Source organism: Bartonella sp. W8167 (genome assembly GCF_016100335.1).
Classification (GTDB): domain Bacteria; phylum Pseudomonadota; class Alphaproteobacteria; order Rhizobiales; family Rhizobiaceae; genus Bartonella; species Bartonella apis.
This window is the reverse complement of sequence record NZ_JACFSQ010000001.1, coordinates 519,044-576,714: the sequence shown is the minus strand read 5'-3', so window position 1 is coordinate 576,714 and position 57,671 is coordinate 519,044. Positions and strand designations below refer to the sequence as shown.

52 protein-coding genes (2 of these 52 running past the window's edge) are annotated in these 57,671 nt (G+C 46.2%); 9 read left to right on the top strand and 43 right to left on the bottom strand.

From position 1 onward, the window contains the following. Both H3V12_RS02260 and H3V12_RS02255 read left to right on the top strand, forming a co-directional pair. Positions 1 to 1,075: the 3' portion of a cobalt-precorrin-5B (C(1))-methyltransferase gene (locus H3V12_RS02260; protein ID WP_198212493.1), read on the top strand. The gene continues 29 nt to the left of window position 1, outside the view; only the last 1,075 of its 1,104 coding nucleotides appear in the window; its start codon lies beyond the left edge, outside the window; it ends in the stop codon at positions 1,073 to 1,075. Next, entirely contained in the window at positions 1,062 to 1,841 is a 780-nt protein-coding gene (locus H3V12_RS02255) for a cobalt-precorrin-6A reductase (RefSeq protein WP_198212491.1), read from the top strand. The genes H3V12_RS02260 and H3V12_RS02255 overlap by 14 nt, the downstream gene beginning before the upstream one ends. Here the strand turns inward: H3V12_RS02255 and cobM are convergent. The 3 genes from cobM to H3V12_RS02240 are packed head-to-tail and all read right to left on the bottom strand — an operon-like array spanning position 1,774 to position 3,376. Further along, complete coding sequence (cobM, locus tag H3V12_RS02250; protein WP_198212488.1) at positions 1,774 to 2,541, bottom strand: precorrin-4 C(11)-methyltransferase; 768 nt, start codon at positions 2,539 to 2,541, stop codon at positions 1,774 to 1,776. The two genes, H3V12_RS02255 and cobM, sit on opposite strands and share 68 nt — an antisense overlap. After that, positions 2,538 to 2,924, bottom strand: a complete 387-nt coding sequence (locus H3V12_RS02245; protein WP_198212487.1) for a cobalamin biosynthesis protein — start codon at positions 2,922 to 2,924, stop codon at positions 2,538 to 2,540. The genes cobM and H3V12_RS02245 overlap by 4 nt, the downstream gene beginning before the upstream one ends. A gap of 14 nt (positions 2,925 to 2,938) precedes the next feature. Then, positions 2,939 to 3,376 carry a TerB family tellurite resistance protein gene (locus H3V12_RS02240; RefSeq protein ID WP_075870528.1) on the bottom strand — a complete coding sequence of 146 codons (438 nt, stop codon included), beginning with the start codon at positions 3,374 to 3,376 and terminating at the stop codon, positions 2,939 to 2,941. A gap of 159 nt (positions 3,377 to 3,535) precedes the next feature. Here H3V12_RS02240 and H3V12_RS02235 point away from each other — a divergent pair, with 159 nt between their 5' ends. Next, the gene (locus H3V12_RS02235) at positions 3,536 to 4,324 is read left to right on the top strand and encodes a TSUP family transporter (protein ID WP_198212484.1); all 789 of its coding nucleotides are present in this window, start codon (positions 3,536 to 3,538) and stop codon (positions 4,322 to 4,324) included. Between the two features lie 102 nt (positions 4,325 to 4,426). Here the strand turns inward: H3V12_RS02235 and H3V12_RS02230 are convergent, their stop codons facing one another. The 13 genes from H3V12_RS02230 to gyrA form a co-directional block, all read right to left on the bottom strand. Continuing rightward, positions 4,427 to 4,855, bottom strand: coding sequence for an EamA family transporter (locus H3V12_RS02230; RefSeq protein WP_075870526.1), 429 nt, complete (start codon positions 4,853 to 4,855; stop codon positions 4,427 to 4,429). Further along, the gene (gene cobO / locus H3V12_RS02225) at positions 4,855 to 5,481 is read right to left on the bottom strand and encodes a cob(I)yrinic acid a,c-diamide adenosyltransferase (RefSeq protein WP_198212482.1); all 627 of its coding nucleotides are present in this window, start codon (positions 5,479 to 5,481) and stop codon (positions 4,855 to 4,857) included. Before cobO ends, H3V12_RS02230 begins: the two co-directional genes overlap by 1 nt. Continuing rightward, positions 5,460 to 9,209 carry a cobaltochelatase subunit CobN gene (gene cobN / locus H3V12_RS02220; RefSeq protein ID WP_198212480.1) on the bottom strand — a complete coding sequence of 1,250 codons (3,750 nt, stop codon included), beginning with the start codon at positions 9,207 to 9,209 and terminating at the stop codon, positions 5,460 to 5,462. The genes cobO and cobN overlap by 22 nt, the downstream gene beginning before the upstream one ends. After that, positions 9,209 to 10,276, bottom strand: a complete 1,068-nt coding sequence (gene cobW, locus H3V12_RS02215; RefSeq protein ID WP_198212478.1) for a cobalamin biosynthesis protein CobW — start codon at positions 10,274 to 10,276, stop codon at positions 9,209 to 9,211. The genes cobN and cobW overlap by 1 nt, the downstream gene beginning before the upstream one ends. 5 nt (positions 10,277 to 10,281) lie before the next feature. Beyond that, positions 10,282 to 10,794 carry a bifunctional adenosylcobinamide kinase/adenosylcobinamide-phosphate guanylyltransferase gene (cobU, locus tag H3V12_RS02210; RefSeq protein WP_198212476.1) on the bottom strand — a complete coding sequence of 171 codons (513 nt, stop codon included), beginning with the start codon at positions 10,792 to 10,794 and terminating at the stop codon, positions 10,282 to 10,284. A 265-nt stretch (positions 10,795 to 11,059) separates the two neighbouring features. After that, the gene (locus tag H3V12_RS02205) at positions 11,060 to 12,514 is read right to left on the bottom strand and encodes a cobyric acid synthase (protein ID WP_198212474.1); all 1,455 of its coding nucleotides are present in this window, start codon (positions 12,512 to 12,514) and stop codon (positions 11,060 to 11,062) included. Between the two features lie 506 nt (positions 12,515 to 13,020). After that, positions 13,021 to 14,007 carry an LLM class flavin-dependent oxidoreductase gene (locus H3V12_RS02200; RefSeq protein WP_198212472.1) on the bottom strand — a complete coding sequence of 329 codons (987 nt, stop codon included), beginning with the start codon at positions 14,005 to 14,007 and terminating at the stop codon, positions 13,021 to 13,023. 68 nt (positions 14,008 to 14,075) lie between these two features. Beyond that, the gene (gene tgt / locus H3V12_RS02195; RefSeq protein ID WP_198212470.1) at positions 14,076 to 15,203 is read right to left on the bottom strand and encodes a tRNA guanosine(34) transglycosylase Tgt; all 1,128 of its coding nucleotides are present in this window, start codon (positions 15,201 to 15,203) and stop codon (positions 14,076 to 14,078) included. Positions 15,204 to 15,208: 5 nt separating this feature from the next. Next, positions 15,209 to 16,285: a tRNA preQ1(34) S-adenosylmethionine ribosyltransferase-isomerase QueA gene (gene queA, locus H3V12_RS02190; protein ID WP_198212468.1), complete on the bottom strand. Its 1,077-nt coding sequence runs from the start codon at positions 16,283 to 16,285 to the stop codon at positions 15,209 to 15,211. A gap of 908 nt (positions 16,286 to 17,193) precedes the next feature. Next, positions 17,194 to 17,706, bottom strand: coding sequence for a peptidylprolyl isomerase (locus H3V12_RS02185; RefSeq protein ID WP_198212466.1), 513 nt, complete (start codon positions 17,704 to 17,706; stop codon positions 17,194 to 17,196). 10 nt (positions 17,707 to 17,716) lie between these two features. Further along, positions 17,717 to 18,298, bottom strand: coding sequence for a peptidylprolyl isomerase (locus tag H3V12_RS02180; RefSeq protein ID WP_246787466.1), 582 nt, complete (start codon positions 18,296 to 18,298; stop codon positions 17,717 to 17,719). Positions 18,299 to 18,311: 13 nt separating this feature from the next. After that, the gene (gene coaD / locus H3V12_RS02175; RefSeq protein WP_198212464.1) at positions 18,312 to 18,806 is read right to left on the bottom strand and encodes a pantetheine-phosphate adenylyltransferase; all 495 of its coding nucleotides are present in this window, start codon (positions 18,804 to 18,806) and stop codon (positions 18,312 to 18,314) included. A 40-nt stretch (positions 18,807 to 18,846) separates the two neighbouring features. After that, positions 18,847 to 21,564, bottom strand: a complete 2,718-nt coding sequence (gene gyrA / locus H3V12_RS02170) for a DNA gyrase subunit A (RefSeq protein WP_198213736.1) — start codon at positions 21,562 to 21,564, stop codon at positions 18,847 to 18,849. 314 nt (positions 21,565 to 21,878) lie between these two features. Between gyrA and H3V12_RS02165 the strand changes: the two genes are divergently transcribed. Beyond that, positions 21,879 to 22,511, top strand: a complete 633-nt coding sequence (locus tag H3V12_RS02165) for a MarC family protein (protein ID WP_198212462.1) — start codon at positions 21,879 to 21,881, stop codon at positions 22,509 to 22,511. 448 nt (positions 22,512 to 22,959) lie between these two features. Here H3V12_RS02165 and H3V12_RS02160 read toward each other — a convergent pair whose 3' ends face one another. Continuing rightward, positions 22,960 to 23,457 (bottom strand): single-stranded DNA-binding protein, encoded by a 498-nt coding sequence (locus H3V12_RS02160; RefSeq protein WP_198212460.1) that lies wholly within the window; start codon positions 23,455 to 23,457, stop codon positions 22,960 to 22,962. A 236-nt stretch (positions 23,458 to 23,693) separates the two neighbouring features. Here H3V12_RS02160 and uvrA point away from each other — a divergent pair, with 236 nt between their 5' ends. Then, complete coding sequence (gene uvrA / locus H3V12_RS02155; protein WP_198212458.1) at positions 23,694 to 26,609, top strand: excinuclease ABC subunit UvrA; 2,916 nt, start codon at positions 23,694 to 23,696, stop codon at positions 26,607 to 26,609. A gap of 587 nt (positions 26,610 to 27,196) precedes the next feature. Here uvrA and H3V12_RS02150 read toward each other — a convergent pair. Both H3V12_RS02150 and H3V12_RS02145 read right to left on the bottom strand, forming a co-directional pair. After that, positions 27,197 to 28,438 carry a porin gene (locus tag H3V12_RS02150; RefSeq protein WP_198212456.1) on the bottom strand — a complete coding sequence of 414 codons (1,242 nt, stop codon included), beginning with the start codon at positions 28,436 to 28,438 and terminating at the stop codon, positions 27,197 to 27,199. A gap of 131 nt (positions 28,439 to 28,569) precedes the next feature. Next, complete coding sequence (locus H3V12_RS02145; RefSeq protein WP_246787465.1) at positions 28,570 to 30,099, bottom strand: NAD(P)H-hydrate dehydratase; 1,530 nt, start codon at positions 30,097 to 30,099, stop codon at positions 28,570 to 28,572. Between the two features lie 236 nt (positions 30,100 to 30,335). Here H3V12_RS02145 and H3V12_RS02140 point away from each other — a divergent pair, with 236 nt between their 5' ends. From H3V12_RS02140 to H3V12_RS02130, 3 genes are all read left to right on the top strand, one after another. After that, positions 30,336 to 30,674, top strand: coding sequence for a P-II family nitrogen regulator (locus H3V12_RS02140; protein ID WP_075870859.1), 339 nt, complete (start codon positions 30,336 to 30,338; stop codon positions 30,672 to 30,674). A 78-nt stretch (positions 30,675 to 30,752) separates the two neighbouring features. Next, the gene (glnA, locus tag H3V12_RS02135) at positions 30,753 to 32,162 is read left to right on the top strand and encodes a type I glutamate--ammonia ligase (RefSeq protein WP_198212452.1); all 1,410 of its coding nucleotides are present in this window, start codon (positions 30,753 to 30,755) and stop codon (positions 32,160 to 32,162) included. 115 nt (positions 32,163 to 32,277) lie between these two features. Then, entirely contained in the window at positions 32,278 to 32,853 is a 576-nt protein-coding gene (locus H3V12_RS02130; protein ID WP_198212450.1) for a hypothetical protein, read from the top strand. A 635-nt stretch (positions 32,854 to 33,488) separates the two neighbouring features. On the opposite strand, the gene H3V12_RS02125 is transcribed toward H3V12_RS02130, so the two are convergent. The 4 genes from H3V12_RS02125 to H3V12_RS02110 form a co-directional block, all read right to left on the bottom strand. Then, positions 33,489 to 33,917: an organic hydroperoxide resistance protein gene (locus H3V12_RS02125; protein ID WP_198212448.1), complete on the bottom strand. Its 429-nt coding sequence runs from the start codon at positions 33,915 to 33,917 to the stop codon at positions 33,489 to 33,491. 91 nt (positions 33,918 to 34,008) lie between these two features. Further along, complete coding sequence (locus tag H3V12_RS02120; RefSeq protein ID WP_198212446.1) at positions 34,009 to 34,821, bottom strand: ATP12 family protein; 813 nt, start codon at positions 34,819 to 34,821, stop codon at positions 34,009 to 34,011. Then, positions 34,814 to 35,491, bottom strand: coding sequence for an HAD-IA family hydrolase (locus tag H3V12_RS02115; protein ID WP_198212444.1), 678 nt, complete (start codon positions 35,489 to 35,491; stop codon positions 34,814 to 34,816). The genes H3V12_RS02120 and H3V12_RS02115 overlap by 8 nt, the downstream gene beginning before the upstream one ends. Then, positions 35,488 to 36,471: an RluA family pseudouridine synthase gene (locus H3V12_RS02110; RefSeq protein ID WP_198212442.1), complete on the bottom strand. Its 984-nt coding sequence runs from the start codon at positions 36,469 to 36,471 to the stop codon at positions 35,488 to 35,490. Before H3V12_RS02110 ends, H3V12_RS02115 begins: the two co-directional genes overlap by 4 nt. Positions 36,472 to 36,681: 210 nt before the next feature. On the opposite strand from H3V12_RS02110, the gene H3V12_RS02105 reads away from it, so the two are divergent. After that, the gene (locus H3V12_RS02105) at positions 36,682 to 38,511 is read left to right on the top strand and encodes a glucan ABC transporter ATP-binding protein/ permease (protein ID WP_075917202.1); all 1,830 of its coding nucleotides are present in this window, start codon (positions 36,682 to 36,684) and stop codon (positions 38,509 to 38,511) included. A 1,012-nt stretch (positions 38,512 to 39,523) separates the two neighbouring features. Here H3V12_RS02105 and alaS read toward each other — a convergent pair. The 20 genes from alaS to rplX all read right to left on the bottom strand — a co-directional run. Further along, positions 39,524 to 42,190 (bottom strand): alanine--tRNA ligase, encoded by a 2,667-nt coding sequence (gene alaS / locus H3V12_RS02100; protein ID WP_198212440.1) that lies wholly within the window; start codon positions 42,188 to 42,190, stop codon positions 39,524 to 39,526. A 1,285-nt stretch (positions 42,191 to 43,475) separates the two neighbouring features. Beyond that, positions 43,476 to 44,558, bottom strand: coding sequence for a recombinase RecA (gene recA, locus H3V12_RS02095; protein WP_075870504.1), 1,083 nt, complete (start codon positions 44,556 to 44,558; stop codon positions 43,476 to 43,478). A gap of 226 nt (positions 44,559 to 44,784) precedes the next feature. After that, complete coding sequence (locus H3V12_RS02090) at positions 44,785 to 45,456, bottom strand: OmpA family protein (RefSeq protein ID WP_198212439.1); 672 nt, start codon at positions 45,454 to 45,456, stop codon at positions 44,785 to 44,787. A gap of 111 nt (positions 45,457 to 45,567) precedes the next feature. Then, complete coding sequence (locus tag H3V12_RS02085) at positions 45,568 to 46,848, bottom strand: replication-associated recombination protein A (protein ID WP_198212437.1); 1,281 nt, start codon at positions 46,846 to 46,848, stop codon at positions 45,568 to 45,570. Between the two features lie 48 nt (positions 46,849 to 46,896). After that, on the bottom strand, positions 46,897 to 48,291 hold the full coding sequence (locus tag H3V12_RS02080) for a DegQ family serine endoprotease (RefSeq protein WP_198213734.1): 1,395 nt from the start codon (positions 48,289 to 48,291) through the stop codon (positions 46,897 to 46,899). Positions 48,292 to 49,100: 809 nt separating this feature from the next. Next, the gene (gene rplQ, locus H3V12_RS02075) at positions 49,101 to 49,526 is read right to left on the bottom strand and encodes a 50S ribosomal protein L17 (RefSeq protein WP_075870501.1); all 426 of its coding nucleotides are present in this window, start codon (positions 49,524 to 49,526) and stop codon (positions 49,101 to 49,103) included. Positions 49,527 to 49,549: 23 nt separating this feature from the next. Continuing rightward, on the bottom strand, positions 49,550 to 50,563 hold the full coding sequence (locus tag H3V12_RS02070; RefSeq protein ID WP_075870500.1) for a DNA-directed RNA polymerase subunit alpha: 1,014 nt from the start codon (positions 50,561 to 50,563) through the stop codon (positions 49,550 to 49,552). A gap of 93 nt (positions 50,564 to 50,656) precedes the next feature. Next, positions 50,657 to 51,046 carry a 30S ribosomal protein S11 gene (gene rpsK / locus H3V12_RS02065; protein ID WP_075870499.1) on the bottom strand — a complete coding sequence of 130 codons (390 nt, stop codon included), beginning with the start codon at positions 51,044 to 51,046 and terminating at the stop codon, positions 50,657 to 50,659. A 126-nt stretch (positions 51,047 to 51,172) separates the two neighbouring features. Beyond that, positions 51,173 to 51,541, bottom strand: a complete 369-nt coding sequence (rpsM, locus tag H3V12_RS02060) for a 30S ribosomal protein S13 (RefSeq protein WP_075870498.1) — start codon at positions 51,539 to 51,541, stop codon at positions 51,173 to 51,175. A gap of 184 nt (positions 51,542 to 51,725) precedes the next feature. Further along, positions 51,726 to 52,304 (bottom strand): adenylate kinase, encoded by a 579-nt coding sequence (locus H3V12_RS02055; protein WP_198212435.1) that lies wholly within the window; start codon positions 52,302 to 52,304, stop codon positions 51,726 to 51,728. After that, a complete protein-coding gene (gene secY, locus H3V12_RS02050) occupies positions 52,301 to 53,647 on the bottom strand; it encodes a preprotein translocase subunit SecY (RefSeq protein ID WP_075870496.1) in 1,347 nt (448 codons plus the stop codon). Before secY ends, H3V12_RS02055 begins: the two co-directional genes overlap by 4 nt. A gap of 227 nt (positions 53,648 to 53,874) precedes the next feature. Next, entirely contained in the window at positions 53,875 to 54,342 is a 468-nt protein-coding gene (gene rplO / locus H3V12_RS02045) for a 50S ribosomal protein L15 (RefSeq protein ID WP_198212433.1), read from the bottom strand. Between the two features lie 20 nt (positions 54,343 to 54,362). After that, positions 54,363 to 54,569: a 50S ribosomal protein L30 gene (rpmD, locus tag H3V12_RS02040; RefSeq protein WP_075870494.1), complete on the bottom strand. Its 207-nt coding sequence runs from the start codon at positions 54,567 to 54,569 to the stop codon at positions 54,363 to 54,365. 33 nt (positions 54,570 to 54,602) lie between these two features. Continuing rightward, positions 54,603 to 55,163 carry a 30S ribosomal protein S5 gene (gene rpsE, locus H3V12_RS02035; RefSeq protein WP_075870856.1) on the bottom strand — a complete coding sequence of 187 codons (561 nt, stop codon included), beginning with the start codon at positions 55,161 to 55,163 and terminating at the stop codon, positions 54,603 to 54,605. Positions 55,164 to 55,265: 102 nt separating this feature from the next. Then, positions 55,266 to 55,628: a 50S ribosomal protein L18 gene (gene rplR / locus H3V12_RS02030; protein ID WP_198212431.1), complete on the bottom strand. Its 363-nt coding sequence runs from the start codon at positions 55,626 to 55,628 to the stop codon at positions 55,266 to 55,268. Positions 55,629 to 55,640: 12 nt separating this feature from the next. Next, positions 55,641 to 56,174 carry a 50S ribosomal protein L6 gene (gene rplF / locus H3V12_RS02025; protein ID WP_198212428.1) on the bottom strand — a complete coding sequence of 178 codons (534 nt, stop codon included), beginning with the start codon at positions 56,172 to 56,174 and terminating at the stop codon, positions 55,641 to 55,643. Positions 56,175 to 56,211: 37 nt separating this feature from the next. Then, a complete protein-coding gene (gene rpsH / locus H3V12_RS02020; protein ID WP_075870491.1) occupies positions 56,212 to 56,610 on the bottom strand; it encodes a 30S ribosomal protein S8 in 399 nt (132 codons plus the stop codon). 14 nt (positions 56,611 to 56,624) lie between these two features. Beyond that, the gene (rpsN, locus tag H3V12_RS02015) at positions 56,625 to 56,930 is read right to left on the bottom strand and encodes a 30S ribosomal protein S14 (protein WP_075870490.1); all 306 of its coding nucleotides are present in this window, start codon (positions 56,928 to 56,930) and stop codon (positions 56,625 to 56,627) included. Between the two features lie 24 nt (positions 56,931 to 56,954). After that, positions 56,955 to 57,512, bottom strand: coding sequence for a 50S ribosomal protein L5 (rplE, locus tag H3V12_RS02010; RefSeq protein ID WP_075870489.1), 558 nt, complete (start codon positions 57,510 to 57,512; stop codon positions 56,955 to 56,957). Beyond that, positions 57,505 to 57,671, bottom strand: partial view of a 50S ribosomal protein L24 gene (rplX, locus tag H3V12_RS02005; RefSeq protein ID WP_077992523.1) — the 3' portion only. The gene runs 148 nt beyond the window's last position; 167 of the gene's 315 nt are visible here — the last part of the coding sequence; its start codon lies off the right edge, out of view; the stop codon is at positions 57,505 to 57,507. Before rplX ends, rplE begins: the two co-directional genes overlap by 8 nt.

The following is a 57,671-nucleotide window of genomic DNA, read 5'->3' as shown; positions in this document are numbered from 1 at the left end:
CAAACCGGAAGGTCCCCTTCGCTTGGGCTGGACAACAGGCGCCTGCGCTACCGCTGCAACCAAGGCAGCGCTTACTGCTCTCATTACCGGTGCTTTTCCCGATCCCGTGGAGATAAGATTGCCAAGGGGGCAAATGCCGCAATTTGCGCTTACGCTCAAAAGTCTTGGAGAAAATCAGGCGACAGCGGGAATTATCAAAGATGCAGGTGATGATCCCGATGTAACAGACAAGGCGACGATTATCGCAACTGTCACCCCAGCCCCTCCAAATAGCGGAATTATATTCAAAGCCGGAAAAGGTGTTGGAACTGTTACAAGACCGGGTTTGCCACTTGATGTCGGAGAAGCGGCCATCAACCCCGTTCCGCGCCGGATGATGAGCGAGGTTTGCAAGGAAATTTGTGACAAATATTCTTTTCCGCAAGATCTCGTCATTACAATTTCGGTACCGGATGGAGAAAATATCGCGCTCAAAACATGGAATCCGCGCCTTGGCATTCTGGGCGGCATTTCGATTCTCGGTACAACCGGTATTGTTCACCCGTTCTCATGCTCGGCATGGATTCATTCTATTCATAGCGGTATTGATGTCGCTCGTGCAGAAGGGGCAAGCCATGTTCTTGGTGCAACCGGCGCAACTTCGGAAGATGCGGCACAGGCAATCTATCACCTTCCCGACTATGCCATATTGGATATGGGGGACTTTGTCGGTGCCGTGTTGAAATATTTGCGGCACCACCCGATTGATAAACTGACAATTGCAGGCGGTTTTGCAAAACTCACAAAACTCGCGCAAGGCGAAATGGACCTTCATTCTTCCCGCTCCCAAGTCGACAAGACATATTTGTGGAATGTTGCAAAGAATGCAGGCTTAAACCAATCTTTCAAGAACTTCATCGAAAATGCGAACACTGCGAAAGAAGTGCTTGATATTGCTACAAAAGAAGGAATTGATATTGCTACCCCTATTGCGCTTCAGGCAAAACATATTGCTGAAGAAACATTAAGGGATGCGCCGGTATCGGTCGAAATCATTGTGACCGACAGGAAGGGAAATATTCTTGCGAGAAGGTAGGACAGTTTTATTATTGGGTGGCACCAGCGAAGCCTATGCTCTCGCAGAAAAATTTGCCGAAAAGGACTATCCTGTTCTTTCGTCTCTCGCTGGCCGCACATCGCATCCGAAAATTCCCGCGGGGCGATACCGCATTGGCGGGTTTGGCGGCATTGACGGGCTTATCAATACAATCAAAAAGGAAAATATAGGGCTTATTGTTGACGCAACCCATCCTTTCGCTGAAACCATGACCGATCATGCCTGGCGGGCAGCGCGCTCGGAAAAAATCGACTATATCCGGTTCGAGCGTCCGCTCTGGCAAGCGGCGAAAGAAGACAAGTGGCTGACGGTGAATAATATTGCGGAAGCCATCGCTGCTATTCCTTTAAATAGCCGCTGCTTCCTTGCGATAGGGCGCCAGCACGTCAATGAATTTCTGGTGCGCAAAGATGTTTCATTTGTCGCGCGTATGGTCGAGAAGCCGGAAAATTTTGTTTCCGAAGCCAATATAGAAATTGTGCTTGGTAAACCGGAAAATGAAAAAGATGAACATGACTTTCTCGTCAAACATCATTTTGATTGTCTCGTGTGCAGAAATTCCGGCGGTACCGCCTCTTTTCCCAAGTTGGAGGCTGCTCGCAAACTCGGCCTTCCGGTGATTATGATTACCAGAAGGCCCCTGCCCGATGTCGTCACATTGAACACGGAAAAAGATGTTATCGACGTGGTGCGGACATTTTGCCAAGCGGACCGTGCGGAAAAGCATAAAGAGACGAACGGCTAAGCTTTTCCGGCCGCAGTGCTTTCCCGACAAAGATGATCGCGGTTTTTTCTATTTTTTCTTGCGCTATCTTTTCATGAATATTAGCAAGCGTGCCTGAAATGATTTTTTCGTCCGGCCAGCTTACGTGATAGGCAACAATGACGGGGCAATCGGACCCGTAAATCGGCAATAATTCTTTCTGGATTGCAGCAATATTTTTTGCCGAAAGATGGATTGCCATTGTCGCTTTTGCTTGTCCGAGATTTGACAATGTCTCGAGTTCCGGCATTGGTGAAGAATTGACCGATGTCCGTGTCAAAATGACCGATTGGTTTAGCTTTGGAAGTGTCAATTCCTGCTTCATGGCTGCCGCTGCCGCCGCGTAGGAAGCAACCCCAGGTACCACCTCGTAATTGATCGCAAGCTTGTCGAGCGCTGCCATCTGTTCGGCTATTGCACTATAGATAGAAGGGTCGCCGGAATGAAGCCTTGCAACATCCTTCCCCTCTTTTTCCGCTTTGACAAACTCTTCGACGATAGCATCAAGATCAAGATGACCGGTATTGACGCGCCGTGCTTTATAAGGAATTTCGGCAATCAATTCTTCCGAAAGAAGCGAGCCGGCATAAAGGCAGACCGGACAACGTTTTATGAGATTGAGCCCGCGCAGTGTAATGAGATCATATGCCCCCGGACCTGCGCCAATAAAATATACTGTCATTCTTCCTTCCGTCCTGCCACAGCAATGGTAAGACCACCGATTTTTGTCTTTTCAACGAGCAAAATACCACCTTTACCTGAAGCAGCCAAAGCGGCGGCTTCTGCAACGCCATGGCAGCCCGTATGTTGAAAAACAATATCGGAAGGGTTCTTCAGAAAGCAAGTCATTGTCTCCAACTCTTCCGATGAAAATGTAACGAGAGGAACAGCAAGACGTTTCAAAGCGCTTAAAATAAGACGATTGGATTGTTTACCGTCAAGAGTTGACAAAGCCACAATATTCCATTTTTCGAGAGTTTCGAGAGCTTCTTCCATGTCACCCATTGTGGCAAATGATGAAATGCCTATGCCCACAAAAACCGGCATAGAGCTTCTGTTAACCATATCCGGTTTTGCCTTCAAGCGCGTTCTTTGACGGTGTTATAAATCCGCTCCACCTCTTGTGAAGGGACACCGAGGATGGCTGCTATCCGATGAATGAGCGCAACTTCATCAGCATCGACATGATTATCGGCAGCAGCAATTGTCATCAAATTTTCGATAAGCGCAATACGCCGATCCGGTGCCAATTCACCAAAGAGAGCCGCAGCCTGACCGGTTGTGGTTTCATAGCCATAATCATAAAGATATTTGATGACATCCGGCAAAGCATCGGGAGATACGCCAAATTGTTGTTCGGCAATTTTTGAAAAAGCGGCTGTTTCGCTTGGTGTATGTTTGCCGTCGGCAAAGCCTAAATGGATGAGCAAGAGAAGCTCGGCCGCTGTTGCCGGATTTTCGGCCACTTTACGAACCGAATTATGACGGGAAAAATAATTTGCGATGCTGTCAAACATGCGAAACTCCGCTTCTTGCCACGTTAGAAGAGCTGAACTAAAAGTAGAGCTTGCCAATATTGCACAAAAAACACAAGTGCATGAATGCAACGTTTGACGTTTCTTTATCTAAATTATTCTATTATTCCTTATTCTATTCTTTTCAGGTAATATTCGCCAATGCTGGAATTCCTTGTTGACCCGACTGTTCTGATTTTGATTTTTGCCGGTTTGCTTGCCGGTTTTATAGATTCGATTGCCGGTGGCGGTGGCCTTATCACCATCCCTGCCCTGATGCTTTCAGGCCTTCCGCCAGTCGAAACATTGGGTACAAACAAGTTGCAGGGTCTTTTCGGGTCATTTTCTGCAATGGTGGCCTATGCCCGTGGTGGTCAAGTCAATATAAGGAAACAAATCCTTCAGGCCGCCATGGCCTTTATCGGAAGCATTATCGGCGCATTGGTTGCAACCCTTATTCCCGTCAAATTATTTCAAGCATTTCTGCCCGTTCTGCTCATTGTTGTAGCCTGTTATTTCGCGTTAAAGCCGAACCTCAACGACATCGATAAACAGGAGCGGATGAGACCAATCATCTTTTCGCTGACTATGGCGCCACTTGTCGGCTTTTACGACGGCATATTCGGTCCGGGTGCCGGATCTTTCTATATGCTGGCCTTTGTTTCGCTCTCGGGATTTGGAATTCTCAAAGCGACAGCCCATACGAAACTGTTGAACTTTTCATCCAATCTCGGCGGTTTTTTAACCTTTGCTGTCATGGGCTCGATCAATGTAAAAATCGGCATTGCTATGGGAATTGCCCAATTCATCGGTGCGCAAATGGGGGCCCGCGTTGCCATGAAAACCGGTGCCAAGCTCATAAAACCGCTATTGGTCATTGTATGCGTTATTCTTGCCTATAAACTCTTACAAGCCCATGACAATCCGTTGCGGCAATGGCTGAACCTTTGAGTGATAAAAGCCCGTCACTCAAAATACTATCATAGAGCTTTAAAAAAACCAGTTCACATAAAGCTGCCGAAGCGGTTTTAGAGACAAAACAATTATGCTCTTCTAAAATTTTAATGCCAGTAAAATAACACCTGCGGCGATCAGCACGACGCCGGTCCAGTTGATGGCTGTCAGTTTTTCACCGAGAAAAGTAACGCCAAAAATAGCAACAAAGATAACCGACAATTTGTCAATCGGAGCGACATGGGAAGCATCTCCCAATTGCAGAGCGCGAAAATAGGCAAGCCATGAAGCACCCGTGGCAAGTCCTGATAAAACAAGGAAAACCCATGATTTTGCCGGAATGGCTCCCGGACGTTGCCATTGTCCGGTGATGCTTAAAAACAGACATAATGCGGCAATAATAACAATTGTTCTTATCAAAGTGGCGAAATCGGAATTGATACCGCTTATGCCGACTTTTGCAAAAATCGCTGTTAAAGCCGCAAAAATTGCTGAAAGAAATGCCCAGAACTGCCATGTTGCGGTCATCAGAATTCAATCCCCTTCTGTCCTTTTATGCCAGAACGGAACGGATGTTTGACCAATTCCATTTCTGTTACCAGATCGGCAGCTTCAATCAATTCATTTCGTGCATTGCGACCGGTAATAATAACATGCTTCATGAAAGGTCGCTTGGATAGTACGTCAAGCACTTCTTCCAAAGGTAAATAATCATAGCGCAATACGATATTCAGCTCGTCACAAAGCACCATATCCGTGGTGTCGTCGAGGATCATATCTTTGGCAATGTCCCACGCTTTTCGCGCTTCGGCAATGTCTTTTTCACGATCCTGCGTTTCCCATGTGAAGCCTTCGCCATGGGCATAAACACGCACCTGATCGCCAAATTTTTCAAGTGCAGTACGCTCGCCGGTTTTGCGCAATCCCTTGACAAATTGCACAACGCCAACCTTCATATTCTGGCCGAGAGCACGAAAAACCATACCGAAAGCAGCTGTTGTCTTGCCTTTGCCCTTGCCCGTATGAACAATGAGAAGACCTTTTTCCTTAGTTTTACCGGCTTCTATTTTTTTGCGCGCGGCCTCTTTCTTTTTCATTTTTTCGGCATGACGGGCATTCAATTCCGCTTCCGTCAGCTTTTCCTTGGCGTCCATGCTATCGAGCCTTTCTGTAGTTCTTCCAGTTCAAACAAAGCAGAATTGGAGCGCGGTTTCCACAACTCTATCCGGATCGCCTGTTCAAGTTTATGTGCCATTTCTCTTAAAGCGGCAGGATTGTTTCCGATTAAAAAATTCCGCACAGTCTCGTCGTCTATATAGGCATTATAAATCGCTTCGAATTGTTCGTTGGATACGGCATTTGTTGTAGCCGAAAAAGCAAAGAGATAATCAACCGTTGCAGCCATTTCGACCGCACCTTTAAAGCCGTGGCGCATAACCCCTTTTATCCATTTGGGATTAACGGCCCGCCCGCGGAGTGTCCGCCCGATTTCTTCCTGCAATGTTTTTATCATCGGCCGTTCGGGGCGCGACATATCATTGTGATAGACTTTCGGAAAAGCCCCCTGCTTATCGGCGACTGCCGAAGCCATTCCCCCTTCAAAGGCGTAATATTCACCGGAATCGAGAAGGTCATGTTCGCGATTATCCTGATTTTGGACAACGGCATTGATATGATGAAGCCGGTTTTCAAGCATATTTTGGGCAGCCACCCCGTCTTCCTTACCATAAGCAAAAGCAGAATGGGCAATCCACGCTTTGCCAAGGTCGTTACGGTCATTCCATTCGCCCTTGTCGAGAAGCTCCTGAACGCCGGTTCCATAAACTCCCGGACGAGCGCCGAAAACACGAAAACCGGCTTCTCTTTCCGCCTCTTTTGTGGTTTTTCCGTTTTCTGTGAGCGTTTTTACGTCTTTCAAATAATGCGCATGGAGTGGATTATCCTCTTCCTCCTCGTCAAGCGAGGCAACGAGACGCACTGCCTGATCGAACAAGGCTATCTGTTCGGGAAATGCATCGCGGAAGAAGCCGGAAATCCTTAATGTCACGTCAACACGTGGCCGCCCGAGAACTGCTACAGGAATAACTTCAACACCGGTCACACGGCGGGATGCCGCATCCCACAAAGGTTTGACGCCGATAAGTGCGAGAGCCTGCGCAATATCATCGCCACCGGTGCGCATATTGGCGGTTCCCCAAGCGGTGAGGCCGAAAGCCTTCGGCCAATCACCGTGGTCCTGTACATAACGGATAATGAGAAGTTCGGCCGATTTTTTACCCAATTGCCAAGCCGATTGTGTGGGTACCGCCCTTGTATCGACCGAAAAAAAGTTGCGCCCTGTCGGAAATACATCCGGCCGCCCGCGTGTCGGGGCACCGGATGGCCCGGGCTCGACAAAATGCCCGTCAAGAGCGGTTAAAAGCCCGTCAATTTCAGCCTTGCCGCAACTTAAAATCAATGGCCGCAATGTTTCTTCAATATTTTTAAGGATTGGCGCTGTTTTCGTGAAGTTCTGAGGAAGGGTAATCTTTTCCGACACCAGCGCCAGCGCCAGTAGCTCGATCCGTTCAACCGTGTCTCCATTTGTGCGCCATAGGCTGTCGGTCATGCCCTTCAATATTTCGGGCTTTTCACCTTGCCATTTTTCTGAAAAAACACAATCAAGCGGGTCGAAAGCAAGTCCGAGATCATCTGCAATAGCACGGTGTAAACTGCCATTTTCCCCCTCGCCGCGAGGCACACGCGCCGTTGCAACAAGGAGATTTTCCAATTGTTCGCCGGAGGGCGCTTTGCCAAAAATATGTAGCCCGTCCCTGATTTGCAATTCTTTGAGATCACACAAAAAAGCATCAAGTTTCTCAAGTGCCAGATCATCGCTATCATGGTCTTCAATTCCGGCATCATGATTGAGGCCGGTGAGCCGCACCAGATCAAGTATTTCACCTTTGAGTTTTACGAGACGACGCGGGTCAACGCCCGAGGCCTCGTAATATTCATCAACAAGGCCTTCCAGATCTTTTAACGGGCCATAACTTTCCGCGCGTGTCAAAGGCGGGGTCAAATGGTCAATGATAACGGCCGAAGAACGTCGTTTTGCCTGTGTCCCTTCGCCGGGGTCGTTGACAATAAACGGGTAGATGTGCGGCATCGGTCCAAGAGCTATTTCGGGATAGCAGTGCTTCGAGAGTGCCAGAGCTTTTCCCGGAAGCCATTCAAGATTGCCGTGTTTACCCATATGAATAATAGCATCGGCTTTATAAACAAACCGAAGCCAGAAATAGAATGCGAGATAATGATGGGTGGGAACAATGTCGGGTGCGTGGTAGACTTGCTTTGCATCCATTCCGAATGCGCGTTCCGGCTGTAATCCGACGACCGTTTCCCCCACCATTAAAACCGGCAAAGCCAATCCATTGTCAACCACATAGGCATCGTCTTCCGGAACGCCCCAACGTGCAGTCACTTCATCTTGAATCTTTTTATCAAGCGATTGAAAGAACTTCTTGTAAAGACGCAAAGAAAGTGCTGTCCGGACTATCCTTCCTTTCACCCCTTCATTGGTTGGACCTTCAATCATCAACCGCATGAGCTCATTGCCATTTTCCGGAATATTTTCTATTTCGTAGCCTTGGCTTTTCATGGCGTTAAGCGTCACAATCATGGCTGCCGGTGTATCAAGCCCGACACCGTGCCCCAAGCGGCCATCGCCACCCGGATAATTGGCCATGACAATGGCAACATGGCGCTCATGGGGCTTCTTGTTGCGCAGTCTTACCCAGTTTTTTGTGAGCTCTGCAACAAAGTCGACCCGATCTTTCAAAGGTTTATGGACGACAACATTGCATTCTGTCTCGTCATCGAATTCGACTGCCGATTTGAAGGATACAGCGCGGGTGAATACGCGCCCATCGACTTCCGGAAGCGCAACATTCATGGCAAGGTCACGGGCGGTCAATCCACGTCCATCTTTTTCCCATTGCTCTTTGCTGCTTCCGGCAAAAACCACCTGCAAAACCATTGCCCCGCGCTTTTCAAGGACGGTAGGTTTTCGTCCCGTATGCCCGTTTGAAACAGCAAAACCCGTTGCATTCAACACAATATCGGGAGAAAGCCGGTCAAAAATTGAATCGACAATTGCGACACTCAACTCATCTTTGAGACTTGAAACAAAGATCGGCAGTGCGATTAATCCGCGTTTTTGAAGAGCGTCAATGAGCGCTTCGACGCTCGCTGTTTGCCCGCTCTGCACCAAAGCACGATAAAAGCAAATCGCCGCAACCGGTTCATGCGTAGCATTGTGGCGGTTCACGAGATCATCAACAGTTAACGGCGGGTCATCCGGCGACCAGAGACCGGCCTTCATCAAAGGTATCGCCTCCACAGGCTTCTCATGGCGCCCCAGCAAATAATCGCAATATTCAAGAAAGGAGCGCATATTTTGCGCACTCGCTTCAATAAGGTAGTGCCAAAGATTGTGGCAATCCTCTTCGGCAACAGTAGAAAATTTTTGCAAATTTTCGTCTACTTTATCGTCACCAGGTAAAACCACCAGTTTGATATTTTTTTCCAGTGCCAGCGAGTGGAGAACTTGCAGGCCATAAGGCCAATAACTTTCACCACCTATCACGCGCAATACAATCAATTTCGCATATGACGCGGTTTTTTCGACATAGGTGTCAACCGACATGGGATGCGAAAGCGAAAGCAAATTGACAAGCCTCAGCGAAGACGTTGTTTTCTTCAACGCGGCTTTTGCAACCGAAAGGCTTGCCAATTCGGTATCAGCCGCCGAAAGAAAAATAACATCGGCAGGCGATTGTCCAAGATCAATCGCCTTGTCCTGTTCGGCTATGGTTCCCTTCTGGGCAAGAAGCAAATGCATCAGACATCAAGCGCTTCAATAGTTTTGCGCACCTTCTCCTCGTCGATTTGGTGAAGACCGATAACAACAAGGTGGCTTTTATGCTCTTCGTTTTTTTGCCAAGGGCGATCAAAATAGGAATCAATCCGTTGACCGACGGCCTGAACAACAAGACGCATCGGCTTTCCAACCACATTGACAAAACCTTTGAGCCGCAAAATATCATTTTCTTCGATGATCGTTTTCAACCGCTCGATCAAAGCCTTGGGATCATGGATGGATGGTGCGTTAACGACAAAGCTTTTGAATTCGTCGTGATTATGTGGAACGCCTTTCGCATGGTTCATTTCATGGTGGGATTTGCGGTTTTCGATATCGCTCTCGGTACCGACGCCAAGCCCCAATATAAGATCGGTTCCGATACTGCCGAAACTCGATGTGACCATTTGGGGAACTCTGTCGCTATGACTCGAAATGATATTGCGCACATTGTCGAGCGTATCCTCGTCGATTAGATCAACTTTGTTGAGGACGATGAGATCAGCCGCATGAATTTGATCTTCAAACAATTCTTCAAGCGGGCTTTCATGAGTGATCGAACTATCTTCGGCACGTTCGGCATTGATTTTATCAATATCATCGGCAAATCGGCCTTCGGCCACCGCCGGAGCGTCAATCACGGTAATCACCCCGTCAACGGTCACCTGCGTTTTGATCTCGGGCCAATTGAAGGCTGCAACAAGCGGCTGGGGAAGTGCCAAACCGGATGTTTCAATAACAATATGATCGGGTCTATCCTCTCGCTCGAGGAGTTTGGTCATAGTCGGAATGAATTCTTCAGCAACCGTACAACAGATGCAGCCATTATTGAGTTCAATGAGATCGTCGTCATGGCAATTATCAAGACCGCAACCTTTGAGCAAACCGCCATCCACGCCGAGCTCGCCAAATTCGTTAATGATGAGAGCAATACGTTTGCCTTTTGCATTTTCCAATAAATGCCTGATCATTGTGGTTTTTCCGGAGCCCAAAAATCCGGTTATGACGGTGGTTGGGATTTTGCTCTGTAAAAATTTTTGTTCCGACATCAAACTTAGCCTTTCAATTTAAGCGGCAGACCAGCCGCAACAAAAAACACCGTTTCTGCAATAGTCGCAATTTTCTGGTTCATGAGACCGGCATAATCACTGAATTCACGCGCAAGCTTGTTGTCCGGCACAATGCCGAGCCCTACCTCGCTCGAAACAAAAACCGTTTCTACCTCAAGTCTTGCAAGACCATCAACAAGCTTTGCCATTTCTGTTTCAACGTTCCGGTGATGCTCCAATAAATTACCAAGCCAAACGCTGAGACAATCAATAAGGACGATCTTTTGTTCACTATTATGTTTTGCGATCTCGCCCATAATATCAATCGGTTCTTCAACATTGATCCAGCCCGTCTCTCGACGTGAGCGATGCATGTCAACCCGTCTTCCCATCTCTTCATTGAAAATTTCTGCCGTTGCGAGATAGACGGGTACTTTTTTGGCAGACAACACATAATTTTCGGCAAAAACCGACTTTCCCGAACGCGTCCCGCCAAGAATCAATGTTATTTTTGCCAAAAATCTCCTCCATTTATGGAATAGACATTCATCACTTTACAAAGAAAGCTGAAAAACCGGCTTTATGCCTTTGATACACAATCTGAGTTCTTGAATGATGAGAACACAAACCGGAACCGGATTTCTAGCCCATTCTTAAATACAATAATTTGACTGACCGGCTTGAATGAAATGCCCGAATTGGGTCCACTTCCTGAAAGTCCAGTTTATTTTTTGCAAATTCTTTTGCAAAAAACCGGCTCTCTTAGAGATAGCTGCTTAAACTTTATCGTGCAAGCCGAAAAAGCGTGTCCACGTCGACGGCCTTTTCCAGTTCATCAGCAATTTTATCAAGCGCATTATCAACTTTTTCAAAATGTCCGGACTTATCGGGCTTTGCACCAAAATTTCCGATAAAATAACGACGGAAAGCATCTGCCGAAAACAAACCATGAAGATAGGTTCCCCAAATTTTTCCATCAGGCGAGGTCGCACCGTCTTCGACATTGTTTATTTTTAAAGGTGCATGGCAACAATCCGGACCGAAACTTTTGCCCATATGGATTTCATAGCCTGTAAGACTAAGTCCGCTTGCAAGATGAATAGCATTACTATTGCGTGTAAGTTTTCGTTCCCCGATTTTTGTTACCATATCAAGAAGGCCAAGCCCTTCTGTTTCGCTAACATTTCCTTCCAGAGAATCGGGATCCAAAATTTTCCTGCCCAGAATCTGAAAGCCGCCGCAAATGCCGATAACCATACCGCCTTTTTTGGCGTGTCTGATAATCTCCTCATCCCACTTGCGTTCGCGAAGAGCAATCATATCGGCTATGGTCGATTTGGAACCGGGAAGGATAATAACGTCGCTATCGGCCGGAAAACATTCACCTTTCCTGACAAAGACAATTTCAACATCACTTTCATGTGACAACGGGCCGAGATCATCAAAATTGGCAATATGGGGTAAAACCGGTACAGCTATTTTCACTTTGCCATGTTTTTTCGGCTCTCTATGTTCGAGTGCCATAGAATCTTCAGGAGGCAACAGGCTTGCCCCTTCAAGCCACGGAATAACGCCAAGACAGGGCCAGCCGGTAAAATTCCGGATTGCTTTGATTCCATCATCAAAAAGGCTCAAACACCCACGAAATTTGTTGATGAGATAACCGCAGACCATTGCGCGGTCGTTGCGATCAAGAATTGTTGCTGTACCGACAAGTGAAGCGATCACACCACCGCGGTCAATATCGCCAATCAACACGACCGGCACATCGGCACTTCGCGCAAAACCCATATTGGCAATGTCACCATGGCGCAAATTGATTTCTGCCGGTGAACCCGCCCCCTCCACCAGCACCAAATCGCATCTCTCCTTCAATCGGGCAAAAGATTCCATGACCCGATCAAGAAGTTCACCCTTCATTTTTTGATAATCGGCACCTTTTGCAAAACCCGAAAGCTTACCCTGCACAATGATTTGTGAACCGGTAGAACTTTGTGGTTTCAATAAAACCGGATTCATATGAACGGACGGTTTTTCATTTGACGCAAAGGCTTGCAGCCATTGACCGCGCCCGATCTCGCCGCCATCATCGGCAACAGCGGCATTGTTCGACATATTTTGCGGTTTGAACGGCATTACCTTGATGCCCTTGCGCGAAGCCAAACGGCAAAAGCCGGCAACAAGAACTGTTTTGCCGACGTCGGAACCTGTGCCCTGAAACATCAATGCACGCGCCAAATCAATCACCCTTTACCAATAAAAAAACCGAAAAATTTTTAAAAAAAATAGCGATTTTCATACTTCATTAAGTGTTCGCTAACCCGTGATTAACATTGTTCATCTACAAAGGCTCCAGAAACAAAAACAACTTGTTTCTCTCTGGATCAGGTAGTGCGTACCAGAGGTGTAATTCCGGACATGTGTATGAGTATCGTCCGGAATATGCGTAAAGATAAAACTGCGTTAACCGGTCTCCGGTTGCGCAGTTTTACGTTTTTTAGCCCCTATTCGCGACTATTGAAACAAGGCTTGGTTAACCTTCCACACTTTTTAAAATTCCTTCACACTTTTTAAAAAGTCGCTTGTTGCAAGCCGCTCTGCCGAACACATTTCCACTCCCCACTAGGTGTCAACTGCTTAACAGCAAGCGATGCTCTTTAAAAATGACATTAAGCCGACATTTTTTTCAAAGCCCAATGTTTATCACCGCTTGCTATCCGATCGACAAAAGACTTGTCCGAATTTCAAAGGTTCTTGATGATACGAGCGAGAAGTGTGAATGAATCCATGCGTTTTTTATTATCCCAAATCGGGCTCGTAACAATCAGCTCGTCTGCATTCGTATCGGCTATCAGTTTTTTCAGCCCTTGCTCGACTTTTTCAGACGAACCGACTACAGAACAGGATAAAGATTGTTCAAGCACCAAGCGGTGATTGAAGGGAAGATTATCAACATAATTCATAACCGGTTTTGGTAATGGACCGGCGCGCCCCGTCCTTAAATTTACAAAGGATTGTTGTTGGGAAGAAAATAGAAACTTTGCTTCGTCATCCGTTTCAGCAACCACAACATTTGCTGCAACCATTGCAACGGGCTTATCAAGATATTCCGAAGGCTGGAAATTATCGCGATAGACTTTGAGTGCGCGATAAAGCTCGGCCGGTGCAAAATGCGAGGCAAATGAATAGGGCAAGCCCAAAACTGCCGCAAGCTGCGCCCCATAAAGGCTCGACCCCAAAATCCAGACCGGTACATGCAAACCTGCCCCCGGAACTGCCCGCAATTGTTGCTGAGGCTCGGCATCTTTAAAATAGTCAAGCAATTCGACAACATCGCGCGGATAATCGTTCGGGTTGCTATCAAGCGAACGTCTCAAGGCTCTGGCTGTCATCTGGTCAGTACCCGGGGCGCGCCCTAATCCGAGTTCAACCCTTTTCGGGTAGAGTGCTTCAAGGGTGCCGAATTGTTCGGCGATGACCAGGGGCGAATGGTTGGGAAGCATAACGCCGCCCGCACCGACAACGATTTTATTGGTCGAGGCAAGAATCTGCCCCATTACAACCGCCGTTGCCGCGCTTGCAATGCCGGTCATATTGTGATGTTCAGCGTACCAAATACGAGGAAATCCTAGCTCATCCACATGTTTGGCAAGAGCTATGGAATTTTTTAACGCCTGAGCAACCGAACTTCCCTCAGGCACGGGACATAGATCAAGGACAGATATTTTCATTTTTTGAATATAGGAACTCTGAAAATGAATACAACGAGTGAAATTCAATCAAGCGGGGCTTTTTTAAATCAATCCCCACTATCGCCCCTATTCCACTCTTCTGTGACTTCGGCTACGAAATCGGCATAACGATGTGCTTCGATCGCGTCTCTTATGCCTTGCATCAATTGCTGATAAAAAGCGAGATTGTTCCACGTAATCACCATTCCGGCCAACGGTTCACCCGCTTTTACGAGATGGTGAAGATAGGCACGGCTATAATCCCGTGCAGCCGGACAGGGAGATTGGGGATCTAACGGGCGCGGGTCTTCGGCATGTTTTGCATTTCTCAAATTGATTTTACCAAATCTGGTGAACGCCAAACCATGTCGGCCTGCCCTTGTCGGCATGACACAATCGAACATATCAACGCCATGTGCCACACTCTTCAAAATATCATCAGGTGTGCCAACCCCCATCAGATAACGCGGCTTATCTTCCGGCAGAATCGAACAGGTCACATCAAGCATATCCATCATAACATTTTGCGGCTCACCTACCGCCAGGCCGCCAATGGAATAGCCTTTCAAATCGAGATCTTTCAAAGCATTTGCCGACCGTTCCCGCAAATCTGCATTATCCCCACCCTGAACGATACCGAACATCGCCTTGCCCGGCTGGTTCCCGAAAGCCGTTTTGCAACGTTCTGCCCAACGTAAAGACAGCTCCATTGCCTTTTCCATTTCTTTGAATGAGGCAGGCAAGGCAACACATTGGTCGAGCTGCATTTGGATGTCGGAATCAAGAAGGCATTGTATTTCGATTGACCGCTCCGGTGTCAGCTCATAACGCGCGCCATCAATATGCGATTGGAAGGTCACGCCCTTTTCGGTCAATTTTCTAAGCCCAGCTAACGACATAACCTGAAAACCGCCGGAGTCGGTCAAAATGGGCTTCGGCCAACGTGCAAAAACATGAAGGCCGCCGAGCCTTGCAATACGTTCTGCACCGGGGCGCAACATCAAATGATAGGTATTGCCGAGTATAATATCGGCACCAAGCTCTTCAACCTGCTCCATATACATTGCCTTCACCGAACCGGCGGTTCCTACCGGCATAAAAGCAGGTGTGCGGACTTTGCCGCGTGGCATTGTAATTACGCCACGCCGCGCGTGACCATCTTCAGTAATTTTCTTGAAGGTGAAGGTTTCGCTCATTGTTCCTAATCTTTTCGTTCCAGAAAACTTGTGTCGCCATAAGAATAAAAACGATAGCCTGTTTCAATAGCGTGTTGATAGGCGTGTTTCATTTCATCAAGCCCGCTAAAAGCCGACACAAGCATGAATAATGTCGAGCGCGGCAAGTGGAAATTGGTCATCAGGCAATCGACAAACCGGAAATGATAACCCGGTGTTATAAAAATATCGGTTGAACCCGCCCATGCATCAAGCTGCCCGTTTTCATCCGCAGCACTTTCCAGAAGTCGCATCGCCGTTGTCCCAACAGCAATAACCCTGTTGCCACGTCTTTTCACATCCATCAATGCATCTGCCGTTTGTTGGTCTATATGGCCAATTTCGGAATGCATTTTATGATCTTTTGTATCGTCGACCTTGACGGGCAAAAAAGTGCCTGCACCGACATGGAGCGTTACAAAATATTCGTCGACACCCCGATCTTTGATCTGTTGCATCAAATCCTTGGTAAAATGAAGACCGGCAGTCGGCGCCGCGACGGCCCCTTCTTCGCGTGCATAAACGGTCTGGTAATCGGTTTCGTCACGCTTGTCCTCGCCCCGTTTCAATGCAATATAAGGTGGTAAGGGCATATGGCCAATAAGCGCTATTTCACGATCAAGCTCGGCACCCGATTTATCAAATTCCAACAGCATTTCGCCGTTTTCGCCCTTTTCGCGAACCGTGGCAACAAGCTTGTCATCATCGTCAAGGTTTGGATCCTTCTTGTTGAAAACAATTGTTTCGCCAATTTTTAAACGTTTTGCCGGACGAACAAAAGCGAGCCACTCATTAGGGCTTACACGTTTATGAAGTGTTGCGCCAATGTGGGCAATGGCTGAACCGCGCCGCCGCTCTCCTTGAAGTTGGGCTTTTATAACCTTGGTGTCATTGAAAACCAGCGCGTCGCCTTTTTTGAGAAGCAAGGGTAGATCGCGCACATGCAAATCTTCGAGACTTCTACCTTTTCCGACATGTAAAAGACGAGCACTTTCTCGCGGCACAGCAGGTCGCAAAGCGATTTGTTTTTCAGGTAACTCGAAATCAAAAAGATCAACTTGCATTAGAGCGCACGCACATTCAAAAATCGGACAAGCGGATAATGCTTGTCGCACTGTTATATCTGATAAAAAGACCAACCTTTATGGAGGCCCTGCCAAGGATACTTGGTAATGGTTTTTTACTAAAGCATTTTCCGAAAAGTGTGAAGCGGTTTTCGGGATTAAAAATGCGCCACTAAAAACGCATTTTCCGAAAAGTGTGAAGCGGTTTTCGGAATCAAAAATACGCAACAAAAAACCTATTTTCTGAAAAGTGTGAAGCGGTTTTCGGCGATTAATTCTGCCATTTGCCACAGAGTATCTTCAAAAAAGGAATGCGGATATAACACGATTTTTCGGGCTAGAAATCGTGTTTTCCATCAACTGTTTCGATCAAAAACATCGAATGGACAGTTCGACGATCGTCGGTAATCTTACGTCAATTTCCGATTAAAATGATTAGTGGCAGGGGCTTTCGGAAAACATCTGGAAATGCATTGAAGCCTATTATTTTCCCGTCACATTATTACGAAGTTTTTCTTGCGAGAAACCGAACGAATATCAGCATATTTTACATAAGAAAAATAATGGAAATCGCGTTTTAAGCGAGGCGCTTAATCACTTTCATAATCAAGCTTTTTGGTGGCCGTTACTCCGATCATTCCCGATGCCAAATATATTATTCAAGAGTGAACCGAACGATATAAATAATATCAATAAAAATATTTATACATTAAAATTCAAAGTGTTAAAGATAAAACATGAATCATTTTACGAAGATTATATCGCTCTATTTTTAGAATGAGCAAAAACTGCCATCTGCCGGAATGCGAAGTTCATAAAAAACAAAAGGTGTTCCGAATTTTACCAGAACACCTTTTTTCAAGTTTCATAAATCAAAGCTTCCGAACAACTGTGTTCAACTCTGAAAATTATTTTTTATCAGCAGCAATTGTTGCTTTGACAATGCTATCAGGATCGCTGACAGGCTCGCCTTTTTTGAGCTTGTCGACATTTTCCATGCCTTCAATGACCTGTCCCCAAACCGTATATTGACGATTGAGCCACGGAGCATCCTCAAAACAGATAAAAAACTGGGAGTTTGCCGAATTCGGGTTTTGACTGCGTGCCATTGAGGCCGTGCCGCGTTTATGTGGCACATTGGAAAATTCGGCTTTAAGATCGGGCTTGTCGGATCCGCCCATACCTGCGCGTGATGCGTTAAACTTCTTGCTACCTTTTTTGCCAAATTCGACATCACCTGTCTGTGCCATAAAGCCATCGATCACGCGGTGAAAAACCACATTGTCATAAGCGCCTTCACGGGTTAATTCTTTAATTCTCTTGACATGTTCAGGTGCAACATCAGGCAATAATTCTATAACCACATCACCCTTTGTCGTTTCCAATATCAGAGTATTTTCCGGATCTTTAATCTCAGCCATTTCTTTTCCTTTATTTTGTAGCTTCAATACGTGCTTTCACAATGACGTCCGGATCAACAACCGAACCGTTATTATCGGCACGCCCTTTTTTGATTTTATCAACGACATCCATGCCTTTTACCACTTCACCAACAACTGTGTACTGGCCGTTGAGGAAAGAAGCATCATCAAAACAGATGAAAAACTGTGAATTGGCTGAATTCGGGTCTTGCGAACGTGCCATACCGACTGTGCCGCGTTTGAATGGTACTTTGGAAAATTCCGCTGCAAGGTCGGGATATTGTGACCCACCCATGCCTGCACGACGAATATTGAATTCGGGGCTGCCTTTTTTGCCGAATTTTACATCGCCGGTCTGTGCCATAAAGCCCGGAATAACGCGATGGAAGACAACATTGTCATAAGCACCTTCTTTGGTGAGCTTTTCGATTTGTGCGACATGCTTAGGAGCGAGATCAGGCCGCAACCGGATTGTGACATCACCATCTTTCATTGTTAAGACAAGATTTTCTCCACCAGCGGCAAAAGCTACGGAACCAAGCGAAAAAAGTGCAAACAGAACGGCCATAACGCCTAAAAGTTTACGAACCAAAGTTTTTCTCCATTTATGATTTGAATTTTTTTATCAATGCGGATGCCACATTTTCAGGAACAAAGGGCGAAACATCACCACCCATCAATGCAATTTGCCGCACAAGAGTAGCGGAAATTGACCGAACCGCATCAGCTGCCGGCAAGAACAATGTCTGTATTCCAGGTGCCAACGCCCTATTCATGCTGGCAAGCTGCATTTCATAGTTAAAATCGGTTCCATCCCGCAAACCACGTATGATAAAATTTGCGCCGATCTCACGTGCTGTATTAACCAGCAAATTGTCGAAGGAAATAACTTCCAAACGCTTTTCTGTGTCTCTCAGAACAGTCTTCGCGACCGTTTCAATCAGTTTCTTACGTTCTTCAAACGTAAAAAGCGGGGCTTTACTCGGGTGGATGCCAATGGCAACAACAACCTTGTCAGCTACTCCAAAGGCACCCCGCAAAACGTCAAGATGGCCATTGGTAATCGGATCAAACGAACCAGCAAAAATTGCTACTTTCATCTTTCACCTCCGGTCAGCCATCCTGATATGACCTGATTATTCAATCATCCGTTTGCGTATCAGAATTGTCTGATGAACCGTTGTCATCATTCGCCACAGTTTCCTCAACGTCACTATCGTCTTCCGATTCAGAGATACGTTCAACCGAAACAACTTTTTCGTTTTCGGCTGTATCGAAAATCGTGACACCTTTTGTCGAACGTCCTGCAATGCGAATTCCAGACACCGGAACGCGGATGAGTTTTCCGCCATCCGAAACAAGCATAATCTGGTCGTTTTCCTCGACAGGGAAAGCTGCAACCAGCTTGCCGATTTCGGCCGTCTTTGAAGGATCTGTGGCTCTTATTCCTTTGCCACCACGACCGGAAATTCTGAATTCGTAGGATGAAGAACGTTTGCCATAACCAAACTGACTTACTGTCAACAGCATCTGTTCATGTTGAGACAGCTCGTTATAACGTGCGTCACTAAGCTCGGCATCGCCTGTTGCTTCTTCCTCGTCACTGATTGTCACATCATCGCTATCGTTACCGGCTGCACGGCGTTCGGCAACGGCGCGTTTGAGATAGGCCGACCGTTCGGCTGGTGTTGCCTCGACATGCTCCAAAATAGCCATTGAAATGACTTTATCACCTTCGCCGAGATTGATACCGCGCACGCCAATGGAATTTCTACCGGCAAAGACACGAACATCGGAAACGGCAAAACGGATACATTGACCATCGGCAGTGGTGAGAACCACATCATCATTTTCCGTACAGGTATCGACAGACAGAATTTCATCTTCATCATCGTCGAATTTCATCGCAATTTTACCGTTGCGATTAACCTGTACAAAGTCGGAAAGCTTGTTTCGCCGCACAGTGCCACGCGTTGTTGCAAACATGACATCAAGTTCGCTCCAGCTTTCTTCATCCTCCGGCAATGGCATGATTGTAGTGATGCGTTCACCCTGCTGCAACGGCAGAAGATTGATGAGCGCTTTACCACGCGATTGGGGCGTACCGACCGGCAACCGCCACACTTTTTCCTTGTAAACAATACCGCGCGAAGAGAAGAACAGAACCGGTGCATGGGTATTGGCAACAAACAGACGGGTTACAAAATCCTCGTCTTTTGTTGTCATGCCGGAGCGGCCCTTACCACCGCGATGTTGCGCCCGATAAGTATTGAGCGGAACGCGCTTGATATAGCCGCTATGGCTTACAGTGACGACCATTTCTTCACGCGCAATGAGGTCTTCGTCATCCATTTCGGCACCACCGGAGCCGAATGACGTAAGACGAGGTGTGGCAAATTCATTGCGAACAGCCATCAATTCGTCTTTGACAATCGTCAAGACGCGCAAACGAGAACCCAGAATATCGAGATAATCGGTAATTTCAGCACCAATTTTATTGAGCTCGTCGGCAATCTCGTCGCGCCCCAAAGCTGTCAGGCGTTGCAAGCGCAAATCAAGAATAGCACGCGCCTGCTCTTCCGAAAGATTATAGGTGTTATCCTCATGAATAATGTGACGGGGGTCATCAATCAATTCAATAAGATGGCGGACTTCCGCAGCCGGCCAGCGACGTGTCATCAACTGGTCACGTGCGGTTTGCGGGTCCGGTGCATTGCGAATAAGCTGGATGACTTCGTCAATATTGGCAACAGCAATTGCCAGACCAACCAAAACATGGGCACGTTCACGTGCTTTACGCAGCAAAAACTTGGTACGCCGTGTAACAACTTCTTCACGGAACAGGACGAACGCCTTGAGCATGTCAAGAAGCGTCATCTGTTCAGGCTTACCGCCATTTAACGCAACCATATTGCAGCCGAACGAGGTTTGCAAAGGTGTGTAGCGGTAAAGCTGGTTCAATACAACATCGGCAACGGCATCGCGCTTCAGCTCGATCACAACGCGATAGCCTTCCCGATCGGATTCATCGCGTAAATCCGAAATGCCTTCAATACGTTTTTCGCGCACGAGTTCGGCAATTTTTTCAACCATTGTTGCTTTATTCACCTGATAGGGAATTTCGGTAACAACGATGGCCTGACGGTCATTGCGGATATCTTCGACTTCAACCTTGGCGCGCATAATGAGCGAGCCACGTCCCGTCTCATAGGCCGAACGTATTCCGGCGCGCCCGAGGATAATCCCGCCGGTCGGAAAATCCGGCCCCGGTATAATCTTGAGCATTTCGTCGAGCGTTATGGCCGGATTATCAATGAGTGCGACGCAACCATCAACAATTTCGCCCAAATTGTGCGGCGGAATATTGGTGGCCATACCGACCGCAATACCGCCCGAACCATTCACCAGAAGGTTCGGGAAACGTGCCGGAAGGACAATCGGTTCCTGCTCACGGCCATCATAGTTATCCTGAAAATCGACCGTTTCTTTATCAATATCATAAAGCAGACTATCGGAAACTTTTTCCAGCCGGCATTCGGTATAACGCATAGCTGCCGGCGGATCACCATCAATTGAACCAAAGTTTCCCTGCCCGTCAATAAGCGGAACGCGCAGCGAAAAATCCTGCGCCATACGGACCAGTGCATCATAAATAGACGAATCGCCATGAGGATGGAATTTACCCATCACCTCGCCGACAACACCGGCAGATTTGCGATAAGGCTTGTTATAAGAAAGCCCCATCTGGTTCATTGCATAGAGAATGCGTCGATGGACCGGTTTCATACCATCACGAACATCAGGCAGTGCACGCGATACAATCACGCTCATGGCGTAATCGAGGTAGGAGCGCTCCATTTCCTCTACAATATTGACCGGTTCAATACCGTTCGGATTTCCTGAATCTGGTGGTATAATTTGATCGTTCACGGCTACACAACTTCCTTAATAGAATCAGCCCTTCCTTTATAACGAAAAATGCCCCGAAAAGCCAATTTCTCTTGCCCTTCTATGTATGGATTTGGCTTTTATTTTCAGTGTGTTAGTTGGCCACAAGAAAAATCGGTGGATGACTTTATGTTGAATTTGTGCCATGAGAGCGGAAATAAATGATTTTAACTGCCCCTCATTTTGGCAAATACCGAATGATGGCGCACCAAGGAGTAACAATCATGTTTGATGCAGGTTTGTTGCTGAATGCGTTTATCACATTACTGGTTACGATTGATCCTGTGGGGCTGGTGCCGATTTTCCTCGGACTGACGCGCGAAATGACCCATATGGAACGCAAGTCCACCGCAATGGCTGCTTCTGTCATTTCTTTTGTCATTCTGCTCGCTTTCGCGCTTATTGGTGGGGCGATCTTGGAAGGTTTGGGTATTTCACTCGGTGCATTCCAGATTGCAGGCGGTATTTTATTGTTTGCGATTGCTTTCGAAATGATTTTCGAAAAACGCTCGGCGAGAAAACAGAAATCTGTCAAAACCGCGGTTACACGCGATCATATTCACAATATTGCAGCCTTCCCGCTTGCTATACCGATGATCGCCGGCCCCGGCGCGATCTCAGCCACCATTCTTATGGCGAGCAAGAATCCGGGTTTTATAGGCACTGCCGTTTCCTGTTTTGTAATCCTGATTTCGGTCATTGTCTGTTACGGTTTCATGCTTCTTGCCCACCCGATCGACCGACTTCTTGGTGAAACGGGTAGAACAATACTGACCCGCCTCTTCGGTGTCATCCTTGCAGCTCTTGCCGTGCAATTCGTTGCCAACGGGATTTTGGCTCTCTTCCATATTGCGTGACACTGCATCACCACCAATCGCACTTTCTCACATCATTTGAGGATAGTTGCGCATATAATTGGTTGCAGCTTTAATTTTCATGAAAGCTGCCGGAGAAGCCCAAAACGAAGACATGTTCAAAACACTTCGGAAAACACGGGTGACAATCAGGCAAGACAGTTTCGGAATATCCTGCTCCTGTCCAGCCAATCTTTCCCACTGAACTGTCGCTCTTATTCTGGTTTGGCAAAAAGGTTGTGAGATAGGTTTTGCAGCTTGATAAAAGCTCCCCACTTATTCCCGAAAGCTGCGATTCGCCTGAAAACAACGGAAACGGGGAGCTCTTTAAATTTTCTGAATGATGCAAATAAGGTTCCAGGAAGATCACGACACCGCATTAAACGCCAATCTCAATTCAATGGACTAAATGGCGATCGCAATTTCTGATAACCGTTAAAATATCAGAGCCTCAGAATGGAACATCGTCATCGAGCTGGCGTGAAAAATTGCTTCCTGATTGATTGTTTCCACCCTGATCGGAATTGCCGTACCCGCCGCCGAAACCACCAGAACCGGATTGATCGCTTACCTGTGGGCGACCGGCGCCACCTTCCCCACGACTATCAAGCATTTGTAATTCACCGCGATATTTTTGCAGAACAACCTCGGTCGTATAACGGTCGTTACCGTTTTGATCCTGCCATTTGCGGGTTTGCAGCTGTCCTTCAATATAAACTTTTGCCCCCTTCTTCAGATATTGCTCGACAACTTTGACCAGATTTTCGTTAAAAATAACGACACTGTGCCATTCTGTCCGCTCGCGACGCTCACCAGTATTACGGTCACGCCACGTATCCGATGTTGCAATGCGCAAAGTTGCTACTTGATCGCCAGAATTCATCCTGCGAATTTCCGGATCTGCACCGAGATTACCAACCAGAATGACCTTGTTAACACTGCCTGCCATTATAAAAACTCCAAACTGCGCGGCAAAAAACCGAAAATTAAATGCTAAAGCTCAATTTGCCACCATATAATCTATTTTTAAGCTTGGGGCAAAAAAGCCCGGTTTATTCATTCAATTTCCACAGAACTTCTATTTTCGTTATTGTTTTGGGTCAAATCTTACCATTGCAATTTTTGACCATCTCACCTATTTGAAAGCGAGTGTTCCATTTTTGTTCTTTCCCCGCAAGGCCAAATATGTCCGATCAGAAATATATTTCAATACGTGGTGCCCGCCAACATAATTTAAAGAACATAGATCTCGATTTGCCACGAGACAAACTCATTGTCATGACTGGCCTTTCAGGATCCGGCAAATCGTCGCTTGCTTTCGATACGATCTATGCCGAAGGGCAAAGACGATATGTTGAAAGCCTTTCGGCATATGCCAGACAATTTCTGGAAATGATGCAAAAACCGGATGTTGACCAGATTGATGGTCTCTCTCCGGCAATTTCTATTGAACAAAAGACCACAAGTCGTAACCCGCGGTCAACTGTCGGCACGGTTACCGAAATTCATGATTATATGCGCTTGTTGTTTGCGCGAGTCGGTGTGCCCTATTCGCCCGTCACTGGGTTACCCATTGAAAGCCAGACCGTAAGCCAGATGGTTGATCGAGTTCTGGCGCTTCCTGAAGGAACACGGCTCTATATTCTGGCTCCGCTCGTACGCGGACGCAAAGGTGAATATAAAAAGGAAATGGCTGATCTCCTTAAAAAAGGTTTTCAGCGTGTCAAAATTGACGGCGTTTTTTACGAGATAGCGGATGTTCCCGAACTCGATAAAAAATATAAACATGATATTGATGTTGTCGTTGACCGCCTTGTCGTAAGACCTGATATTTCCGCCCGCCTTGCCGATAGTCTTGAAACCTGTCTTCATCTGGCTGATGGATTGGCCGTTGCAGAACTTGCCGATAAACCGCTTCCAAAAGAACAAACAGCCGGCGGTTCAGCCAATAAATCGAAAAATGACACGCACGAGCGTTTACTATTTTCCGAAAAGTTCGCCTGTCCTGTTTCCGGCTTTACAATTCCCGAAATTGAGCCGAGGCTTTTTTCTTTTAACAATCCGTTTGGTGCTTGCCCGACCTGCGACGGCTTGGGGTCGCTTCAGGCAATTGATCCGGCAATGGTAGTGCCAGACGAGAATTTGTCTTTGAAAGCCGGTGCGATTGCTCCATGGTCGAAATCCTCTTCACCTTATTACAATCAGACACTTGAAGCACTCGGAAAGGCATATCACTTCAAGCTTACCGACAAATGGAAAGACCTTTCCGAAGAAGCTCGTCACGCTATCCTTTACGGCACTGGCAAAAAAGAAGTAACATTTACCTATCACGACGGTATGCGCTCCTATTCTGCGACAAAAAGTTTTGAAGGTGTTATCCCGAATATGGAACGGCGCTGGAAAGAGACTGATTCTGCCTGGTCGCGCGAGGAGATTGAGCGTTATATGTCATCCTCCCCTTGTCCGGCATGTAAAGGCTATCGGTTGAAGCCGGAAGCTCTGGCTGTAAAAATCAACAAACTTCATATTGGTGAAGTGTCCGAAATGTCGATTTCCAAAGCCGATAAATGGTTTCAGGAAGTGGATAAAACCTTCAATGAAAAACAGAAGAATATTGCTTCACGCATTTTGAAAGAAATTCGCGACCGTTTGAAATTTCTGAACGATGTCGGACTTGAATATCTCACTCTAGCGCGTGCCTCCGGTACATTATCGGGTGGTGAAAGCCAACGTATCCGACTTGCTTCGCAAATCGGCTCAGGCTTGACCGGCGTTCTTTATGTTCTCGATGAACCCTCTATCGGATTACATCAGCGCGATAATGCGCGTCTTCTTGAAACGCTTAAACATTTACGTGATCTCGGCAATACGGTGATTGTTGTCGAACATGATGAAGATGCCATTCTGACTGCTGATTATGTTGTCGATATTGGTCCGGCCGCGGGTGTTAACGGTGGTAAAGTCGTCGCGCAAGGAACGCCAAAAGATATTATGGATGATCCGGCTTCCCTCACCGGACAATATCTTTCAGGTAAAATGTTTGTTCCCGTACCGGCCGAGCGTCGCAAAATTTCCAAGACAAAGAAATTGCGCGTTGTCGGGGCGAGAGGCAATAATTTAAAGAATATTACAGCCGATATTCCTCTTGGAACGTTTACCTGTGTCACTGGTGTTTCGGGTGGTGGCAAATCGACATTCCTTATCGAGACTCTGTTCAAAGCAGCCTCGCGCCGCATCATGGGAAGCCGCGAACATCCGGCAGAACATGATCGAATCGAGGGGCTTGAATATCTCGACAAAGTTATCGACATTGACCAATCCCCGATCGGGCGCACACCGCGTTCGAATCCGGCTACCTATACCGGCGCTTTCACGCCAATACGTGATTGGTTTGCCGGTTTGCCGGAAGCAAAAGCCCGTGGTTATCAGGCAGGGCGTTTTTCATTCAATGTCAAGGGCGGGCGCTGCGAAGCCTGTCAGGGCGATGGTGTCATAAAAATCGAAATGCACTTTTTGCCGGATGTCTATGTAACGTGCGATGTATGCCACGGAAAACGCTATAATCGGGAGACGTTGGAAGTCACCTATAAAGGTAAATCCATCGCCGATGTCCTTGATATGACAGTAGACGAAGCGGCGGAGTTTTTTCAGGCAGTCCCCGCTATTCGCGACAAGATGGATACATTGGTCAAGGTCGGGCTTGGCTATGTCAAGGTCGGGCAACAAGCGACAACCCTTTCCGGCGGTGAAGCACAACGCGTAAAGTTAGCAAAAGAACTGGCCCGCAAGGCGACCGGTCGGACACTCTATATTCTTGACGAGCCGACAACAGGCCTGCACTTTCACGACGTTGCGAAACTTCTTGAAGTTCTGCATGAACTGGTCGATCAGGGAAATACCGTTGCTGTTATCGAGCACAATCTTGAAGTGATCAAAACAGCCGACTGGATTATCGACCTTGGCCCCGAAGGTGGCGATGGAGGCGGCGAAATCGTTGCTGTCGGCCGTCCAGAAGATATTGTGAAAGTGGAACGCTCTTACACCGGACAGTTCCTGAAAGAACTTCTGGAACGCCGGCCAACGAAAAAAGCAGTATCGTAACACACGGACAAACAAAATTCTTTTCAAGAAGATAATAAAAAGGCAGGGATGTTCAATTCCTGCCTTCTTTGAAGGCTTTTGTAGCAGAAAACTGCTGAACTTAAAAAACGAAAGCCAAAAAAACGATATCGCCGGATCGATCAATAGCATTTCTCACAAGCTGCATCTCATCTCTGCAAGTGTTTTAATCTTAAGGATATCGAACTCTATCAATGTAATATTCTCGTATCTTTATTCTGATAGCAGGTCATATTTCTTTTGAAGCTGATAACGGGGTCGTCATAAAACACATCTCGTTCAATGAATATGTTAAACATGTTTTTCTGGATGATCAGCTGCTTCAATTCCGGATAAGCAGGGAAAAATTTTCTAAAACCGGATATTTATAGTTCCAATCTTCAACCCGCCTTTTTAACCTGAACATCCGAAGTGGTTCGGTTTACCACCTTATTGCGCAATTTTCCCGCATATTGTGCATTCGTAATTTCGTTTTAACGCAAACAATCTCATAAAATCAAAAACCACACTAAATTTTTCAAAAAAAATGGCGGCTAAAGCCGCCATTCGAAAACTCAATTAATTTGATTTTAGAAATTGCGCTGCATACGCAACATCCCCTGAACGGCATTGTCGCCATGGAATGTAACGCGTGAACCATCATCCCACTTCTTGTCGTTACCGAAGTTCAGGTAAGAAACTTCAGGTGTAACAACGAGACCCGGAACAAGTTCATAAGCCATATTGACCGATGCACTGAAAACATCTGTGTCGTCATAGGTCAACTGGGAATTGAAGGAAGCCTTCTTGGTTGCTTTATAGGTTGTACCACCCCAAACGGCCCAATCGCCACCCCAATCACCATATTGACTGGTGTGCATGCGATAATAGTAATCATGCTTTCTGTTGGGGCGATCTTTATTATAGACATCGTCATAGGCGTAATAGTCATCATTGCTCTTATAGCCGCCCATGACCCAAACCGACAATTGATCGGTCAGGTTCAAATTGACACGAAGTTTGGCAGCCCATTCTTCCCATTGTGCATCATAAGCGCCAATAGCAGCAACTGAACCCCAACCCTGTACAAATTTCGCACCGAGAAGAACATTCGGTGTGTAATCATCAATGCTGCTACCGCTATAGAAATGGCGTGCATTGGGGTCATCGCGGTCGGCTTTTCCAGCACCGGTTGCAACACGTTTACCCATGCCTTTCAGGTAGTAGTTGTCGCCCGGATTATCGCTACCGTTATCAGTACCTTGTTCAACACCGATAATTGCCGAAAAACCGTTATCTGCGGAGAATGTATAACTTAAAACATTTGTACGCTGGAACATACCGGGATCAACGACATCATCGTTCAAGACTTTGCCGAGATAACCCGTCCAATGCCAGAAAATCGATTCGTCAACACCAACGCGCAAACCACCCAATTCGATGTAAGCAAAGTGAGCCTGACCGCTCAAAGTATCATTGCCATCATCCCACTGGTTACGTAGTTCGACCAAAGTGCGCAATGTTCCGAGCTCGGTTTCGCTCGCTGTCTGGAAGCGCAATTCACCACGGGCACGCCATGCATAAGTATCGCGATCTTTTTTGCCCTTATAGGCATAAACATTATCGCCGCCTTTTATATCGGCACGCAAATATCCACCGACGCGCATACATGTGTCGGTTCCGGGGATATAGAAATACCCTTGTCCATAAGCGTCGCAAACGCGTACATATTCGACGGGTTCCGGCTCGGCTACAACAACATCGGCAGCGTAAGATGCACTCGATATAACCATGGCAGCAGCAGAACCTGCCAACAGTGCTTTAATTTTCATACGGATTTCTCCCTGTGCCCGATAGGCTATAGTGAATAGAAATTTGTAATGATGTTATGTGACAGTCCCCCCGCAATGAAAAGCCAAAATTGGAAAAAAGTGCTATCTATAGTTAAGTAGTGATAAATTAGTCACATAATTGTCTCAGAAAGAACCAAGGGGATTGCTGAAACAATATCTTCTGCAATCATACCGTGTCCAAAATGTTCAGCACACTGTGCGTGGAGAAAGACTCCGGCGCAAGCTGCTTCGAAAATCGGCATTTGTTGTGCACTCAAACCACCTATAATTCCCGAAAGCACATCACCAGAACCTGCTGTTGCAAGAAACGGTGTCCCGTTTACGTTAACCGCAAGGCGGCTGTCGGGAGATGCGATGATTGTATCCGCGCCTTTATAGACAACCACTGAACCGCTATCAGTTGCTGCTTTTGCGGCTTTCTCTATACGCGACAAGTCTTCCATTTGTGCAACAGACGGAAAAACGCGTTGGAACTCGCCTTCATGTGGCGTCATAATAACATTGACCGGTGATTGTTTGATCAGCGCAAATATTTTCTGACTTTCCTTTGCAATAGCGGTGAGCGCATCGGCATCAAGCACAAGTGTAAAAATTTTACTCTTCGAAAGAATTGCTTCAACAATCGAAAAAGCACGCTCCAATGAACCGAATGCAGGGCCAAGAACAACCGAACGCACTTTCCGGCTTTCGAGAAAGTCGAGAATTTCTGCGTCGCTCCCCATTTCTTTAAGCATGATACTGGTGAGATGCATTTCATGAACGAGAAGTGCGTCTTCCGGAGAGAGTATTGTAACAAGCCCTGCTCCGCTTCTTGCGGCAGCATGGGCAGCAAGTCGTGCAGCACCGGTTGATGATTGAGGGCCGGAAAACACCACCGCATGTCCTCGACGGTATTTATGTGTATCATAATCGAGTTCCGGCCAATTCTTGAGCCAAAGTGAAGGAAAATTGATAAAACGTGTCGGCTTGATAGTTTCCAGCACTTTTTCCGGAATACCGATATCGGCAAGTCTGATCTCGCCACATTGTAATCTTCCCGGATAACATACGTGTCCGGGCTTCAATCTGAAAAATGTGACTGTCTTTGCCGCTTTGACCGCCTCTCCTTTTATTATCCCATTTTCTCCGAACACACCCGATGGCAAGTCGACGGCAATAACAGGAACACCACTTTCGTTCAATCTTTTCAATTTCTCCTGAAGCGTTTGTTCCAAAGGGCGATCGAGCCCCGCGCCATATAAAGCGTCGATAACGACATCAAAATCCTGTGGCGAAGAAAATTTATCAAAAGGCAAGTGCTTTTCTCCCCACAAAGCAGCCGCTTTTTCTGCGTCACTTCCCGCTCTTGGTTTCCCTAATGCAAAAATGGTTGGTTCGAAACCATGGCTTTTAAGAATATGCGCTGCCATATAACCATCGCCGCCATTATTTCCGGGCCCGCATAAAACAGCGATTTTTCGGCAATGACGATAATCATTCAAAATAATGTCGACGATAGTCTGACCGGCGCGTTCCATCAGTCTGAAACTATCGTGCCCGTTTAAAGTGACTGCCAAACGATCGGCTTCACCCATTTCTTTTGGTGTCAAAAGTTCAACAGGAAAATGTCTGCTTAACTTTGATGTTGCATATTTTTTCATCACGCCGCCCATTTTTTATTCATCCACGACACAAATTGTTAAGTCCAATATAATTGTTTGGTCAAAAATCGCTATGGTTAACAATCTATAAATTGCGCATTCCTGCAAAATATTGTTGAGTTATTGCGTTATTTTTCCAACTTGGCACAAAACATGCTTATAACTTAATAGATAATGGAAAAATCGACTTAAAGCGGTTACCGAAGCTAAAGTTTAACGTTGGAGGCGAGATCAATATGAAAAAAATCGAGGCTATCATTAAGCCATTCAAGCTTGATGAAGTGAAGGAAGCCCTTCAGGATGTCGGCTTGCAAGGTATAACCGTTACGGAAGCCAAAGGGTTTGGCCGACAAAAAGGCCATACAGAGCTTTACCGTGGTGCAGAATATGTTGTTGATTTTCTCCCCAAGGTAAAAGTCGAAATTGTTGTTGCCGATGAAACCGTAGAGCCGGCGATTGAAGCTATCCGCAAAGCTGCACAAACCGGTCGCATTGGCGACGGGAAAATTTTTGTTTCATCTGTCGAAGAGGTTATCCGCATCCGTACAGGTGAAACGGGCGTAGACGCTATCTAAGCCATAAGTTAACTCATGCCCCATATTTGCGGGGCATGTCCGATCAACCCTTTATTACTTTTAAATAAGGAATGTAATATGACGACTGCATCTGATATCCTTAAGCAAATTAAGGATAATGACGTTCGCTTCGTAGATTTGCGTTTTAGCGATCCTAAAGGCAAATTACAGCATGTAACCATGGATATCGCTGAAATCAGCGAAGACACATTTGCTGATGGTGTCATGTTCGATGGATCTTCCATCAGCGGATGGAAAGCAATCAATGAGTCGGATATGGTATTGATGCCCGATCCAACGACCGCCCATATGGATCCGTTTTTCGCCCAATCCACAATGGTTATCCTGTGCGATGTACTCGACCCGATCTCCGGCGAATCCTATAACCGTGATCCGCGCTCGACCGCCAAAAAAGCCGAGGCTTATCTCAAATCATTGGGTATTGGCGACACAGTCAATGTCGGCCCTGAAGCTGAATTTTTCTTGTTTGACGATGTGCGCTTCAAAAATGACCCTTATAATACCGGTTTCAAGCTCGACTCCAACGAGTTCCCCTCGAATGACGACACCGAATACGAGATGGGCAATCTCGGGCACCGTCCGCGCGTAAAAGGCGGCTATTTTCCGGTTCCTCCGATTGATTCCTGTCAGGACATCCGTTCGGAAATGTTGACCGCTCTGACCGATATGGGCGTTCGCGTTGAAAAGCACCACCACGAAGTTGCAGCCGCCCAGCACGAGTTGGGTATCCGCTTTGACACATTGGTGCGCGAAGCCGACAAAATGCAGATATTCAAATATGTCGTGCATCAGGTAGCCAATACTTATGGCAAATCGGCAACCTTCATGCCGAAGCCGATTTTTGGCGATAATGGTTCGGGTATGCACGTCCACATGTCGATCTGGAAAGATGGCAAACCGACTTTTGCCGGCAATGAATATGCCGGTCTTTCGGAAACCTGCCTGTTCTTCATCGGTGGTATTATCAAACACGCAAAAGCTATCAACGCTTTCACCAACCCGTCGACCAACTCATATAAGCGTCTTGTTCCTGGATATGAAGCACCTGTTCTACTTGCCTATTCGGCTCGTAACCGTTCGGCTTCCTGCCGTATTCCTTTTGGTTCTTCGCCAAATGCAAAACGTGTAGAAATCCGTTTCCCTGACGCGACAGCCAACCCGTATCTTGCCTTCTCGGCAATTTTGATGGCAGGGCTTGATGGCATCAAGAACAAGCTCCATCCTGGACAGGCTATGGATAAGGATCTTTATGATCTGCCTCCAAAAGAATTGAAAAAAATCCCGACTGTTTCCGGCAGCTTGCGTGAAGCACTGCAATGTCTTGATAAAGACCGTGCCTTCCTTAAAGCCGGTGACGTATTCGACGATGACCAGATTGATTCGTTCCTCGAATTGAAGATGGAAGAGGTTCTGCGTTTCGAGATGGCACCTCATCCGATCGAATTCGACATGTACTATTCTGTCTGATTTTCATTAACCAAGATCTTTGAAAACGGGGGCTTCGGCCTCCGTTTTTGTAACATTTCTTGCCTTTTTCCTGTCACGCTTTGCCTTTAGACTCCGGATTCACTATAACAGACGTATGAGTAAACAGTATCAAGGGCAAGTTATGCGCGGCATCTCCAAAATTATCGTTGGTTTATCAATTGCTTTTTGTGGACTAAACGCGGCCAATGCGCGATCGGCGACGGACGCAGAAGTCAAGATGCTAAGCGATGCGACAAATAATTACGCAACCGCGCTTCAAACTTCCAATTTCGATGCTGTTTTGAATGCAATACCACCGCGTATCATCCAGTCGCTTGCTGCCCAATCGAAAGTCGATCAGGAGCAATTTCGCCAAATTATGGTGAACCAGATGAAACAATTGGCGCAAACCTATAAGGTTGACAAAATAACGATAAGCCAATCGAAAAAAAGTGCGGGAGAATTCAAGGATGGAACGCCTTATTATATTATTCCCACCGATTTTGTAATCACAACAATCAACGGCAATAACAAAAATCAGATCAAAGGTGAACTTGTTGCCATTCTTGATAATAATCAGTGGTATTTTGTCCGTGGTGACGACGCAACAACAATTTCTACAATGAGCGCGGCATTTCCGGGATTTGAAGAAATAAAACTCAGCGCACCGGAAATCAAACCAATCAAATAGCGTTTGTCATCAAAATGTTTATTCATTTGATTTCATAAACTGTAGATTTCTCTTTTCATAAAATCGACGTGCGGTTCTGGAAAATTTCCAACCTATTTTCGACCTGAACCGCGCCTTTTCAAACCAGTTTCGAACGATTTTTAGATACCTTTCCGGAACACTAATGGCCGGACGTAAATTTTTGCGGTTAAGAGTAGAATAAAAGCCTTCAAAATTTGAAATTTTGTAACTTGCGATGAATTTTAATGCCTATCTAACGCTGGTTACAAATTGCGCAACTGATCAAGTGAGCTCAAGCAGAATTTTTAGTTGGTAATATGGGTCTTACCATGATGGACACGAAAAACTGCCTTTTTAGAAACGGCGTAACAAACCAACTTTGAACGAAGTCTGAAGGCTACCGCTTTGTGACTCCGCCCTTAAAATTCGGGATGTGTTATGCGTCAGACTTATCTGTCTTTGTGGGTGCTCATTCAAGTTATGAGCGATAAGCATAAAAACAAAAATCACTGCAGCATCAAAGCCCATTTAACTGAACCTTACGGTCGCGCAGAGAGACAGCTTTTCGTTGCAGAAAAACTCTCCGATCGGTTCATAACTATTTGATACCGCAGTGTTTTTTTGAGTTATTATTATCAAATAACTTTAATCTGCACACTGATATTGTTGCGTGTCGCATGGGAATAAGGGCAAATCTCGTTATGCGCGGTGTGGGCGGCCATTTCAGCCTGTTGTTTGTCGAGCCCTTCCAGATGTACTGTCAAAATGACTGTAAGTTCAAAACCACCGCTTTTGCGTGGTCCAATACCGACTTCGGCCTTTACATAACTTCCGTCCTGAACTTTAAATCCCGCTTTTTGTGCAGCAAAACGCGTTGCCGATTCAAAACATGCAGCATAACCGGCAGCAAAAAGCGTTTCAGGATTGGCACCAATCGTACCGTTACCACCCATCTCTTTAGGTTTTACCAAGTCGATGTCGAGTGCACCATCTTCCGAGTGCACATGGCCTTCCCGCCCGCCTTCAGCAATCGCTGTCGTTCTATAAATTATGGTCGATAACATTGAGCTTCACTCCTTGGTAATAAAAACTTGCTTCTTTAACCTAGCGTGTTTTTCCGGAGAAGCAATAAACCACTGGTCAAACTTTTGAAATTTACAGGTTTTCAATAGCCGCTATAACCGCTGCAGCCGCTTCATATTCAGCCTGATGATAGGCGCGCTTTTCCTTGGCTTCGGCATCTTCTCCCCAATGTTCGACGGTCCAGTCTTCGTCAAGATGGGCAATTTGCCAAGCTTCTGCCAGACTTATTTTGCCTTTCCAGACTGCAAGCGCGAGCAATGCCGAACCACAAAGAGTGGTGATCGAATGCAATGCCGCCAACACATAAGGAGACTCTATTGTTTGAAGAGCATCTCGTATAGCTGAAATCGAACCCTCGGGCTGTTTTACAAACATCACCCCTTCAGTCAGCATAAAACGGGCGCCATAATTGTTGCGAATCCAATCAAGGACGGGGTCCCAATGATGGTGTTGTCTTTCAACCAGCTCTTTTGGAGAATCCGCCCGATAAAACAACATATCATTGCCGACAAATTCCAGAATATCGTGCCGCACAACATCCTCATTATTGATGACACCATCAATGATCGAGTTCACAAGACGGGTTACCGGCATTTTCGCCGGATCAATTGTCTTTTTTTGCGAATTGAATTCGTGTGCCACCATCTCGGCCAAAGCTCTATTGGGCAAAACAAGTTTATGGTGTGCCGGCGTTTTGACTGTCTTTCCATCAAGAACAACAGCAAATTCCCCGCTGTCTTCCCCACCCGCTTCCCCGCCCACTTCCTTGACAGAAGCTTCTTTGTAAAACCGCTTTGGTAATTCGCGTTTTGAGAGAATCTGAGCCTGTTTTACCGGATCAGCTTTTTCAGCATCGTCGTTCAGCTCTTGCAGCAATTCACGCATTGTTATCACTTTCAAAAATCGAAATTATGTCTTTTGGCTCTCTTACCAGTTTATCTGCTCCAGCTTCTTTCAAAGCTTCCGGCGTATTATAGCCCCAGAAAACGCCAATCGCTTTGGCATGAGCAAGCTTGGCCATTTGCATATCAAAAATTGAATCCCCGATCACATAAGTATTTTCGGGAAACACGCCGGTTTGTTTACAACTTTCGATAACCATTGTGGGATCAGGCTTTGACGGGCATTCGTCTGCTGTTTTGATTGTAATAAAACAATGAAGTTTGTAGGCATCCAGTATTTTGTCAATTCCAAGCCTCGACTTGCCGGTGACAACACCCAAAAGAACATCATCCTTACTTTCAAGCGCTGTCAACATTTCGGAAATTCCCGGAAAAAGTGGCTCGGTAAAAGATATATCGCCTCTGTTTTTAGCAAAAATCTGTTTATAGGCTGTCACCATTTCGAGAATTTCATCATCAACAGGACGATCTAAAAGACGTGCTATCGCACGATCAAGCGACAGGCCGATGACAAGTTTTGTCTCGTCAAGATCGGGTTCTTTATAAGAAAATTTTTCAAATACCTGAACCATTGCCCGTTGGATAGCAAAGACACTATCAACCAGCGTTCCATCACAATCAAAAAGCGCGAGGCGAAGCGGCTTGTCGGTCAATCTTGATCTCCGTCACTTTCGTCAAATGCAAGAAGGTTGAAAGTTTGCACCATATGCGGCGGAAGAGGAGCGGTCACATCCAATATTCCTCCGGAAGGATTGGGTATTCTTATCCGGCGGGCATGGAGATGAAGACGATTCTGAATACCGCCTGGCAGTTCCCAATTCTGATCTGCATAAAAATATTTTGGGTCACCAATAATCGGATGGCCGATATAGGCCGCGTGAACACGCAATTGATGTGTGCGTCCGGTATAAGGTTCCATTTCAAGCCAGGACAAAATCTGCCCGCGCGTGTCTATAACACGGTAGTGCGAAACAGCATGATCGGAATCCGGTTCGCCATGCGGGCACACACGCATTTTATCGCCATCGGGGGTGGATTCCTTAATAAGCCATGTTGAAATCTTGTCTTCGCGTTTTTTGGGAACACCTCTTACAATGGCCCAATAGGTCTTTTTGGTTTCACGGGCACGGAATGCCGCTGCCAAAGCCTGCGCTGCCGAGCGTGTTTTTGCAACAACGAGGACACCTGACGTATCGCGATCAAGCCGATGGACAAGGCGTGGCTTTTCACCCTTTTGATTGCGCCAGGCTTCAAGCATGCCGTCGACATGACGGGTAACACCCGAGCCACCCTGAACAGCAAGACCGGCCGGCTTGTTAAAGACATAAAGCTTCTTGTCTTCGTAAAGAAGCATCTGCTTTAAAACGTCACCATCATCCTGCCCACGAATGGTTTTGCTTGTTAGAGGTACTGCGCCTTTTTCATCAACAGGTAGAGGCGGAACGCGCACCGATTGTCCGATTTGCAGCCTCGTATCAGACTTTACCCTGCCCCCTTCAACACGGATTTGCCCGGAACGCAAAAGTTTTTGCAGGTAGCCAAACCCCAGTCCCGGATAATGAACCTTGAACCAGCGGTCAACGCGCATACCGTTTTCATCTTCATCCACTTTTTTTATTTCAACACCGGCCATCGTCATCTCCTTGGTGTTTTCTCTAGCATCATCGAACGACAATAGCGACATGATTTATCGTTGTGATCACACTCGGTTACATCGTGTTGTTAAAAGTGGTTTTGCTGATCGTAAATTGAACAGTAGCGCACATTAAATAAACATTATAAACAGTTGAACCGATTTTAAAACGGACAACCACGGGGACAAGGTGTCATTGGAGGTATAAGCTTGTCGCTTTTTAAAACTTATACGCGTGCAGTCAGCTATTTGATGACAGAAAAGAAAACTGTCATCATCATTTGTGCAGCCAATATTGCTATGGCGGCTGTGCAGGTTTTTATACCGAAAATTTTCGGCTGGATTATTGATGAACTGTCTTTAACCGCGCAAGCAGTATCAAGCGGCACTGCCTTTTCGGCTGGCGATACCTTCACAGCAGTTATTCCTTATCTCGCATTGTGGACGGCACTCGGTATGTTTTCCATTGTCGCAACTGTAATGGTCGACAGGGGAGCTGATCGTCTGGCACATCGCAGACGCTTGGGAGTATTAGCTGAATCCTATCAGCGCATTATCAATATGCCGCTTGCATGGCACCAGAAAATCGGTACCTCCAATGCACTTCACACAATGCTGCGAGCTTGCGAATCCATGTTCACGATGTGGCTCGAATTCATGCGCCAGCATCTCGCTTCAATGATTCAGCTTATAATTCTGTTAAGCGTTGCAATCTGGACCGATTACCGACTGTCCATCGTTCTGATTTCGCTTGGCATTATTTATATCATGATCGCTCGTCTTGTCATGACCAAGACCAAAACGGGACAGGAATCGGTTGAAAAATATCATCTTGCTTTATTCGAGCATGTCACAGATTCAATCTCCAATGTCTCGGTTGTTCAAAGCTACAACCGCGGCGATGAAGAAAGCGAACGCGTCAAACAGAATGCACAAAACGTGCTCAAGGCACAATATCCTGTTTTGAACTGGTGGGCCTTGGCTGCCGGCCTTAACCGTATGGCCTCGACAATCACAGTCATCGTCGTCATTGTTCTTGGCGCCTATCTGGTTTCCAAAGGTATCCTCAATATTGGTGATGTTGTTGCCTTTGTTTTCTTTTCACAAATGATGATTGGTCAACTTGACCAGATCAGCAATTTCATCAATCTCATTGGTTCCAATCGGGCGAAACTCGACGCGTTTTATGACATGATGGATTCGACTGTTGCGGCAGCCGAACCTAAAGGCCTCCCCTCATTGACCAATGTCAAAGGCGACATCCGTTTTGACCATGTCACCCATGAATTTTCGAATACTCTGCAAGGTGTCTATGACATCACCTTCGAAATCAAACCCGGACAGACCGCTGCAATCGTCGGGCCTACCGGTGCGGGTAAAACAACATTGATCAACCTGTTACAACGAATCTACGATCCGGAAAGCGGCGTTATAACGATTGACGGTGTTGATACAAGAACAGTCAACCGTGCGTCCCTTCGTCATGCTATGGCAACGGTATTTCAGGATTCAGGGCTGTTTAACCGCACAATCAAAGAAAACATCAGCATCGGCCGCCCCGATGCAACGGATGAAGAGATATATGAGGCAGCAAAGATTGCTGCTGCCAATGATTTCATTCATGCAAAAACCAATGGCTATGACACCCGCGTGGGAGAACGCGGGTCGCTCCTTTCCGGTGGCGAACGGCAAAGGCTGGCAATTGCCCGAGCTGTATTGAAAAACTCGCCTATTTTCGTGCTTGATGAAGCAACAAGTGCACTGGATGTTGAAACAGAAGCGCGCGTCAAGGAAGCAATTGACACAGTAAGCCGCAATCGGACAACAATCATCATCGCCCATCGGCTCTCGACAGTGCGCAATGCGGATCTGGTATTATTTATGGATCATGGTCATATTGTCGAACAAGGCAGTTTCGATGAACTTGCTGAAAAAGGCGGTCGCTTCACAGCCCTTCTTAAAGCGGGTGGTTTAACAATAGACCATTCGCCCCATGCACTTAACCGCGACAATGCTGTTCAGGTTCAACAACCATCATAAACCGACCAATTTTGTAGCTTAACGCATTGACTATAAAAACCATTCAAGATGGTAAGTCCGATGTCACGGGATTAACCGTTTTCACAATAAGATCGGTTAAATGAATTCCCTATTGACCAGTTGCGGGGCAAGAAAAACACTCGGCGTTTTACTAATAAAAGAAATGAGTTGAAACGGAATGGAATAAACGCATGAGCGAAATAGCCAAATTCCTTCAATAAATTTAATCCTGTTCCATTCACGAGAAGCCGCAATAGCCAACCCAACGTAACGGTGACGCCCAAAATACACATTTTCCGTTCTTGCACTTTGTAACCCGCTTTCCATTTTTCAAGCGACATTAACCGGCAATGAATAGCTGAAAACCCAATTTCACTCTGTGAAGGCAGCAATATCCCGCCCATCAAAGGCCAGTACGAAACCCCTCTGTTCAATTAGCAATATATTCATCCACTGTCGGAAGAGCCCTCTATAGGAAATTATCACCGGTGCATGAAAAACGGGGCTATTCAATCCAGCTATACGAACGTTAACAATGGCTATTCCAAATCTTCCATTTGATAGCGATGATCGAGCAAGATAAGTATGAACCTATTATCACTCATTGATAAAAGCCCGTCATGACCATTCGTTGCATTTCGCAACTTTGCAAGTCACTTCTCACGAACGATCACCATCAGCCGGCAAAGTTTTAACTTTTGAAAATCCTGTTTAATTGTTCGCTAAAAACAAATTTATAAGTCTTGCCGCGCTTAAACTATTCCCTTGAATAGGCCTAAAACCGCCCGTTGCGCCCTGCTCTCAAAAACATGTGTCATTTTAAGATCGGCACTATTGCCTCACAAAGCGAGCTTCCCGCACTCTCGCAATTTCACTAAAATAATATGAAGCCAAAAGCCGGAAGCGGCTTCAAACTTTTTTACGGACTTGATGGAATGACTGCAGAGAAGAACAATAAAATCGTAAGCCCATAAGACAATAAAAAAGCGGGTTAGTGCCCGCTTTTTAAGTCTCATTTCTGTAATTTTTGTCTCAAGGCTTTCATCGCATCATCTGCTTTGTTACCATCTGGTCCACCAGCTTGAGCCATATCCGGACGGCCACCACCGCCTTTACCACCTAGAACTTCCGACAATGCTTTGACGAGTTCGACAGCATTGAACCGTTTTGTCAAATCATCGGTAACACCGACGACAGCACTTGCCTTGCCATCTTCCGAAACACCGATAAAGGCAACAACGCCGCTACCGATCTTGTTTTTACCGGCATCAGCAAGTGGCTTCAAATCCTTTGGCGCGATACCATGAACAACACGCCCCATAAAGGCTAGTCCGTTTATCTGTTCAATATCGGCTTCGCCGTGATCATTAGCGCCACCGGACAAGGCCAATTGCTTTCTTGCCTCATTCAACTCTTTTTCTAGCTTGCGGCGTTCTTCAACAAGCACATGGACACGTTCCAGTGCTTCCTGAGGCGTTGTTTTCAATGCATTGGCAATTTCGTGAACACGTTGATCCTGACCATCAAGATAATGGCGGGCTGCATCGCCTGTCAGCGCTTCAATACGACGAACACCGGCAGCAACTGCGCTTTCCGATACAATGCGGATAAGCCCGATATCACCGGTACGTTTGACGTGGGTGCCACCGCAAAGTTCAAGCGACCACGCGCGGTTTCCGACTTTTGTCGGGTCAACCCGCTGCCCCATTGAAACAACACGAACCTCGTCACCATATTTCTCGCCGAACAAGGCCATTGCACCTTCGGCAATGGCGTCATCAACGCTCATAAGACGGGTTGTCACAGGGCTGTTTTGCAAAACAATTTCGTTTGCCAAATCTTCAACCTGTTTGATTTCTTCCGCTGTCATCGGTTTGGGATGAGAAAAGTCGAAACGCAAACGTTCAGGCGTGACCAATGACCCCTTCTGGGCAACATGCGTGCCTAATGTTTCGCGTAAAGCCTCGTGTAAAAGGTGCGTTGCTGAATGGTTGGCACGGATTTTACGACGCCGCTTTTCGTCAACATCAAGTTCGACAACGTCGCCCGTCTTGATCGAGCCATTTTTCGCAACACCGATATGGACAAACACACCGTTCGCCTTTTTCTGTGTATCGGTCACATTAAACGAGAACTTTTCGCCGGCAATTACGCCGGTATCACCCACCTGACCACCGGATTCGCCATAGAAAGGTGTCTGATTGACGATCAATGCTCCTTCTTGACCTTCCTTCAACTCATCGACAATTTTGCCATCTTTCACAATTGCAGTAATCACTGCTTCGGCCTTTTCTGTCTCATAGCCAAGATATTCGGTTGAACCGACGCGATCGCGAACGGCAAACCAGACGGTTTCGGTTGCCTCTTCTCCAGACCCCGCCCAATTGGCACGGGCTTCTGCTTTCTGGCGTTCCATTGCCTTGTCAAAAGCCTCGACATCAACCGTTATATTGCGGCGACGAAGTGCATCCTGAGTAAGATCAAGCGGGAAACCATAGGTATCATAAAGTTTGAATGCTGTTTCACCATCAAGATGATCGCCCGATTTCAGATTGTGGCTTGCCTCGTTCAAAAGGGTAAGACCACGTTCCAAAGTCTTGCGGAAGCGTGTTTCTTCCAACCGCAATGTTTCAGAAATCAGCGCTTCAGCACGGATGAGTTCGGGATAGGCCTGTCCCATTTCACGTATCAAGGTCGGCAACAGGCGCCACATCAACGGTTCCTTTGCGCCCAGGAGCTCGGCGTGACGCATGGCGCGACGCATAATGCGGCGCAATACATAACCGCGCCCTTCATTGGAAGGCAAAACGCCATCGGCGATCAAAAAAGCGGATGAACGAAGGTGATCTGCAATCACACGGTGACTTGCAACAAATTCTCCTTCCGCCTTGACACCGGTTGCCTCTTCGGAGGCGCGGATCAATGTCTTGAAGAGGTCAATATCATAATTATCATGAACACCTTGCAAAACGGCAGCAATACGTTCAAGCCCCATGCCTGTATCGATCGACGGCCGCGGAAGATCATTACGCTGGTCCTTTGTCACCTGATCATATTGCATGAAAACAAGGTTCCAGATTTCAATGTAACGATCACCATCTTCCTCGGCGCTTCCCGGCACGCCACCCCAGATTTTATCACCGTGATCATAGAATATTTCCGAACACGGTCCGCAAGGACCCGTGTCACCCATAGCCCAGAAATTGTCATTGGTTGAAATCCGGATAATTTTGTCGTCCGGAAGACCGGCTATTTTCTTCCATAACTCGGCTGCCGCATCATCTTCATGATAGACAGTAACAAGCAGCTTTTCTTTTGGCAGACAGAATTCTTTAGTAAGCAAATTCCAGGCAAAATAGATGGCCTGTTCTTTGAAATAATCACCAAAAGAGAAGTTACCGAGCATCTCGAAAAATGTGTGGTGGCGAGCTGTGTAGCCCACATTATCAAGGTCGTTATGCTTACCGCCGGCGCGAACGCATTTTTGCGCTGTTGTTGCTCTTTTATAGGGGCGTTGTTCAAGACCGGTAAACACGTTCTTGAACTGTACCATTCCCGCATTGGTAAACATCAAGGTCGGATCATTTCTCGGAACCAACGGACTGGATGGGACAATTTCATGCCCGTTTCTATGGAAATAATCCAGAAATGTTGACCGGATCTCGTTAACACTATTCATAACTGACACCTGTACTCGCCGCTGAGCTTAATCCTGCCCGCCGGATTTTTAAAAATATATTTGACTGCCTTTTAGAGCATATTCACCAATCTGGAAACTACTTTTTCAAGCCAATCCCGCAATGTGAATGCTAAATCCGGTGCTTTTTGGCTCAAGCAAAGTAGATCAACAGAAAACACTTGAAACATATGCCACGAGCTTAAAAAAAGCGCTTGTTCAAACATTATCTCAACGACTTGAATGGGCGGTGACGAAAGCAACCACCTCCTACCAACACGTTTTACCCGCTTAAATTCAATGGCTATCCCATTGTCGGTTTTTCCTATTGCCACCACTCTATTGCATAAATCCCTATCGGAATGTGTTACCTCGGACATTTTCGATCAATTGCGTCAGAAAGATTTCTTTGACTTACCGCAATATTTTTTGGTGTTAAAACGGTTTTTCTTCAATTTACCAGCAGCAAATCGGATCTTGTCCCTCTTAATTATTTAATCCTGAAATCAACAGTAAACCGCATCCGATAAACTCTCATCCGCGAATTTCAAAATTGCCGTCAGCAATCGGTCGAATACCAACTCGAAGCACGACAATTCATAAAATTGGAACACGGCTCATTATTCCGCGATAATTCCATGAGATACCAAGACCACGACAATTTTTTGCAATAGCGAATAAAAGAGTTCACTAGACCGAACTTTTATCCGTTCAGTCTGATTTCCTGAAGTGCCTGATCAAACCGCTATTAAAACGATAGCACCTCGCACCGATAAGGACAGAACTCCGAACACATCATTTACGTAAAAGTACCACGCGCTATACATAGAATTTTAGGGCATTTTAGGAAATTCTAGGAACGCTTTTGAAATGACGCCAGAAGAATCATCATGAAAAACTGTGTAGTCACGCACAACCACTGCAAAGCGAATATCGTTTCGACAGAACAATGCCGTTTCATTCCGACATAGACACATATCCTACTGGCATTTTCCTGAGGAATTTTATTCCTGCCGTTTTTTCCAGTAGGTTTTTCCTGACGGTTTTATTAGCTAGCCTTTACAATTCAACTTCTATCGAACAACATTTATATTAACTGCCAACCGCATTATCCATAAGCTCTAACGGAACAATCAAAAAAGGGCGCCAGTCTTTCTGCTGACGCCCATCATTCAATTATAAACCAGATACAGAACCGATAAATTCTTTAACGTTTTCACATTAGTATGGACAAATTTTCGATCCCGAAACCACTCTAACTATCTGTGCCGGTTTCAATAAAGCAGGATCAGCCTGCTGCGCTTTCATCATCAGCTTCCGGACCACCGTTTTCAAGAAGTTCTGTTGCAATCAGACCGGCGTTTTGCCGTAAAGCTGCCTCGATTTCGTCAGCCACTTCCTTGTTATCGCGAAGAAACTGTTTGGCATTTTCACGTCCCTGCCCCAAACGCTGGGAATTATACGAGAACCACGCACCGGACTTCTCGACAATACCGACCTTCACACCAAGATCGATAAGTTCACCGAGCTTCGAGATACCTTCGCCATACATAATGTCGAATTCAACTTGCTTGAATGGAGGAGCAAGCTTGTTTTTGACGACCTTGACGCGTGTCTGGTTACCAACAACCTCATCACGGTCTTTGATAGAACCGATACGACGGATGTCCAAACGGACAGACGAATAGAATTTCAATGCATTACCACCCGTTGTCGTTTCGGGCGAGCCGAACATAACACCGATCTTCATACGAATCTGGTTGATAAAAATAACCATGCAATTCGAACGTGAAATGGACGCGGTCAATTTGCGTAATGCCTGACTCATCAAACGGGCTTGTAAGCCAGGAAGCGAATCTCCCATCTCACCTTCGATTTCAGCGCGTGGCGTAAGTGCAGCCACAGAATCGACGACAAGAACATCAACCGCACCGGAGCGCACCAATGTATCCGTAATTTCCAGAGCTTGTTCGCCTGTATCCGGCTGCGAAATGAGAAGGTTTTCAATATCGACACCAAGTTTACGGGCATAAACCGGATCAAGCGCATGTTCGGCATCAATAAAAGCGCAAATGCCGCCACGTTTTTGTGCTTCGGCAATTGTATGAAGAGCCAAAGTTGTTTTACCGGAACTTTCAGGCCCATAAATTTCTACGATACGACCTTTTGGAAGTCCCCCTACTCCAAGCGCAATATCCAACGATAACGAACCTGTCGGAATTGTTTCGATTTCGACAATATGTTTGTTATCGCCAAGGCGCATGATAGAGCCTTTGCCAAACGAACGTTCAATCTGGGATAGTGCGGCATCCAGAGCTTTTGATTTATCCACTGTTTTATCCTCAACGAGTCGCAATGTATTTTGTGACATCTTACACTAACCTTTTCTAACATATGAAGCCAGAGCGTTCATTTATTTGATGGTTCATTTGTACACTATTTGTTCTTTTTTGACAAGCCATATAACACGTTGATTTTGTTCTATTATGTCATTTTGTTCTATTAATGTTCTTTTCACTCAAGGAAAAACTCAATAAAATAAAACCGCCGATCTGATCGGCGGTTTTTAGAAAAACAAATTTTTAATTCACAGAAAATCAATAGCCGTCCTGACGCAACGGTGCAATCTGGATTTCTACACGACGGTTCTGAGAACGGCCTTCCACAGTGTCGTTGGAGGCAATCGGATTAGAAGGGCCATAGCCTTGAACCGCAAGTCTGCGTCCATCAATGCCTTGGCTGTTAAGGTAATTGGCAACCGAAAGTGCACGCCTTTGTGACAGATCCTGATTATGTTCAAGACTTCCGGTCGAATCTGTAAAACCAAAAACATCCACCAGAGATTTGTTATATTTTTTCAATACAATAGCAACAGAATTCAAAACCGGATAGAATTGCCCTTTGACTGAATCCTGATCGGTGTTGAACGTAATATTGCCGGGCATATTGAGCCGGATCTGATCGCCATATCGTGTAACGGATACGCCCGTCCCTTGGAGCTGTTGGCGAAGTTCGGCTTCCTGACGGTCCATATAATTGCCGATAAGGCCGCCACCAAGTGCGCCAACGCCGGCGCCGATCAACACAGCATTTCTTTGCGCATGACTTGAACCGCCAACCATCAGACCACCAAGGGCACCTGCTACGGCACCGATCGTTGCGCCCGTTGCCGTTTTCGATACCTGACTTTCGCCGGTATAGGGATTTGTGGTTTCACATGCGGTTAAAAAACTTGCTGATAGAAAAAGGATGCCCAACTTTTTCAACATTGTTTGTAATCTCCATTAGAGTGGATTCACTTTAATCTCCTGTTGGAGATTATAGAGGTGGTTTTCCGGATTTCACTACATGAATACAATTTTTATAGCGAAATACCGAGTTTATTTTTCTTCTCTGCGCTCTTTACGTAATTTTTCCCACCATTCAAGGCGTTTTCTTATTTCACGTTCAAAGCCGCGTTCCGGCGGATCATAGTAGTGCTGGTGGCCTATTTTTTCGGGAAAATACTCCTGCCCCGAAAAGGCATCCGGTTCGTCATGATCATAATGATAGCCTTCGCTATAACCTTCCTGCTTCATAAGTTTTGTTGGAGCATTAAGGATAGATTTTGGCGGCATTAAGGAACCGTTTTCACGCGCAGAACGCATCGCTTTATTAAATGCCACGTAACCGGCATTGGATTTCGGAGCGGTTGCGAGATAAATACACGCATCGGCAAAAGCAAGTTCCCCTTCCGGCGACCCGAGATAATCATAAGCATCTTTGGCTGCATTTGCGATCAAAAGAGCTTGCGGATCAGCAAGACCAATATCTTCAACAGCCATACGCACAAGGCGTCTACCAATATAATGCGGGTCTTCGCCGGCATCCAACATACGAGAAAGATAATAAAGTGCAGCATCGGGATCGGACCCACGAACTGATTTATGAAGCGCCGAAATCAGATTGTAATGACCATCCCGCCCTTTGTCATAAATTGCAGCCCTTTTCTGTACGATCTTTTGGAGTGTTTTATCGTCGAAAACTTCATCCGGTCTTGCTGCCCGCCATAATTCTTCGGCCATTGTCAGCACTGCACGGCCATCTCCATCAGCCATACGCACCAGCATTTCTCGTGCGCCATCATCAACAGGAAGAGCCTTACCTTCGATCTTTTCAGCTCTTGTTATAATTGTTGCCAAACTTTTTTCGTCGAGCGGATAAAATGTTAAAACACGTGCACGGGAAAGTAACGCCGCATTAAGTTCAAATGAAGGGTTTTCGGTCGTAGCCCCTACAAGAATAACGGTGCCATCTTCCATAACAGGCAAAAAACTATCTTGTTGGGCTCGATTGAACCTATGAATTTCATCGACAAAAAGCAAAGTTTGCCTACCCGACATGCGTCTCGCCCGCGCACTTTCGAATACTTTCTTTAACTCTGCCACACCGGAAAAGATTGCTGAAACCTGTTCGAAAGCCAATTTCGTTTCGCCTGCAAGAAGCCGTGCGACAGTCGTTTTACCGGTTCCAGGTGGTCCCCAGAAGATCATTGACCCCATAGAGCCGGACTTGATCATTCGGGTCAATGCACCCTCTGGGCCGGTAAGATGTTCCTGCCCGATCACTTCAGACAAATGTTGCGGCCGCATGCGCTCGGCTAGAGGTTTTGTCTTATCCATTTCCGGATCAGACGAAGATGAGAAAAGGTCGTTTACCAAGAAAACACCTCAGCGCACAAATTGCCGAACCAACATGCCGTTGCGTTCGTATTCGAGTTGCCAGATACGCGGTTGGCCATTTGATAGAATTTTTTTCAGATCGGCAACAGTTTTGACTTCTTTGCCATTAAGGCCGTGAATAATGTCACCCCTTTGAAACAATCCTGAAGCATTGCTGTTATCTTCAACATCATTGATGACAACGCCGTTTGAATCCGGTGCCACATGAAAACGGCGTGCATTCATCGGCGTCAAATTCATCACTTCAGCACCGGAAAAAGGCGTATTTCCCGACAATTTTTCGGGACGTGCAATCTCGTTTTCGGGAATAGAAGTGAGTGATATGGAGGTATTGGCTGTCTTGCCGTTTCTCAGATATTCGATATCCAGCGTGTGACCGATACCCGTTGTCATTAACCGGTAACCAAGGCTATCAGGATTATCAATACGGATGTTATTTGCTTTCAGGATAACATCACCGATTTTAAGTCCAGCCTTCTCGGCAGGGCTTTGTTTGGCAACATCGGTTATAATGGCTCCATAAGGCTGATCCATTCCGAGCCCTTCGGCAACATCTGCTGTTACGTTCTGAAATGATGCACCAATATAAGGCGGTTCAAATGTCTGTTCGCCCCTTTTCACAGCATCAACAACAGTTTTTACCAAGTTTGCCGGAATTGCGAAGCCGATTCCAACCGAACCGCCCGATTGCGAATATATCGCCGTATTGATACCAATCAATTCCCCTTTCATATCAATAAGTGCTCCGCCCGAATTGCCCGGATTAATCGGTGCGTCGGTCTGGATGAAAAAATCGAAATCGGAAATGCCGACGCGTGTGCGTGCTTGAGCTGAAACGATGCCACTTGTGACGGTTTGGCCTACTCCGAACGGGTCACCAATTGCCAAAACCAGATCTCCCACCTCGACGGCATCAGAATCGCCCAATGGCAAAACCGGAAATGGCGCACCCTTAGGAGTGATTTTCAAAACCGCAATATCCGTTGCCTCGTCTTTTAACATCACCTTGCTTTCGAATTCGCGACCATCCGACAAAGCAACCTTTATTTCATCCGCATCACGGATAACATGATAGTTCGTAACGATCAGACCACTTTGATCAACAATCACGCCGGAACCTAGTGAGGACTGTCTTCTTGATGGAGCATTTTGAAGCGATTGACCAAAAAACTGTTCAAAAAAAGGGTCGTTAGCGAAAGGAGAACGCGCTTTTACAATTCTGGCAGCATAGACGTTGACCACCGAAGGTGCAGTTGCTTTAACAAGAGGCGCAAAACTCAGTTTAATTTCCGCTTGAGATTGCGGCACTTCGGAAAATCCTGCCTGAGGCAGAATGACTGTTAAAACGCTGAAAAGAACAATTGCCTTGAAAGACAGCTTCATCATCGATTCCTTATTATAGATTCTCTTTTCACAATAGCAGAGACAGTCTGGTATTTTTAAGCATTTCTCAATGAGACTTATCTCTAAATGCTTATTTTTAACTGAACTGCCATTTTATTGATGATTTTGGCAAAAGAACGATATCGGAACCATCCTTTTTTTCATATCTTTTATCCGTTTCTTCGATGCTTTTTGTGAAGGAGCAAACGATATTTTTCAAGCATCATCCAATGGAACTCTCAATAGAGAGGCTAAGACTTCTGTAATCATACTTCAGGTGCATTCTTGCAAGGAACGGCAGCCCAACTCCCACCCCTATTTTGGTTCCAATTTCAAAAAGATGAAGCATTGCGTGCGTCGAATATTCCCTACAACATCAAGTTTCGTACCCGCACACTAAAACACAGCGAGTAATTTCCGCTGCGAGATTACGCCCACACGCACTACAAGGCACAATCGATTTCCCGCTCAAAATGCTTTTCTCTTTTCGCCAATGTTCAAATACCAATTCCAGTGGTGTTCAATTCTGTCGGATACGACTTGCAGCACAATATTCACGTGCTGCTCTTTTCCTTGTTTTGTATACACATATTTTTTGGAACATAATCGGATAACGTTACGCGATTCTCATCCCAAGATTTTCATGCAATCATTCAACAGAATGAGATTTAAAAAATTCGCGACAATTTGTATCTTCCTATTGAAGACGAAGGTAAGTGCCTTACCGCATTGAAGAAATTCGAAACATCATAGACAACAAAAAACCCGCTATAAAAGCGGGTTCTCCGAAATGCTTTGTAAGCAAGCTATCAGGCAGCTTCAGTTTCCTTGGCTGCTGCTTCAACACGTGCTTTATCCGCAGCACCCTTGGCATTCACGTCGCGTTCAACAAACTCGACGACAGCCAGAGGAGCATTGTCACCGGCACGGAAACCGGCTTTCATAATACGCAGATAGCCGCCATTGCGCGTTGCGTAGCGCGGTGCCAAAGTATCAAACAACTTTGCAACCTGCTTTGCATCACGAATTGCCGAGATGGCTTGACGGCGTGCATGGAGACCTCCACGCTTACCTAATGTTACCAACTTTTCAACAATTGGACGAATTTCTTTTGCCTTTGGAAGCGTCGTCACGATCTGCTCATGCTCGATCAGTGACGTTGCCATATTGGCAAACATCGCCTTACGGTGACTAGCAGTGCGGTTCAGCTTGCGGCCTGATTTACCATGGCGCATGAGCCTTCTCCTTAATTTCTAACTCAGTATTGATCTTCATAACGTTTTGCCAGGTCGTCGATATTCTCGGGCGGCCAAGCGGGGATTTCCATACCAAGATGAAGTCCCATTGAAGCAAGAACTTCCTTGATTTCATTGAGCGACTTACGTCCAAAATTCGGCGTACGCAGCATTTCTGCTTCCGTCTTCTGGATAAGATCGCCAATATAAACGATGTTGTCATTTTTAAGACAATTGGCAGAACGAACGGAAAGTTCCAGCTCATCCACCTTTTTGAGCAATGCCGGGTTAAATGCAAGCTCGGAAACCTGCTCTTGCGGAGCTTCTTTCTGCGGTTCTTCAAAATTGACGAATACAGAAAGCTGGTCTTGCAGAATACGGGCAGCAAAAGCAACTGCATCCTCTGCACTCACTGCACCATTTGTCTCAACGGTCAGGATCAATTTATCATAATCAAGAACCTGCCCTTCACGGGTGTTCTCGATTTTGTATGAAACCTTGCGAATTGGCGAATAAAGACTATCAACCGGAATAAGACCGATCGGAGCATCTTCGCTACGGTTACGATCGGCAGGAACATAACCCTTTCCTGCGTTCACTGTAAATTCCATCCTGATTTCGGCACCCTGATCGAGTGTGCAAATAACGTGTTCAGGATTGAGAATTTCGACATCGCCGACTGTCTGAATATCCCCCGCAGTGACAACACCCGGTCCTTCTTTACGAACGACCATGCGTTTCGGACCCTCGCCTTCCATACGGATGGCGATTTCTTTGATATTCAAAATAATATCTGTAACATCTTCCCGTACGCCGGGGATTGACGAGAACTCGTGCAACACGCCGTCAATCTGCACAGCAGTGATAGCTGCACCGCGCAAAGAAGACAGTAATACGCGCCGTAAAGCGTTACCTAACGTTAAACCAAAGCCGCGTTCCAAAGGCTCAGCGATCACAACAGCTTTGTTCGAACCGTTTTGAGTCTGAAACTCGACTTTATTAGGCTTAATCAGTTCCTGCCAGTTTTTCTGGATCATATTCCTATTCCTGTCCTTTACTTCCGCCACCATTCAGCCGTGACGGCCAGCTTGAACGCCAGAGCAAAGCTCTGACACCGAAAAACAACCGGATTAAACGCGGCGTTTCTTACGCGGACGGCAACCATTATGCGGAATGGGTGTCACATCACGAATAGATGTAATAATAAAACCTGCAGCCTGAAGTGCTCTCAAAGCGGATTCACGACCCGAACCTGGTCCGCAAACTTCAACTTCAAGTGACCGCATACCGTGATCTTGCGCTTTTTTTGCACAATCTTCTGCAGCGACCTGCGCCGCAAAAGGTGTCGATTTACGCGAACCTTTAAAGCCCTGAGCCCCAGCTGACGACCAGGAAATTGTGTTTCCCTGAGCATCGGTGATTGTTATAAGAGTATTGTTGAATGTCGAATTGACATGAGCAACGCCCGACGAGATATTTTTACGTTCGCGACGGCGAATACGTGTAGGCTCTTTGGCCATAATTTTCCTTTCACTGATCTCTGCACCGCCGTATTTCCAGCGGCTACACCTTATTAGCTCCAATCAACCCGAACAAAAAACAATGTTTTCTGTTTTCAGGCAAACTGAAGTAAATTCACGTGTGAATTATTTCTTTTTACCGGCAATAGCCCGTGCCGGACCTTTACGGGTACGTGCATTGGTATGTGTACGTTGACCGCGAACCGGCAACGAACGACGATGACGCAAACCACGATAGCAACCAAGATCCATAAGACGCTTGATATTCATAGAAACTTCGCGACGAAGGTCACCTTCCACCTGATAATCGTGATCGATAGCTTCACGGATTTGAAGAACTTCAGCATCCGAAAGTTCACTCACACGGCGCTCAGCAGGAATACCGACTTTATCAACGATTTCTTTAGCAAATTTCGGTCCAATCCCGTGAATATACTGAAGAGCGATAATAACGCGCTTATTCGTCGGGATGTTGACGCCAGCAATACGAGCCACGCCTGTTCTCCTTAAATTAAATTTCAACCATTTGTGTCGCAACTACCAGCAGTTGGAACACAAAGCGACCAGAACCGCACACAAAGCCGATTCCAATCATCTCTCAAAAAAATGAAATTGTGCTGTCTTTGACGGATTTCACCGCAAAAGTCAACTCCCCTTTCACTTATAAGCCGGACTGTCTTTAGTGAAGTGCTTTTTCAATTGCCAGTGTGACATCCTTGACAGAGGCCATACCATCAATTTTTTTCAACAAACCGGTTTTTTCATAAAACTGCGACAAAGGAGCAGTTTTCTGACCATATTCCACAAGGCGTTTGGCAAAAGCTTCCGGATTATCATCCGAGCGAACTTTTCCACCTGCAGCAATTGTTTCTGCAACGCGAGTCTTCATACGATTGACAAGCGCATTCTGATCGACAACAAGTTCGATGACTGCATCCAATTTCGTATGTTTATGTTTCAGAATTTCTTGCAACGCTTCGGCCTGACCGACAGTGCGTGGATACCCATCGAGAATAAAACCTTTCGAGCAATCAGGTTCATCAATCCGGTCAGAAACAATCTGGTTCACGATCTCGTCTGAAACAAGCCCGCCAGCATCCATAATAGACTTGGCCTTCTTGCCGACTTCGGTTCCTGCTGCAACTGCGGCCCGCAACATATCGCCGGTCGACAATTGCGGAATACCATATTTTTCAGTCAGAATTTTTGCCTGCGTACCTTTACCGGCACCGGGTGGTCCTAAAAAAATCAGTTTCATCTATTTCTTTTCCCGCTCCTGAGTTTTGATTTTTTGAGCAAACCTTCATATTGGTGAGCAACCAAATGCCCTTGAATTTGCGCTATCGTGTCAAGTGTAACTGTTACAACGATCAACAGTGACGTACCGCCGAGATAGAACGGAACATGCAATGTCGACATCAAAAATTCCGGCAAAAGGCAAACAAGAATAATATAAATCGCACCAACAACGGTAATGCGTGTCAGTACGTAGTCAATATACTGAGCAGTCCGCTCTCCAGGCCGTATTCCCGGAATAAACCCGGAATGTTTTTTCAGTTGATCAGCTGTATCTTTCGGATTGAATACAATCGCCGTATAGAAAAAGCAGAAGAATGCCATCAGTCCGGCATAAACAACCATGTAAAGCGGTTGTCCATGACTCAATGAAAAGGAAATCGCCTGCAGCCAATGAGGCATGTTTTGCGAAAAATTGTTAACTGTTGCAGGCAACATCAAAAGTGACGACGCAAAAATCGGAGGAATAACGCCGGCGGTATTGAGTTTGAGTGGCAAATTCGAAGTATCGCCTTTGAACATTCTATTGCCCATTTGGCGATTGGGGTACTGAATAATGATGCGTCGTTGTGCACGTTCAACAAAAACGATAACAGCAATAACCGCAATGCAAATAACGATAATAGCAAGCAGCATGAACGTCGACAGATCTGCTTGTGCATGTGCCGTCAAGAGTTGAGCAATAGCCGAGGGAAGGTTTGCGACGATACCTGCAAAGATGATCAGGGAAATACCATTTCCGACCCCACGTGAGGTGATTTGTTCACCAAGCCACATCAAGAAGATCGTACCGCCTGTAAGCGTAATAACAGCAGTAATCCTGAACATCATTCCAGGATCTGTAACAATTTGTAAGCCCGTTCCCATCCCGCTTTCAAGTGCAATAGCAATGCCGTAGGCCTGAATGAGCGCCAGCAGCACAGTGCCATAACGCGTGTATTGGTTGATAATCTTCCGGCCGGTCTCACCTTCTTTTTTCAACGCTTCAAGCGAGGGAATAACCGACGTCATCAATTGCACTATAATGGATGCGGAAATGTATGGCATAATACCCAGAGCAAAAATGGCCATACGTCCGACAGCTCCACCGGCAAACATATTGAACAATCCCAAAACACCAGACGCGTGTTGTGCAAAAGTTTGTCTTAGTGCATCAACATTGATTCCCGGCATTGGTATATAGGTACCAAAACGGTATACGAGCAATGCACCCAAAGTGAACCAAATACGTTTCTTAAGCTCGGTAGCACGCGAAAAAGCACTAAAATTAAGATTGGAAGCCAGTTGTTCTGCGGCGGATGCCATAAAATCTCTCCGGTTTTATCCATGGTGTTGAACCACGAAAATTAACACATGCTTTAACTCTCTACGCAAAAAAACGCAAAGAGAAACAATGTTAGTTAAACCTATTTTAACTCAAAGCCGTTTTGCCTGATAAAAATAGTTTTTGCAATAATAAATTCCGCATAAAAAAAGCCCGGAATGAATGCTATTCACATCACACCGGACCGAATTTTTCTCAAGAAAATAATTTATTCAGCAACAGCGCGAACGTTAACAACGCCGCCGACCTTTGTTACTTTCTCGATAGCTGCTTTAGAGGCACCGGCAACATCAAAGGTAACTTTTGCCTTCAATTCACCATCCGACAAAAGACGAAAACCGTCTTTTTCGCGGCGGATAACGCCGGCAGCTTTCAAAGCCGCACTATCAACAGTCTTTGAGGCATCAAGTTTTCCTGCATCAATCGCCGTCTGAACACGTCCAACAGAAACTTCATTGAAGCTCTTGGCAAAAAGATTATTGAAGCCGCGTTTTGGCAAGCGCCGATAAACCGGCATCTGTCCACCTTCAAAACCGTTAATAGCAACGCCCGAACGCGCTTTCTGACCTTTAACACCGCGACCAGCTGTCTTTCCCATGCCGGAACCGATACCGCGCCCTACTCTTTTACGATTCTTTGTAGCGCCTTCTTGATCGCGCAGTTGATTGAGTTTCATGTTCTTTACTCCTACAATCCTCAGCCTTCATCCACAATACGGACGAGATGCTCTACTTTTGCAATCATACCACGCACTGCTGGTGTATCATTCAATGTGCTGCGGCGATGCATTTTGTTAAGTCCAAGCCCTTTCAACGTAGCACGCTGAACTTGCGGACGACGAATTGGACTGCCGATTTGCTCAACAGTGACCTTCTTGCCACTATGGGTTTTTTTCCCAACCATTTTCTAATTCCTCTATATCGCAAGTTCCACGAACTATTCTTCGTTGCCGATGATATTCTGCCGACGAGCCTGCAGAGTCGAATATTTAATTCCACGTTGGGCGGCAATATCTTTCGGATGGACCTGACGTTTCAACGCATCGAAAGTTGCGCGAATCATGTTGTAAGGATTTGAAGACCCGAGAGATTTCGCGACAACATCCTGCATACCGAGCGTCTCGAAAACAGCACGCATAGGACCACCAGCAATAATACCGGTACCAGCAGCAGCCGATCTCAACAACACACGGCCAGCACCATGGCGCCCCTCGACATCATGATGGAGTGTACGTCCCGAACGAAGCGGCACATAAATCATTTCATGTTTTGCAGCTTCAGTAGCTTTGCGGATCGCTTCAGGTACTTCTCTAGCCTTACCATGTCCGAAGCCGACACGCCCCTTCTGGTCACCGACAACAACAAGAGCAGCAAAGCCGAAACGACGACCACCCTTCACAACCTTGGCGACGCGATTGATGTGTACGAGACGATCAACGAACTCGCTGTCACGTTCTTCATGACGCTCATCACGATTATTACGTTCTTTTTGTGCCATTCCTAATTCCTTTTTCTTTTCCGGAAGCACGTATCAAAAAAGAATTCCCCTTGAAAGAGAGGAATTCCTCGGCGAAGCGCCCGGAAGCTCCGGGCAATCAATTTAGAAGTTCAAACCGCCTTCGCGAGCTGCATCGGCAAGAGCCTTGATGCGACCATGATAAATATAAGCACCACGATCAAACACAACCTCTTTTACACCAGCAGCTTTTGCACGTTCGGCAATAAGCTTGCCGACCGCACTTGCTGCCTTGACATTGGCACCGCCTTTAATTGACGAACGGAGTTCTTTATCCAATGTTGATGCAGATGCAACGGTCCGACTGTGCAGATCGTCGATGATCTGAACATAAATATTCATATTCGAGCGATGAACACTCAATCTCATACGGCCGTTAGCGACCGCTTTTACCTGACGGCGAACGCGCTGTGCGCGGCGCTGAAGTATTTCTTTAGGCGAAGCCATAACGCAAGTTCCTTATTTCTTCTTGCCTTCTTTGCGCACGATTCGCTCGTCCGCATATTTAACACCCTTACCTTTATAAGGTTCTGGTCCGCGATACTCGCGAATTTCGGCAGCTACCTGACCGACCTTCTGCTTATCAATTCCGGAAACCAGAATTTCTGTAGGCTTGGGAACAGCAACTGTAATACCTTCGGGCACCTGATAGATGACATCATGGCTAAAGCCCAAAGAAAGTTGAACATTTTTACCATGCATTGCTGCACGATAGCCAACGCCGTTAATTTCCAGCTTCTTCTGGAAGCCGCCCTTCACACCTTCAATGATGTTTTCAATCATTGAACGGGACATGCCCCACTTAGAACGTGCTTCCTTGGTCTGATCACGTGGTGTCACATGCACCACATTATCTTCCAACTTGAGATGAATTTCATCATCCGCGACAAAACTCAACTCACCTTTCGGTCCCTTAACCTTGATCGATTGCCCGTCAACTGAAGCAGTGATGCCAGCCGGGACATGAATCGGTTTTTTTCCAATACGTGACATTGTTATAACCTATCTTTCTAGCTTTTTCCGACATCCATCAGAAGATGCGGCAAAGAAGCTCCCCACCAACATTCTGCTCCCGAGCCTCATGATCAGCCATAACACCTTTCGGTGTCGAAAGGATCGAGATACCGAGACCATTAGCAACTTGTGGAATAGACTTCACTGAAACATAAACGCGACGACCAGGCTTGGAAACACGAGAAATCTCGCGAATCACCGGTGCACCATCAAAATATTTCAACTCAATTTCAAGCTCGGACTTACCGTTCTCGAAATCGATTTGACTGTATCCGCGTATATAGCCTTCAGTTTGAAGAACATCGAGAACACGAGCACGCAATCTCGATGCAGGTGTCGAAACCTTCGATTTCTTACGTCCCAAAGCATTGCGAATGCGTGTAAGCATATCTCCAAGAGGATCTGACATAGACATTTACGAAACTCCTCTTACCAGCTTGATTTCACAACGCCCGGAATATGACCGAACGAACCAAGATCACGCAATGCAATACGCGACATTTTCAATTTACGATAATAGCCACGCGGACGACCGGTAACTTCGCAACGATTGCGAATACGAACCCTTGCAGAGTTACGAGGCAACTCGGCAAGCTGAATGGACGCACGAAAACGCTCTTCAAGCGACACTTTCTGGTCCATAATAATTGCTTTCAGACGCGCACGACGTGCTGCATACTGTTTGGTCATCGCACGGCGATGCTTGTTCTTCTCAACGGCACTTGTTTTGGCCATAATTTTACCTCGCTACGCTTGCCGTTACGCACGGAACGGAAAATTGAAACCACGCAACAATTCACGTGCTTCATCATCCGTTTTCGCCGTCGTACAAACGATGATATCCATACCCCAGATCTGATCTACTTGATCGTAGTTAATTTCCGGGAACACAATGTGTTCTTTGATACCCATGGCAAAATTGCCACGACCGTCAAAACTTTTAGGATTAAGACCACGAAAATCGCGAACGCGTGGCAAAGCAATCGTTACCAGGCGATCAAGAAATTCATACATACGGTCTCTACGCAATGTAACTTTTGCACCAAGTGGCATTCCCTCACGAACTTTAAATGTCGCAACAGAATTACGTGCGTGTGTTACAATTGCTTTCTGCCCTGCAATAAGGGTCAAATCCTCGGCTGCTCTTGCAGGCTTCTTGGAATCGGCTGTTGCCTCTCCCACACCCATATTGAGAACAACCTTGTCAACGTAAGGAACCTGCATATTGTTTTCGTAATGAAACTTATCCTGCAGCGCCTTGCGAACTACTTTGATATATTGCGTTTTCAAACGCGGCTCTTGAATCTTATCAGCCATCGATCAGATCTCCCGAACGTTTGGCAACGCGAACCTTCTTGCCACCCTCTTCAATACGAAAACCGACACGGGTTGGTTTTCCATCCTTGGGATCGGCAATGGCCAATTTTGAAATATGAAGTGGAGCTTCTTTCGAAATAATACCAGCTTCCTGAGTTT

Excerpts from the sequence above, each read along its gene's own strand:
- cobM (WP_198212488.1), bottom strand. The coding sequence starts at position 2,541 with ATGACAGTATATTTTATTGGCGCAGGTCCGGGGGCATATGATCTCATT.
- H3V12_RS02245 (WP_198212487.1), bottom strand. The coding sequence starts at position 2,924 with ATGGTTAACAGAAGCTCTATGCCGGTTTTTGTGGGCATAGGCATTTCA.
- H3V12_RS02240 (WP_075870528.1), bottom strand. The coding sequence starts at position 3,376 with ATGTTTGACAGCATCGCAAATTATTTTTCCCGTCATAATTCGGTTCGT.
- H3V12_RS02235 (WP_198212484.1), top strand. The coding sequence starts at position 3,536 with ATGCTGGAATTCCTTGTTGACCCGACTGTTCTGATTTTGATTTTTGCC.
- H3V12_RS02230 (WP_075870526.1), bottom strand. The coding sequence starts at position 4,855 with ATGACCGCAACATGGCAGTTCTGGGCATTTCTTTCAGCAATTTTTGCG.
- cobO (WP_198212482.1), bottom strand. The coding sequence starts at position 5,481 with ATGGACGCCAAGGAAAAGCTGACGGAAGCGGAATTGAATGCCCGTCAT.
- cobN (WP_198212480.1), bottom strand. The coding sequence starts at position 9,209 with ATGCATTTGCTTCTTGCCCAGAAGGGAACCATAGCCGAACAGGACAAG.
- cobW (WP_198212478.1), bottom strand. The coding sequence starts at position 10,276 with ATGTCGGAACAAAAATTTTTACAGAGCAAAATCCCAACCACCGTCATA.
- H3V12_RS02200 (WP_198212472.1), bottom strand. The coding sequence starts at position 14,007 with ATGAAAATATCTGTCCTTGATCTATGTCCCGTGCCTGAGGGAAGTTCG.
- tgt (WP_198212470.1), bottom strand. The coding sequence starts at position 15,203 with ATGAGCGAAACCTTCACCTTCAAGAAAATTACTGAAGATGGTCACGCG.
- queA (WP_198212468.1), bottom strand. The coding sequence starts at position 16,285 with ATGCAAGTTGATCTTTTTGATTTCGAGTTACCTGAAAAACAAATCGCT.
- H3V12_RS02185 (WP_198212466.1), bottom strand. The coding sequence starts at position 17,706 with ATGGCTGAGATTAAAGATCCGGAAAATACTCTGATATTGGAAACGACA.
- coaD (WP_198212464.1), bottom strand. The coding sequence starts at position 18,806 with ATGAAAGTAGCAATTTTTGCTGGTTCGTTTGATCCGATTACCAATGGC.
- gyrA (WP_198213736.1), bottom strand. The coding sequence starts at position 21,564 with ATGGAGCGCTCCTACCTCGATTACGCCATGAGCGTGATTGTATCGCGT.
- H3V12_RS02165 (WP_198212462.1), top strand. The coding sequence starts at position 21,879 with ATGTTTGATGCAGGTTTGTTGCTGAATGCGTTTATCACATTACTGGTT.
- H3V12_RS02160 (WP_198212460.1), bottom strand. The coding sequence starts at position 23,457 with ATGGCAGGCAGTGTTAACAAGGTCATTCTGGTTGGTAATCTCGGTGCA.
- uvrA (WP_198212458.1), top strand. The coding sequence starts at position 23,694 with ATGTCCGATCAGAAATATATTTCAATACGTGGTGCCCGCCAACATAAT.
- H3V12_RS02150 (WP_198212456.1), bottom strand. The coding sequence starts at position 28,438 with ATGAAAATTAAAGCACTGTTGGCAGGTTCTGCTGCTGCCATGGTTATA.
- H3V12_RS02145 (WP_246787465.1), bottom strand. The coding sequence starts at position 30,099 with ATGAAAAAATATGCAACATCAAAGTTAAGCAGACATTTTCCTGTTGAA.
- H3V12_RS02140 (WP_075870859.1), top strand. The coding sequence starts at position 30,336 with ATGAAAAAAATCGAGGCTATCATTAAGCCATTCAAGCTTGATGAAGTG.
- glnA (WP_198212452.1), top strand. The coding sequence starts at position 30,753 with ATGACGACTGCATCTGATATCCTTAAGCAAATTAAGGATAATGACGTT.
- H3V12_RS02130 (WP_198212450.1), top strand. The coding sequence starts at position 32,278 with ATGAGTAAACAGTATCAAGGGCAAGTTATGCGCGGCATCTCCAAAATT.
- H3V12_RS02125 (WP_198212448.1), bottom strand. The coding sequence starts at position 33,917 with ATGTTATCGACCATAATTTATAGAACGACAGCGATTGCTGAAGGCGGG.
- H3V12_RS02120 (WP_198212446.1), bottom strand. The coding sequence starts at position 34,821 with ATGCGTGAATTGCTGCAAGAGCTGAACGACGATGCTGAAAAAGCTGAT.
- H3V12_RS02110 (WP_198212442.1), bottom strand. The coding sequence starts at position 36,471 with ATGGCCGGTGTTGAAATAAAAAAAGTGGATGAAGATGAAAACGGTATG.
- alaS (WP_198212440.1), bottom strand. The coding sequence starts at position 42,190 with ATGAATAGTGTTAACGAGATCCGGTCAACATTTCTGGATTATTTCCAT.
- recA (WP_075870504.1), bottom strand. The coding sequence starts at position 44,558 with ATGTCACAAAATACATTGCGACTCGTTGAGGATAAAACAGTGGATAAA.
- H3V12_RS02090 (WP_198212439.1), bottom strand. The coding sequence starts at position 45,456 with ATGTTGAAAAAGTTGGGCATCCTTTTTCTATCAGCAAGTTTTTTAACC.
- H3V12_RS02085 (WP_198212437.1), bottom strand. The coding sequence starts at position 46,848 with ATGGATAAGACAAAACCTCTAGCCGAGCGCATGCGGCCGCAACATTTG.
- H3V12_RS02080 (WP_198213734.1), bottom strand. The coding sequence starts at position 48,291 with ATGAAGCTGTCTTTCAAGGCAATTGTTCTTTTCAGCGTTTTAACAGTC.
- rplQ (WP_075870501.1), bottom strand. The coding sequence starts at position 49,526 with ATGCGCCATGGTAAATCAGGCCGCAAGCTGAACCGCACTGCTAGTCAC.
- H3V12_RS02070 (WP_075870500.1), bottom strand. The coding sequence starts at position 50,563 with ATGATCCAGAAAAACTGGCAGGAACTGATTAAGCCTAATAAAGTCGAG.
- rpsK (WP_075870499.1), bottom strand. The coding sequence starts at position 51,046 with ATGGCCAAAGAGCCTACACGTATTCGCCGTCGCGAACGTAAAAATATC.
- H3V12_RS02055 (WP_198212435.1), bottom strand. The coding sequence starts at position 52,304 with ATGAAACTGATTTTTTTAGGACCACCCGGTGCCGGTAAAGGTACGCAG.
- secY (WP_075870496.1), bottom strand. The coding sequence starts at position 53,647 with ATGGCATCCGCCGCAGAACAACTGGCTTCCAATCTTAATTTTAGTGCT.
- rplO (WP_198212433.1), bottom strand. The coding sequence starts at position 54,342 with ATGAAACTCAATCAACTGCGCGATCAAGAAGGCGCTACAAAGAATCGT.
- rpmD (WP_075870494.1), bottom strand. The coding sequence starts at position 54,569 with ATGGTTGGGAAAAAAACCCATAGTGGCAAGAAGGTCACTGTTGAGCAA.
- rpsE (WP_075870856.1), bottom strand. The coding sequence starts at position 55,163 with ATGGCACAAAAAGAACGTAATAATCGTGATGAGCGTCATGAAGAACGT.
- rplR (WP_198212431.1), bottom strand. The coding sequence starts at position 55,628 with ATGGCTTCGCCTAAAGAAATACTTCAGCGCCGCGCACAGCGCGTTCGC.
- rplF (WP_198212428.1), bottom strand. The coding sequence starts at position 56,174 with ATGTCACGTATTGGAAAAAAACCGATTCATGTCCCGGCTGGCATCACT.
- rpsH (WP_075870491.1), bottom strand. The coding sequence starts at position 56,610 with ATGTCTATGTCAGATCCTCTTGGAGATATGCTTACACGCATTCGCAAT.
- rpsN (WP_075870490.1), bottom strand. The coding sequence starts at position 56,930 with ATGGCCAAAACAAGTGCCGTTGAGAAGAACAAGCATCGCCGTGCGATG.
- rplE (WP_075870489.1), bottom strand. The coding sequence starts at position 57,512 with ATGGCTGATAAGATTCAAGAGCCGCGTTTGAAAACGCAATATATCAAA.